Below are 57,671 nucleotides of genomic sequence, written 5' to 3'. Positions count from 1 at the left end.
CCGACGCTCTGTCTGGCGTATTTTGCGCCCACTGCATGTGCCATATCTCCCGAAGCTCCATGCGACATTTCAGCGCCCATCTTGCCCTTGTCTGCACCATGGCCAGCCTCCTCTGGTGCGAACAGCGCCCAACTGCATCCCAACGGAATACCGTAACGCTCCGCTATGCCCTCCAGCCTGGTACCGAGTGGACCTACGAGCTGGAGAACCGGATTGAAATGACCCAGAGCTTCATGGGCATCGGAAACCCCGAAGGAACAACGGTCACAGCAACTGTGCGGATGCCTATTCGCTACACGGTGCTCCACTCCTCACCGGATAGCCTCATACTGCGTGAAGTCGTGGACTCGCTGTCCATCTCCATGAAGGCAAAGGACGTGGGCCTCATCTACGACACGGTCTTCTCCTCGCCGCAGGGGATTGCAACGACGTACACCCTCAGCCCTTCTGGCCAGCTACTGTCAGTAGAGCGGCGAGTAGCCGACAGCAGCTTCTGGAGCTCGGTTGGCAGTGCACCTCTTGGCAGGGACATGTTCCGCGGTAGCCGGCGTCGGCTGCTCACATGGTTCCTCCCTCTCCCGGACCGAGCTATCTCCGTGGGACACACATGGACGGAAGAGGGGCACGATACCACCCGAGATGAACAGCAGACGAGCATCTATCGGGTGAGTCTATCCCACACACTGGAGGCGGTGGTGGACACTCTAGGCCACCGTTGTGCCCGAATCCGCTCCGAGCTGCGGTCGCTGAATATCCACCTCACGGCCCGCACACAGTTTGGCCAGATCTCTACAGAAATGACTGGCAGCGGGGTCACCATCACCTACGCGCCGCTCTCCCGAGGGGTTCCCATCTTCCAGCGAGGACGCCTCCAGTTGGAGGGCTCATTTGCATTTGGTGGACAAGCGGAGGCGCTGGGGACGACCGAGCAGACAATGGAGGTAGTACTCCGTCAGCGATGAGCTGGCGACTGTGGTTGCTAGTCAGCAGCGCTGTGGTGGCGCACAGCAGCCCGCAACTGCCAATTCTGCCCGATACTGTATGCCTCCGCTACCGCTTCCAACCGGGAGATACGCTTATCTACCGCGTGGAAGCGCAGGATAGCATCTTCATCTATGGTCAGCCTCCGCTGGTGCGGGAGCGGTACGAGACGCTCGTGCTCATCTGCGACTCCGTTGGCGCTGACGGCAGCTTCTGGCTCCGGATGGTGCCAACGGAGTTCCTGGCACGGGAACGCATGGATACACTGCAGAGCCTACGGCCCGTGTCGCCGTGCCAACATCGACCCGTTGTCCTGCAGGTGGATACCTTGGGAACCCGCCTCAGTGGGCATGCTCCAGAGAACACTGTCGTCTGCCCTGGGGGAGTGTTGCAGCTACCATTCCTCCAGCCGCTCCATGGCTGTATCCGCGCGCATGAGTCGTGGTTAGTGCAGGATAGCTTGCTCCTCTGGGAGAATGCGACACCGCCCCCGCGCTTTGCCCGGACGGCCCTGCTCCGTGCCTTCCTTCCGCGCGATACCCTTGGCCACCGCTGCCTGGAGGTGCAGTTCACGACGACGGGTAGCGGCTGGTATATCCGAGATTCGGCCTTCGCTGTCCGTGCTGTCACCAACTCCTTCGGACGGCTGCTGCTCTCAACGGAGGGCATCCCCGTGTGGAGCTACACAACCCAAGAGATTCGACTCAGCCTGCAGCTCGGCGGTACGGTCACGGAAGGGCTGCACTACATCAATCTCTGGCACCGTCTCGAGGAGTATCAGTCAGCACGTAGGAAGCTCTCTCCCAGCCCTGCAGTTCCCCCAGAAACTCCGGCACCAACACAGCGCCGACGACGTTCCCAGCGATGAGTCCCACAGAAGTGTCTCCACGATGGTCCTCTGCACCCTCCTTCTCCTTGGGTGGTTGGCAGTAGGAGCTCCTGCTGCTCAGACGCCCGGCAGCAAGCCCCTAAGCCTCGGAGAATGCCTTCGGCTGGCTTTCGCCAAGCATCCCGATCTCCTCACTGCATCGGCGCAGCTCTCCGCTACCGGGGCTGAGCTAACGGCCGCATTCGGGATGTACCTCCCTTCGCTCAACTTCTCGGCCGGGTACTCCCGCCAGCTCAACGTCCAGGGCGGCCGCAGCGTCAACATCGGTGGGCAAGTCATTCGCCTCCCTGCGGTGGACCCAGACGCTTACAGCCTCAGCCTGACGGGCAGCTACATCCTCTTCGACGGCTTCGGTCGGGAGTATACCTTCCAGCGGGCACAGTCGGCCGTTTCGGCAGCTGAAGCAACGCTGGCCTACACCCGCCAGAGAGTCGCTGCGGAGGTCATTCAGCTCTACATGGAGGCACTGAAGGCCGAGCGCCTCGTCGCTGTCCGGCAGCAGCATTACGAGCTGGGACAGCGAGAGCTGGAGCGGGTTCGTGCTACCGTGGAGGTCGGTCGGCAGCCAGTGACCACCCTCTATGCCCAGGAGGCAGAAGTTGCCAAGCGGGAAGTGGAGCTCCTGCAGGCTAAGCAGCAGTACGAACTTGCCCTTGCCCGGCTACGCCACCTCGTCGGGGCAGAACTGACAGACCCAATCGTCCTTGCCGACCCCACGCTGCCGGACTCGCTCACGCCGGAGACTGCCCGGGCACTGCGCCAGCAGTGGGGAACCTTCTCCGAACTACTACAGCGAGCACTTCAGAACCGTCAGGACTACCGAGCTGCCCAGCGGCGCGTGGAAGCCGCCCGTGCTGCGATTGCCGCAGCTCGCAGCCAGTATTTCCCCACGCTGACTGCTGCTGGAGGGTGGAGCTGGGCTAATTCCGCACTGCGCGACTTCGGGCAATTGGGACGTGCTTTCGTTGGGCTCCAACTCACTGCTACCCTCTTCGACAACTTCCGCACGAATGCTCAACTGCAGGCTGCCGAAGTCCAGCACGTCCAAGCCCAAGCAGAACTGGAGAAACTCCGACAGGGAATCGCTCAGGAGCTGCAGGAATCCCTGCTGACGCTGGAAGTGATAGCACAGCAGTTAGAGGCAGCCTATCGCTCGCTGCGCTCCGCAACGATGTACATGGAGAACGTCCGCTCTCGGTACGAGCTCGGGGCAGCAACGAGCGTGGAGCTCTTTGCAGCAGAAGCTCAGCGCACAAGCGCTGCAGCTACGGTCGTTAGCCTAAGCTATGACTTCCTCGCCGCTCAGGCACGGGTCCAGTACGCTGTTGGGCTCTTGGAACCGTAGGTCGTTCAACAAACCAACACGCCATGCTCAAGAAACGTCGTCGCTGGCTCTTCGTACTCCTCGGTGTGCTCCTGGGAGTCATCCTCGTACTCATCTTCGCCTCTCGAGGCGAAGAGGCCATTGCTGTCACTGTTGAGCCTGTCCAGCGGAGGACGATTACGCAGATCGTTAGTGCCGTTGGCGTCCTGCGGCCTGAGACAGAGGTTAAGCTAAGCTCAGAGACCAGCGGGGAGGTCATTGCCCTGTTTGTCAGGGAGGGCGATACGGTGAAGGCGGGACAATTGCTACTACGCATCCAGCCCGATATCGCCCAGACCTTCCTAGAGCAGAGTGCCGCCGCCGCCGAAGCAGCCCGGCGGATGATGGAAGCAGCCAAAGCCGAGTGGGAGCGGACACGCACAGAGCTGGAACGGGTCACCGAACTCTTCCGCCGGATGGCCGCCTCTCAACAGGAACTCGATCAGGCCCGGACAGCCCACGAACAGGCCTTCAACCGCTACAATGCCGCCATTGCCGACTACGAACGAGCTCAAGCCGCCCTCCGGCAGGCACGGTATCAGCTCTCCCGCACTGCTCTCTACGCCCCCATCTCCGGCATCGTGACTTCGCTGTCGGTTGAAGCGGGAGAGAAGGTGGTAGGGACGGCTCAGATGCAGGGCACGGAACTCCTGCGGATCGCCGATTTAAGCCGTATGACTGCTGTTGTAGAGGTCAACGAGAACGATGTTACCCTCCTCCAGCTCGGCGACACCGCAGAAGTAAGCGTTGACGCACTACCGGACCAGGTCTTCCGCGGAATCGTCACGGAAATTTCCCACTCGCCCAAAGTCGGCCGCGCCGGAACTCAGGATGAGGTTGTCAACTTTGAGGTGAAGATCCTACTGCTGGAGACCGACCCACGGCTGCGACCTGGGATGAGCTGCAATGCGGACATCCGAACGGAGACCCGCTACAACGTCCTGGCAGTCCCATTACAAGCCGTCACCGTCCGGCTCGAGAAGGATGACACCACACGGACTGCCACGCGCCGCCGCCCGCCAACCGTAGTCTTCCTCCACGACAGAGGGCGTGCCCGGATGGTAACGGTGGAGACCGGCATCAGCGACCGCGACTACATCGAGATTCGGAGCGGGCTCACCGAAGGAGCTCAAGTCATCACTGGGAGCTTCCAAGCCATCACCCGCCTGCTCTACGACGGTGCACCAGTGACCCTGCAGCAGCAGGAACGGCAGGGAGCCACAAGGGACGGGCAGACACAGTGAGCGTGACACAGAGCGATGGAACCCCCGCTGATTGTGCTGCAGAACATCACGAAGGTCTACCGCCTGGGAGCAGAAGAGGTCCATGCCCTTCGGGGCATCTCGCTGCAGATTGACCGCAACGAGTACGTGGCCATCATGGGGCCCTCGGGCTCCGGAAAGTCAACCCTGATGCACATCCTGGGCCTTTTGGACAGGCCAACCTCTGGGCGCTATTCCTTCCGAGGACAGGATGTCAGCCAACTGAGCGACGACGAGCTAGCACAGCTCCGCAACCGCGAGATCGGTTTCGTGTTCCAGAACTATAACCTCCTCCCTCGGGCAACGGCACTGAAGAACGTAGAGCTCCCGCTCATCTACGCCGGCTTGCCCGCAGAAGAGCGCCGCCAACGCGCCCAAGCAGCATTGGAAGCTGTCGGCTTAGGAGACCGCCTCCACCACCGCCCAAACGAGCTCTCCGGCGGGCAGTGCCAACGGGTCGCGATTGCCCGAGCCTTGGTCGTCAACCCCTCCCTTATCCTCGCAGACGAACCGACGGGAAACCTGGACACGGCCACGAGCGAGGATATCATGCAGCTCTTCAACCAACTATGGCAGCGCGGCAACACCATCGTGCTCGTCACCCATGAGGAGCATATCGCCCGCCATGCCCAGCGCATCATCCGGATCCGCGATGGGCGCATAGAATCTGACACACGCTACGATGCGACCGTCCAACGACAGCCCACCGGAGGCTCGGAATGTCCCGATGGGTAGAGCTGTCAGAAGCGCTCGCCGTCGCGATTGATGCCATCAGAGCTAATGCCTTCCGCTCGCTGCTGACGACCCTTGGAATTGCTGTCGGCAGCCTTTTTGTCTCCCTCATGGGCTGGTTCCTCTATGGCTTAGACACCACACTGGAGCGGACCATTGCCCTACTTGGCCCAGACATGCTCTACGTTGACAAGTGGGACTGGAGTGGGCAGACACGGTGGGAGGAAGTCCGCTCCCGCAAGGACATCACTTACCGACAAGCCCAGGAGCTGATTGTGTCCCTCACTGGAGCTGAGGTAGCTGTGCCCCTTGTGGATGCCTTTGGCATAACCGTCTCCGCGGGAGGGCGTGCCGTGAAGGACCTCATAGTCGTCGGGACCCTTAGTACCTACGGGCAGACACCCCTTGGCACTATACAGCTTGGGCGTTTCCTCTCCGCAGCGGAAGATCGCTATGGCGTTCCGGTCGTCGTCCTTGGTTACCTGGCAGCCCGTGAGCTCTTCCCCAGAGAGAATGCCATCGGGAAGACTGTACGAATTGCTGGCTACCCCTTCACAGTCGTGGGGATCCTGGAACAACAGGGCACGACCTTCGCCGAGTTCATTGACAAGCAGATCTTCATTCCGCTGCCGACGTTCCAGCGTGTACTCGGCTTCGCAAAGCGCTCGTTCACCATCGCTGTCAAAGCTGGCTCAGAAGAGCGGATGGAGCAGGTCCGTGCCGAGCTACGAGCTCTGATGCGGCGCATCCGCGGATTGCCCCCTGGGGCACCGGATGATTTCTCCATCAACGAGATCCAAGTCTTCCGCGATCAGATTGCTGGACTGCGGCGGGCCGTCTGGGGAGTAGGGATCGGGATGTCGATGCTGTCCTTCATCGTTGGCATCATCGGGATTGTCAACATCATGTTCGTTTCGGTCGTCGAGCGTACGCGCGAGATTGGGATCCGCAAAGCCGTTGGAGCCCGCCACAGCTCGATTGCACTCCAGTTCTTGCTGGAAGCCACACTGTTGTGCGTTGCTGGAGCGGCGATCGCCCTTGTGGTAGGGAACGGCATTGCAGCCCTCATCGTCCTCGCTGTCCCACAGGCAAAGTTCCTAACCCCCTACATCCCCCCGCAGCACATTGGCCTGGCACTGCTCATCGCTTTCAGTGCGGGCATTATTGCTGGCTGGGCCCCCACCCTGCGAGCCGCACGCCTGGATCCTGTACAGGCTCTCCGCTACGAGTAGGAGACTCCCCGCTACATACTTGCTTCAGAAGCCTCCGCTACGAGTTTGGTCTCAGGAACTTCATCCCACCAAGCAGAGATGACACCACCCCCAAGGAGTTCATCGCCATCGTAGAGCACGGCAGACTGGCCCGGAGTAATTGCGCGTCGTGGCTCATCGAAGCGGACCCACAGCCGCCCGGTATCGTCTTGCCAGGCCGTGGCAGGAGCTCCCTCGTCCTTGTAGCGAATCTTCACTGTGCACCGGATCCCTTCAGCGGGCAGCCTCTCAACGGCAATGAGATTAGCTGAATCTGCAACCAGCCCCCAATGGTAGAGATGCCGCTGAGGACCGACGACGAGAGCATTCTGCTCTGGCAGAATCTCCAGCACGTACAGAGGCTCCGGCGCTGCAATCCCCAGGCCTCGACGCTGCCCGATGGTGTAGAAGGGATACCCCTCGTGGTGCCCAACGACACGGCCATTGTAGAGGATGGGGCCACCTCGGAGCTTCTCGGTTCGCTGCGGCTCCATTTGGCGCAGGAAGCGACGATAGTCGTTGTCGGGCACGAAGCAGAGCTCGTAGCTCTCGGGCTTCTGGGCAATCTCTAAGCCGAGTCGTTCAGCCTCGCGCCGCACCTCCTCCTTCGTCAACTCGCCCAATGGGAAGAGTGTCCTCGCAAGGAAAGCCTGGGGGAGCATCCAGAGGGCATACGACTGGTCCTTCCGTTCATCACGCCCGCGCAAGAGTCTGTACCGTCCACGCTCAGCATCGTGGAAGAGTCGGGCGTAATGACCTGTGGCTACGTACTCCGCACCCAAGGCATCAGCCTTCCGGAGGAGCTCACCCCACTTGATAGTGCGGTTACAGCGAACGCATGGGTTCGGTGTCCGCCCGCGGAAGTACTCCTGCACAAAGTAGTCGATGACCTCACACCGGAAGGGCTCAGTGAAGTCTACCACCAGGTGCGGAATCCCCAACTGCAAGCAGACTCGCCGCGCATCATTGATGCCCTCCAGCGAGCAGCAACTGGACTCGTTCCCGATGTTGCCCCCGACGTCTTCGTAGTTGTAGGTCTTGATGGTGACCCCAATGACCTCGTACCCCTGCTCCACGAGCAGAGCTGCTGCAACGGAGGAATCCACCCCTCCGGACATACCCACTACAACGCGCCGGCAATTCCGCTGTGCCATCCGCCTCTGGTCCATGCGTGAACTGCAGCAGCATAGACGAACCAGCCGCGCCAGCTATGGGTAGCTCTCACATACTGCCGGCTACCACACGGCATCCTCAGCGCTGCCTTCGGCAGCTCCTCGCCCGCATCTACCTTCCACGGCATCCTACCACCTCAACCCTTGGCTATCGGCAACATCTAAACGCCGCTGTTACCGCATTGCTCCCGCGACGAATGGAACGATGTCGCCCCAGCAGCCGTGCCCTCGCACCAGCTCCTAGGGCTTCCACAGCTACATCCTCCCCTTAGACCGCGGCAGAGCGCCCGCCTCCGCCGGACTCGCTCCATAGGTTACGCCACCCCACTGTGGGACCACGCAGCAGCTCTCCCCACCCAGCAGCTCTCCATAGTGCGCTTACCTTCCCTCGCCCGTTCCAACGTACTGACTGACGCAGTGCTATTGGTCTTCGCAACGAGCGACTTCCTCAGCGTTCGAGAACACCACGACCCCTTCTGGAGTCGCACCGACATCATGCGCCTCTCCCGTTGCCCCTGTCCCCACCGTTTGGAGGCACCAACTACTCAACGACAGCCGATACGCTACATCCGGACCAGCACCCCCAAGGTCTATGGCCCTAACATCCTGCCCTCCGAGCCGGTCCAGCGCCGTAGCCACACCCCAGCAGTGCTCTACTCCCACCAGCAACATCTACTAAGCAGCTTCCCCGTCCCGGCTACCGCCTCTACTGGCCCTGAGACAGCGGACGGCAGAAAGAGAATCGGTTCAGAGTGGCGACGAGCGAATCCTCCACGGCCTTAGCTCCAGCGGTGCGTCCAAAGCTGAGGATAGCGAAGAGGAGCGAGTCCTGGTCAGCCGTTGCCGCGTAGCCAGCCAAGGCGCTGACGTTGCGGAGCGTTCCCGTCTTGGCCCAGCAACGGCCTCGGCTCTCCTCCCAACCGAGGCGGTGTTTCAACGTCCCGTCCATCCCGCTCACTGCCAGGCTGCGTAGAAAGGCACCAGCGAACGGGGCTTGGAGTGCACGGGCAAGGAGCATAACGAGATCAGCAGCGGTGACTCGATTGCGCCGGGATAGCCCTGAACCATCTCGCAGACGGCATTCCGTGCATGGAATCCCCCACTGCTCCAGCAATCTCTGGAGCACCATCCGAGCTTGCTGCGCATGAGAGCCTTCCCCGTGTGCTGCTGCCCCCACCAGCTTGAAGAGGTGCTCAGCAACGAAGTTGTCGCTCTTCTTGTTCACCACAGCTACCACCTCGGCCAATGAACGCCGGTATTCAGCAAGGACTATCCCGCTCCGAGGGCATATCCCCACACCGAATCCCCCCTCTACCCGAATGCCGGCAGCACGCAGCCGCTGGAGGAACGTCGCCGCCGTTGCTATCTCAGGAGCTTCCATCGGAACGCTGACCGACCAAGTGCCTTCTGCGGGCACCCTCCCTGAGAGCACGATTCGCTGCACAGAGCCTTTCAAGAAGCTGCGAACATGGATCACAGCTCGAACCGCCCTTCTACCCTTTCGGCGCACGGGGATGCAACGGAGCCGAGAGACGTCTACGATAAAGGCCGGTGACAGTGGTACTGTCTGCGCCGTCAAGCGCCCGCGGACGGCACTGACGACAACCCGGACCTCGTTCCGATTGAAGCCCAGCGCCGTAATCGGCGGGAGCGGCTGGACGACGTCCGTATCCCCACTGTACTGCAGACGGTAGCGCTCCTCATCGAAGAGCGAGCCGTCCGCCAACACTGACCCAGTCACCCGCCGAACACCCTGCCGAGCCAACTGGGCAGCAATCTCCTCCAGCTCCCGCACCGTTAACAGTGCATCGCCACCCCCAACCACGTAGAGGTCGCCATGGATCGTCCCTTGAGCATCGACAGCAGCACTTGCCACAACACGAGTCACCACCGCTGCTGAATCTCCAAATGTTGCCAGAGCTGCAACAGTCCAGAACAACTTGGTCGTAGATGCCGGCGTGAGGGGCAGACGAGCGTTCTGCTCAAACAGCGGGCGTCCAGTCCGATCAGCAACTACGACCCCAACTTGCGCACGCCTTTCAAGGGGCTGGAGGAGTGCTTTGAGGCGGTTCCGGAGGCTCTCTACCGCAGCCGCACTGTCCAAGGCACTACAGCGAGCCCACGTAGGAACGCCAGCAACTGCAAGGAGGATTGCTCCGTGTACCAGTAGCAACATTCACTTGCTCGCGACGTCCTCCGAGAGTCGCTACAAAATTCTATCACAGTGCCGTACTGGCAATCCGAACCCCAAGCCGTGCCTGATGCCAGGGTTCACCGTATGCCCACCCAAGCTGGAGCTGCAGTGCCCCAGCAGCCGTCCGGAGTTGCCACTGAGTACCTACCCCTACTCGCCACCCCAAGAGTGCCATCCACCCAATATCTACGAATACCCCAGCGTACTCACTCTCGTTGAGAAGCCATCGCCCCTCCATCCCTCCCCAGAGAGCCCGAGGCGTCGCAAACTGCGCTTCCCGGTAGCCCCTCAGGCTCTGGACTCCACCGACACGGTAGAACTCCTCTCGCCGCAGCTCAGCTCCCACTAAGAACTGCCCTTGAATATGGAGGCGCGCAACGAGGGGGAACATCACGGAGACAAAGGCCTCAGAGCCCGCCTCCGCAGCAACTCGGAGCCAGCGGCGTTCTGGCTCCCCATAGCGCTGCCATCGATATGAAAGGCGCAGGAAAGTTCGAACTCCTTGGGCTGGATTCTGTGCCGGATGGAGCTGCCCCATCTGGAATCCACCACCGATGTATCCTGCGCGACTCCGCATCAGCCACCCCACATTCCCCGAGGGCACAATCCAGCGCCAGCCTCCGAAGAGCTCTGCCTGCCACCCTGCTGAGAGATGCCCTAACCACTCAACCCCTAGCTCCCAGCGGACATCCGAATACGTCGTGTCGTACTGTCGCAGCTCGTACTGTCCGCGCAATGCTACCCAGGGTGGTAGCGGCTCTGTGTACCTCACCGATAGCTCCTGCACTTGAGCAGCTGCTCGGTACCACCGCAAGCTGGCAGAACGCCCGCTCCCGAAAAGGTTTCCAAGCTGAGCCTCGGCCATCCCGCTCCACCCTCCAGCACCGCCGGATGGTGGAGCGTAGCCAAGGAAGCCCTCCAGTCGGGTGGCGCTGCGCTCCCGGAGAGTAAAGACAGCCGCCCATCGCCCATCAGGGAGGCTCTCTCGGCGCGGGGACTCAATGACTTCAATCCACGGTAACGATTGAAGCCGATGTCGCGCCCGCTCTAGAAGGGCATCTGAGAGCACCTCCCGAGCCTCAATCCCAACCCACCGCCGGAGGAATTCATCCCGTGTAGACCGCAAGCCGTGGAAGAGGACCGTGTCCGCCCGTGCCGGCTCCCCGCAGTAAAGGACACAGCGAAGCCGCACTCCTGCACCCTCCAGACGGACCTCCTGAACATCGGCCCAGGCATGCAGGTATCCTGCTGTTTGCGCTACCGCCACCAATTCCTTCAACAGCACCTGAATGTCATCCCGCCGAGCCTGGCGTCTCTGAAAGCCAGAGCTTACTTGTTGCACCCTCTGTTGGATTGGCTCGGGCAGGTCGGACAGAGAAGCTACCTCCACGGCCTCCACTGTCACCGGCTTGCCGAGGTAGAGAACATAGTACATACAGGCATGCTCGGCGTCCCACCACGGCTCTACCCGAGCAAACCAGTACCCCTGCTCGTGTGCCCATCGAAGCAGGGAGAGGCTGTCTTCCCGAACACAGGCGCGGAACTCTTCAGCCTCATAGCGGCGCCCAGACTGCAGACAGAGGGGCCACCGAAGGTCCACTACAATTGCCGGTTGCGGCCGTAGCTCAACAGCATTGATCCAGAAGCCATCATATTGCGAGCCAGCTACGAATCCCCCGCCAATGGTGGAGAGGAAGGCAGCCGTGAACACTCCTCGGAGCCGCCACAGAACCTCCCAGACGACAACCGCCGGGCGCTGGACTCCGATCAGTAACCAGACTGCTACCATACCGCTTTCCACTCCTTTTCCCCTTTCCACGTCAGTGCAGCGACAGGCTCTCCGAAGGCCCGCTTCGGTCTCTACCAACACTGGATGGGCATGTGTCCCTATGGGCAGCGCTGAGATGCTCCGCATCGGCATCGTCTGTTATCCCACTTACGGTGGGAGCGGAGTCGTCGCCACAGAACTCGGGAAGGCGTTAGCACGGCGCGGCTACCAGGTACACTTCATCACATACGCCCTCCCATGGCGTTTAGACGCTTTTCACGACAACATCTTCTTCCACGAAGTGGAGCTGCCGAACTACCCGCTGTTCGAGTTCCAGCTCTACTCCCTCGCTTTGGCTGGCAAGCTCGTAGACGTAGCCCGCTACGAGCGGCTCAATCTCCTCCATGTCCACTACGCTATCCCCCATGCTATCAGCGGTTACCTGGCCCAGCGCATGCTCCAAGAGCACCACGGACTCTCCCTGCCCGTTGTGACGACCCTCCACGGCACCGATATTACTCTGGTTGGCTTAGAGCCCTCCTTTCACCCTGTGGTACGCTTCTCGATAGAGCATTCCGACGCCGTCACGGCTGTCTCCTGCTTCTTGGCCGATAAGACTCGTCATCAGTTCCACATCCAGCGCCCGATTGAGGTTATCCCCAACTTTGTGGACACAAACTTCTTTACGCCTCGTCCCGACTCGGAACTACGGCGTCAATTTGCCGGCGAAGGAGAGCACCTCCTCATTCACGTCTCCAACTTTCGTCCCATCAAGCGCTCTCCCGACACGGTCCGTATTTTGGCGGAAGTCCGTTCTGCCGTGCCAGCCAAACTCCTCCTCATCGGAGACGGGCCAGAGCGCGGCGAAGCCGAACGCCTGGCGCGGCAGTTGGGGATTGACGAACACGTCCGGTGCTTAGGCAAGCAACCCATCACGCCAGAACTGCTCTCCATTGCCGACATCTTTCTCCTGCCTAGCCAGTCCGAGAGCTTCGGTCTCGCGGCCTTAGAGGCGATGAGCTGCGGGGTTCCTGTTGTTGCCACAACCGCGGGGGGCATTCCAGAGCTTGTCCGCCACGGCGAGACGGGATTCCTTGCAGAGATTGGGGACATCCAGCGCATGGCGCGCTACTGCATTGAGCTCCTGACGAACCCAAAGAAGCTCCACTCCTTCCGCGAGCGGGCCCGTCTACGTGCTCTGGAGTTTGACCTTGAGCGGATAGTCCCGCGGTATGAGCAGCTCTATCAACGAGTGCTCGAGCAGGCAGGGGTAGAGCTATAGGGCTCCTGGAGCATCCGCCCCCTCTTCCGGGAGCCGGAGCTGGCGAAGGCGAGCCTCCAGCACTTCCCCTTGGATCGGCTCAAACAGCGGCAGCTCTACTAGCCGTTCGACCTCCTCCAATGGGGGTAGCTCGTGCAGCGATGCCAGCCCGAAGAGATGCAAGAACTGCGGCGTCGTTCCGTAGAGTGCTGGACGCCCAGGAGCAGCAGCATGCCCTACCACGGTTAGGAGCCCACGGTCTACTAGGGACTGGAGAACGTCACCAGAGTTGACGCCGCGGATCGTATCAATTTCCGCGCGAGTGATAGGCTGTCGGTAGGCGACGATTGCCAAGACCTCCAGTGCTGCTTGGGAGAGCCGCCGCCGAGCCCGGCCAGAGAATGCCCGCTCAATCCACCAAGAAGCCTCTGGCGTGGCAACTAACCCATAGCTCTCTCCCAGCCTCTGCACGCGGTAGGGACGACCCGTCTCCTCCAACTCAGCGTTGAGCTCAGCGATGGCTCGCTCCAGCTCTTGCTCACCCACGCTACCAGCTGGAAGCCCGCATGCAGCGCAAACACGGAGTGCCAACTCACACACCTCCACCGGCGACTCAGCAGCAAATAGGAGTGCCTCCACGACACGCTTCAATGGCACCTCAAGACTCGAAGACCGCATGAGTGCCTTGAGCTGTTGCAACGACGGGTGCACAGAGGAAGAGAGGGGCAAACGGGACTTCCTGCTCCAGCATGACTTCCTGCTGCCGTGCAAGCTCCAACACCGCCAGAAAGAAGAGCACCCGCTCGGAGATCGGACGGTCCCACACTAGCTCTTCGAAGCTGAAGCGCTTGCGGCGACACAGCAGCTGGCCGATCCATCCCATATACTCTGCCACGGATGCTGCGACGGAGGGTAGTACCACCCTCGTGTCGTGTCCCGACCGACGGAGCAGCTGGCATAGCGCTTCCGCAAGTACCGTTGCCGGAAGGCGATCACTCAGTCTCTCCTCTTGCCGCTGCCATCGAATCGGGAACAGGCGCATGAAGCGTGGTTCTTGCTGTTCCCACCGCTGGCGCAGCAACAGCGCCGCGTACTTATACCGACGGTATTCCAGGAGCCGCTCCCAGAGCGGTTCCTCTGTCTCCCCAAGGGTTGGCTCGATGTGGTCCCCTGATGGCTCTTCTTGAAGTGCTGGCCGACGTAGTAGCCACCGGGCTTTAATGGCCAGCAGCTCTGCCGCTACCACGAAGAACTCCGCCGCCAGATCCAGCTCCACTGCTTCTGTCCAGCGAAGGTAGTCCAGAAACTGTTCAACTAGATCGGCGATCGGGACGCGCTCTATTGGCAGCTCTCGACGCTGCACGAGGAAGAGCAGCACATCTAGCGGACCCTCAAACTCCGGCAACCGAACTCTGTAGATGTGGCTGACCATGTGCACTCTCAGCCGTCGTATAGAGGCGCGGTACCCTTGGGCTGATCCCGACAAGCACCTCGTATGGGATGGACCGCAGCCAGCAGGCCATCTCATCGGCCCAGATTGCTTCCCCTCCTTGCTCCCCTATGAGCACCACCTCCTCGCCGATAGCCACTGGCTCATCCCCTACATCAACCATCACCTCGTCCATGCACACAGCCCCAACGACAGGGAATCGCTTTCCGTGGATGAGGCACTCAGCACGACTCGTCAACCCATAACGGTAGCCATCAGCGTAACCGACAGGCACCGTGACGATCGTAGTAGACCGCTGCGCACGGTAGAGACGGTGGTAGCTTACCCCGTCACCGGGGGCAATCCGGCGCACTGCCACAACCCGACTCTTCCAGCGCAACGCTGGCCGAAGGGGGAGTCGGCCACCTATGTCCCAAGGCTGGTACCCGTAGAGAGCAATCCCAGGTCGAACCATCGTCCATCTGGCTTCCGGGAAGCGCAGAGCCGCTGCAGAGTTCGCAGCATGGATATAGGGAATCTGGTAACCTGCCGCCTCGACCTGCTGGACAACTTCCCGGAACTGACGCCACTGTTCCCAGAAGAAGCTTGGGTCGGGCTCGTCTGCTGTTGCAAAGTGGGTGCAGAGGCCCAAGACCTCAATCCCTTCAAGCGCTGAGAGCCGTTGAAGGAACTCCAGCGCCGCTGATGGCTCAATTCCCTCCCGCCGCATTCCCGTATCAACGGCAACGTGCACCCCAACACGGACCCCCTGTTGCCGAGCCGCTGCAGCAATCCGCTCCACCACCGACATTGAACACGCTAGAGCCTGCAGCCTAAAACGGCAGTAGAGCGCTGCCTCATCCTCCTGCGGTGGGGTCAAGACCAGAATCGGGAGCGGGTTTCCGGCCTGTCGCAACTGGATGCCCTCCTGGACGTATGCCACTCCCAACATCGCTGCCCCCTCCTGCCGGAAGATCTCTGCGCACTCCACCAGTCCATGTCCATAGGCGTTGGCCTTGACAATCGCTAAAACCCTCGCCGGGGCCACACGCTGCCGTACCTGCCGGAAGTTCTCCCGTAGTTGTTCCGTATCCACAACTACCACTGTTGCCCGCATGCGACGGTGCCTCGAGATCGGGGCTGCAAAAAAAGCGGTTTGCGCCCATAGAGGGCACAAACCGCTACATACACCGCCTCGGAGATTATCTCAGTTCTGGCTCAGTAACTCGTCATAGCCATGCAGCGCGCCGGCGTTGTTGAGCTCCTCATAGAGCCACTTGAGTTTCTTTCGCAAGTGTAGCACTGCGTAGCGTTTACGTGCCAGCAGCGTGTTGATGTTGATCCCCGTCTCCTCGGCCATCTCGCGGAACGAAATCCCCTCAAACTCATTACGGACGAAGACCTCCCGCTGCTCCGGAGGCAGCTCAGCAAGTGCATCCTGGATTGCCTTCCAGATGCGCCGGCGCATCTCTTCCCGCTCCGGCCCATAGCTCCAATCGGGCAGCAGGTTCTCGAAACTCTCCATCTCCTCCTGTTGAATCGGTGACTGCACGTCCGAGAAGCTCTCGGCCCGTTTCTTGCGGTACGAGTCAATGATACGATTCCGGACGGCCGTGAAGACCCAAGAAGCAACATTCTCAATCGGTCCCTCAACCGTTGCCGCTGCAGCGAGCACGTTCGCAAAGACATCCTGCAGGATATCCTCCGCTTCCTCCTGCGTCCGGACCCGTTGCCGGATGAAGCCCAGGAAGCGTTTGCGATCGGTGCGATAGAGGCGCTCTATCTCCGCCACTAATGCTTGATACTGCGCCCTCCGCTCTTCTGGCACTTGCTCGGGGGCAAGCTGGCTACGCCCTTTCCGCCGCCTTGTTCCCTTCTGCGGGATCCGCTGTGGCTGCTGCACTGTCATCATCCCTCCTGCTGTCTGAAGCTCTTCTCGCTGCTGTGTTTGACGCTTGGTCATCTGCTGACGTTTAGGCACACACTGTGACACAATTGCAACACTTGCTGTTACTGCGACAGCATAGGGATACGGATACCGAATCGTCTCGCGGCCTGCTGAGCCTCCGAGTATCCGGCATCCGCATGCCGCAGGATACCCATCAATGGATCATACGTCAACACTCGTTCTAACCGCCGACTAGCTTCCGGAGTTCCATCTGCTACAATCACCATGCCAGTATGCAACGACAACCCCATACCAACCCCACCGCCATGGTGGAACGAGACCCACGTAGCTCCGCCGATAGCATTGAGAGCAAAGTTGAAGTAGACCCAATCGGCAATCGCATCCGAGCCATCCAGCATTCCTTCTGTCTCACGGTATGGAGAAGCAACAGAGCCACAGTCTAAGTGGTCCCGTCCAATGACGATTGGGGCCGAGACCCTCCCAGTGCGCACCAGCCAGTTGAAGAGCTCTCCAGCAGCCGCCCGCTGACCATATCCCAGCCAGCAGATGCGAGCAGGCAGTCCCTGGAAGCGAACGTATCGCTGTGCCTGCGGAATCCAGCGTTGGAGAACTTCGTCATCGGGGAACAACTCCAGAACTGCCTGGTCAGTTACAGCTATGTCCTTCGGATCCCCCGACAGTGCCACCCATCGGAAGGGGCCGCGCCCTTCGCAGAAGAGGGGCCGGATGTAGGCCGGCACAAAGCCGGGGAAGGCAAAGGCATCCTCTACCCCGCCATACTCCTTCGCTACTCCACGGATGTTATTGCCGTAGTCAAACACAACGGCGCCACGGCGTTGGAACTCCAGCATTGCTCGGACATGGATGGCGATAGAACGGTACGCCTCCTGGAGATACCGCTCTGGATCCCGTCGCCGTAACTCATCAGCTTCGGCTTTCGTATAGCCGGCAGGATAGTACCCATTGAGAGGATCGTGGGCCGCTGTCTGGTCTGTCACTACATCTGGCACGATCCCTCGGCGTATAAGCTCTGGATAGACCTCTGCAGCATTCCCCACGAGCCCCACGGAGATCGGCTGGCCGCGCTCTCGAGCCTCCAAGACCAACTCCAAGGCCCGGTCCAAATCGTACACCTTGTGCTGACAGTATCCCGTGTGGATACGGCGGTCAATCCGCTCCTCATCCACCTCTACGCACAAGACGGCTGCACCGTTCATCACCCCGGCCAGCGGCTGCGCTCCCCCCATGCCCCCCATGCCCGCCGTCAACAGGAAGCGCCCCCGAAGCGTCCCACCGAAGTGCTGACGTGCACAGGCCGCAAAGGTCTCATAAGTCCCCTGCAGGATTCCCTGCGTGCCAATGTAGATCCACGAGCCCGCCGTCATCTGCCCGTACATGATGAGGCCCAGAGCATCCAGGCGGCGGAACTCCTCCCATGTTGCCCAGCGAGGCACCAAGTTGGAGTTGGCAATGATCACCCGAGGAGCATCCTCGTACGTGCGGACAATCCCTACAGGCTTGCCCGATTGCACGAGCAGCGTCTCGTCAGGAGCCAATTCCCGCAAACATCCTAGGATTGCCTCTAAGCACTCCCAATTTCGGGCCGCCTTCCCACTGCCGCCGTAGACGACTAGCTCCTCCGGTCTCTCGGCTACTTCAGGATCCAGGTTGTTGAGCAGCATCCGGTAGGCCGCTTCGATCTGCCAGTTTCGGCAGTGGAGTCGGCTACCGCGGGGTGCTCGGAGCACCTGCCGTGCCACGACCTCACTCATCTGCATGCTCCGTTGCTGACCGACTCTCTGCAGGAGGCTCTCTCACACCGTAGGTCTGACAGAGCTGATGGAGCAGCTCCCACGGATAGATGCCAGTATCGTGCCCATCCCTCCACTTGGCCCGGAGGCCATAGTTTCCCACGGGCTCCAGCCCAACCAGCTCATACATTCCTGGCGATACCACAGGGACTGGGAGAATACGCCGGTCGAACACCTGCTCACCCCGGCAGAAGGCGCAGGGACAATGCTCGCGCAACACCCCTATCGGAAGGTACACCTCCACCCCGTCGTCCCACCGCCATAGGAGAAGGTCCCGGCGTACCCGACGGACTGCTAACACCCGTGCCATCAGGAGCGTCCGAGACCGAATTTACGGAAAAGTACACACCCAACCTACCCCCTCCCCCTGCTCTTAGCCACAAACGGAGAGGCGGGGGATTTCTCCCCCGCCTCTCTACGATGCTGCTGAGGACTCCTGCTAGTTCACGATATGCAGCTGACGTGTTTCTGCGTATGGCCCAGAGCTTAGACGATAGTAGTATACTCCAGCGGGGAAGAGTTGCGTATCCAACGTCAGCTCGTATTCTCCAGCCTCCTGTGGCTGGTCTACCAGCATAGCCACTCGCTGCCCCATCGCATTGAACAGCTCCAGCCGCACCCAGCCGCTGTAGCCGATGCTGTACTGTATCTGTACTTGTCCACGTGCTGGTTGCGGTACCACCTGTTGTAGGCTATAGCCCACCGGATTCAGACGCACCAGCCGGAGATTCTGCACACACGGCACTGTAAGCCGCACCAATCCAGGTTCTCGATCGACGACAACATATGGGCGATTCAACGGCACCATTTCAACTGGTAGCCAGCTCTGATCCAGCGGTGCCAGGAAGGCCCGTGCGCGGAAGTGGAATAGCGGTTGTACCTCTCGCTCTAACCGCAACGGTGTCGCGTCTGGCTTTGCTGTAAACTTCACCTGGAAGGCCGCCATCGGCTCCGCCCCCCTAGGAGGAACGTGCTTCGGAAGAGGCCGCACGTACTCTACCTGCCAGCCCTCTGTCAGAGTTCCCGTCATTCGAATAGCAGCCACATCCAACACCGGCTCCAGCATTCTATCGTCATACCAGACCCGAACCTCAAACTCCTGCACCCTTCCATCGGTGATGTCCCGATCCTCCGAGCGCAGCGTGGCGTTCGGGTGGCGCGTCAGCTCGACCGTCAACTCTAGCTCTGTCCCTGGAACAGCGCGGTACTCCCCAATTCGCACCAACCCGTAGACACGCCGCCCCTCGCCCAAGACTGTGGAGTACGCCTCTCCTATGTTCGTCACGTACCGGATCCGCATCTGGTAGCGCCGCTCTGCATCTGGGGAGAAGGCAACGTCTACAGGATAGTCGCTCTGCGGCTCAATCCAGAAGCCCGGCGGCGTCAGCACCTCGAAGTTGCCGACATCTCCCTCTGCCTTTTCAATCCGCTCCACGTAGACCCGTGCCGATCCGGTATTCCGCACATATACCGCTGCCTGCCGTTCTACACGGGTCGTCACGAAGTGCCTGCCAAAGTCATAGTCCGTCGCAGCCAATCCCTGTGCGATACCACGCCCAATGAGCTCAGGCTCCGGCGTCTCCGGGGCGTCCGAAATCACCCGCAAGTTCGCTCGGTGTTCACCAATCCGAAGAGCTGTGAAGACGACCGGGACCTGGACACTCTGGCCCGGCTGAATTTCCAGGCCTCGTTCTCGCACTTGCTGTAGGAAGGCTGGCTCTACGCGGAACGCATCAGCATCGGGCCCAACGATCTCGAGGTCCCGGACTGTCAGCACCATACTTCCTCGACTGTAGACAGGAGCTACACCTTGCCGGGACTGCCCAACCATCAAGGTACCAAAGTCCCGTCCTTCGGCATCTACATGCGGCTGCAGCCCTACACCCAGGAGTCCATCTTCTGCCTCTCGCAACTCTCGATTGTCATAGCCACGAACAACGACTCGCGCCCGATACTGCCGTTCCTGAGTTGGCTTGAAGTAAGCCACCAGCTCTACCTTGGCTCCTGGCTGGAGCTGTCGCGGCAAATTTGTTTTGTCCACATGGAAGGCCACGACATCCCCTGGAGACTGTGGGTCAGGCTCTACGAGGACATCCACGTCATCCAGCGTCGTGTTCCCTGTGACGCTCACCACAACCCTGCCACGGTAGCCATAGTTGGGATCATCTAGCCGTGCGTAGGCATCAGCAACCCGACGCCCACCCCAGTCGTAACCCTCGATTGCCACGTTAGCCACAATCCCGGTCCCCCTCCAGTCAGAGTGGAGCTTGATCTTTGTAGCGTTGACCGTGAAGACAGCCCTCGTCCGGTCTTCAGCTCCGGCCACAGTCGGCTTGTAGTAGACTCGGAACTCGTAGGTCTGCCCTGGGGCCAGTCGAAGGGGTAGCGCTTCCAACAGCCCTTCTGTTCTGAAGTGGGTCCTATCGGCCCACTCAACAGCTGTAATCTCCAGCGGGAGCTGGCCCCGGCTCTCTATCCGGACCCTCCGCATTCGCTCTGTCCCCACAGGCACATTACCGAAGTCAGCATCGTCAACCCACATGATTGGCTCGCTCCCCCGAACACGGAGCTCGGCCACGGGCACCGGGTAGCAGCTCAGCTCCGCATAGAGCGAATCCACCCGAGCCTCCGGGACTCGGGCCGTAGTACGGATACGCACCGTCACCCGGTCCCCGGGCTGTCCGGCAGGCTGCAGCACTACCGGAAAGTTCGTAGGCTCCACAAGCTCAAACTCCTCAAGGTTTGCTCGCAGGTACAGCCGTTTGATGACTACTTGCCGCGGCTTCGGATTCCGCACAACGACACTCCGCTCTACTGGCCGCTCGAAGGCCTGAATTCCAAAGTCCACAACCGTGGGCTCCGCAGCAACAGCCTCGGCAACGTAGACGTACTCCTTTACTACCCGCTTCCCCGAGCGCGCGATGACCTCCAACCGAGCATATGCATCCTCTTGCGGGTTGACGACCCTCAGTTCAAACGTTGTCTGCCGGTCATAGCTTGGTCGGAATGACTCTGGCAGCACTAGCTCGTAATTGACCGCGCTATCCAGCGCTACGGAAAAGATGCGGGCACACTCCGTCTCAGCCGTCAATGGCCGTACCTCTACCTGGCCCCTGACATTGCCGCACTCCTCCCGGTCCACAATCAGCACAGTATCCTCACACCGAATGGCATAGTTGATCCCCGTCGGATACCCGTACGCAAAGCCCGTCTTGCTGAGGTCCAGGTTGCCATAGGCGTACGCCGCAAACTGCGCCCCGTTCCGACCTTCTATCGTGTGATCGCCGGGCGGTACAATCGCCACAACGTAACTGTACGGTGTTCCCCGAACAGGCTTGATTCCTCCACTGAACTTGTTCCGCAGCCGGACGCCATCGAAGTAGATGTCATTCATCCGATCGGTCTCAAACGTGATCATGAAGAAGTTGTCCATGCCCGGTGGGGAGTAGAAGGTCGTGTAGGTCGCCCACCGCTCTCGCGGTGTCAAGCACATAAGCATCCCTTCTCCATTCCGCGGGGGATTCTGGATCTCTTCCTCGTCTTTCGCCGGCAGAGGGCTCACTGCCGCTAGGCGCCACGCTTTGCCGTACTGTCCCACTAAGACCGGCTTGTTGGAGCGGTATGCTGCTGCATGCTCCTGGGCAGTGATGTTGAATACCTGTCCCCGACGTAGTGGCGGGCTAATCTGCTGCCATTCCTGCGAGCCATCCTGGCGTAGTTGCTCGATGATAGTCCCATCCTCCGACGCAACGAAGCGGATGAGATCGCCGACATCATCAATGTCCACCCCGTTCCGAGGACGGTTCTTGTACATAATTGGCGCTGAGACATACATCGTCCCCCATAGCTCTACCGGCCACATCATATCCATGAGCGAATTCCGCATGAAGTGGGCCGGTGTCCCCAACATCGTACAGGAGTAACGAGGGTACGAGCCTTTGGTATGCCCTGAGATGACCGCTATTGGCTCGCTCGCCTCAATGTATGTCCCTGTCAAGTCTGTCCGCCAATCCTGGTTGTAGCGGGCATCAATCTTGGCCTTGATCAAGTACGTCTGCCCGCGGTTGAGCCGGATCTCCTTGGATTGCCCTGCTCTCGTCCCATCGCTCGTCTCTGTCGTGGGATAGTAGCGGACAACCGTGTTGTCCCGCGTAGCGATAATGAGGATCTGTGCCGGGCGATATTCACTGCCGACGCAGTCCTGGTACAAGTTCAGCGTGTAGTACCGCTTCCCAAGGGCTTCCACAGGGATGCACATGAAGGCCTCCCCTGAGATCGTAAAGCTGACATAGCCCGTCACCACGATCGGCTTGTTGGCAACGACCCGGATTCCCTTGTCCGCTACAACCCCCGCATCGACGTTCATGTGGTCCATCGGGATGGCAACCACCGTAGTCTTCTTCGGCTGGGTCTGGAACTGCTGGTACAGCACCTGCCCGCCGTTAGTGTAGACCTGCACCGTCGCGACCTCTCGAGAGGCCACCCAAAGCTGTAGGGCGGAGATGCCCCGAGCTGTCTCTGTTGGGTAGATCCACGAGTGCGGGAAAGACAGCCAGTATTCCCGCCCTCCCAAGAGTTCTACCCGTTCGCTAGCAAACCCGTGCGATCCTGCCAAGAGCGCGAGTGCGGCAACCATGGAGCAGAATGCAGCCCCCATTCGTCTCCCTCCTACGAGTAACACTGTCCCAAAATACGCATTTCTACCAAACTGCATAACCTCTGCAGGAATAGGGAGGCACACCAGACCGAAAGGTAGCAGCTCAGCTCGCCTGCAGGTAGGCCATACGGCGCAGCGCTTCTATGCGCTTGTGCAGCGGGGGGTGGGTGGCGAAGAGCTCACTCCAAAAGTCGCTCCGCTCGTTGATCGGGCGCCCCCGGGGATCCTCGATACACATGTGTGCCAGGCTTTGGGGGATGGCAGTGGTTGGCTGGATTGCGGCAGCAATCTTCTGCAGAGCACGGATGAGGGCCTCGGGATTCCGCGTCAGCTCAGCGCTGGTAGCGTCGGCATAGTACTCACGCTGGCGCGATACTGCCATCGCAATTAGGTATGCTGCCAGCGGTGCCAAAATCGCTACCACAAGCCATGCGACGAGCAACAGCACATTCCCCTCACTCCGGCGGTCACGCTGTCCTCCCCAGAAGAGCGCGTATCGGAGCATATCCGCCAGGATGAGGACCGTTCCCAAGAGGACAGCCACGAGCGTCATGAGCCGGATGTCGTAGTTCCTGATGTGGCCGATCTCGTGGGCAACCACAGCTTGGAGCTCGTCTCGGGAGAGGGAGTCCAGCAAACCCTGGGTAACTGCGACACTAGCATGGCGCGGTGAGCGACCGGTGGCGAAGGCATTGAGGTCGGAGTCGGGGATGATGTAGAGCTTTGGCATTGGAATACCAGCAGCAACTGCCATCTCTTCGGTCACGTTGATAAGCTGCCGCTCCTTTAAGGTGAGTCCCGTAACGGGGCGAGCTTTGCTGAGGGTAAGAGCAATCTTGTCCCCAGCGAAGTATCCTACTAGTGCCTGTCCTACGGCTATTAGCAGGGCAAAGACAGTCAAGAACGGAAACTCCCCCGTGCCGAAGTACCAGTCAGCTCCATACCCTATGGCAGCGACAACGGCAATGAAGAGCACAATCAGCAGGACCGTGTTGCGCCGGTTCCGTGCTTGCTGTTCCCAGATGTTCATGGCTCCTCTGTCCGTACACCAGCACGGCAACCTATGTACGATGCAGCTTACAGCTTAAGGTCTACCGACGGGACCTCGCGCTCCCGCTCATCCGTGACGGCAAAGAGTTCGGCAGGCTGAAATCGGAAGAGTGCAGCAATGAGGTTACTCGGGAAGGACTCGCGCGCCGTGTTGTACTTCGTCACGACGTCATTGTAGAACTGGCGGGCAAAGGCAATCTTGTTCTCTGTACTCGTCAGCTCCTCCTGAAGCTGGAGCACGTTCTGGTTCGCTTTCAACTCTGGGTAGCTCTCCATGAGGGCAAAGAGCCGACCGAGCAGCCCACTAAGTTCTGCCTCACGTTGTGCTACCTCAGCGGCCCCACGGGCACTGACAGCCTGATTCCGGGCTTCGATGACCCGCTGCAGGGTCTCCTGCTCGTACTTCATATATCCCTTGACCGCTTTGACTAAGTTCGGGATGAGGTCGTAGCGGCGCTTCAACTGCACATCTATTTGCCGCCACCCATTCGCAACCTGATTGCGCAACCCCACCAGCCGGTTGTAGGCCAGTATTGCCCACAGTACTAAAGCAGCCACGACCAGTAACGGAATCCACAGCATTGCTTTACACCCCCCAATCGTTCCCCAGGTGCGGCTACGGACGAATGAGAGACACCGAACAATACATCCTTGTCGTCTTTCTGCATGGTCTTACAGCCTAGCTCCCCCACCATGGACACGATTGCCGCAACGAAGAAGCGGTTGGCCGACATCGAAGCAGAGCTGGCCCGCCTGCAAGCTGAATACGAGCAGCTTCGCCAGCGCTGGGAGCGGGAAAAGTCTTTGTTGCAGCGGATTCGCTCGCTAAAGGAGCAAATTGACCAAGCCCGCTTGGAAGCCAACGAGCTGGAGCGCCGAGCTGAGTATGCTCGCGTTGCAGAGATTCGCTATGGGCTCATTCCAGAGCTAGAGCGGCAACTCCAGCGGTACACCCGTGAGCTAGAATCCTCGGGGCGCATGCTCAAGGAAGAGGTAGACGCTGAGGACATTGCCGAAATCGTCGCCAAATGGACAGGTATCCCCGTTCAGCGCGTACTGGAAGGGGAACGCGAAAAGCTCCTCCACATCGAAGAGCGCCTCCACCAGCGCATTGTGGACCAAGAGGAGGCAGTCCAAGCCATCGCGAATGCCATCCGGCGCTCACGGACAGGACTCCAAGACCCAAATCGCCCCCTAGGCTCCTTCATCTTCTTAGGCACTACTGGCGTCGGGAAGACCGAGATGGCTCGTGCTCTGGCCGAGTTTCTCTTCGACGACGAGAATGCCCTCATCCGGATTGACATGAGCGAGTACATGGAGAAGCACTCTGTCTCCCGCCTCATCGGGGCTCCCCCAGGTTACGTAGGCTATGAAGAGGGCGGACAGCTCACCGAAGCCGTCCGTACTCGGCCGTACTCGGTCATCCTGTTTGACGAGATAGAGAAAGCCCACCCAGAGGTGTTCAACGTACTGCTGCAGGTGCTGGAAGACGGTCGCCTGACGGATGGAAAAGGGCGCACAGTCAATTTCCGCAACACGCTCATCATCATGACCTCGAACTTGGGCACGGAGATCATCCAGGCATCCATGGCCACGATGACGGACAGCAACCGCATAGCGCTCATGGAACAGCTCCAGAAGCCCATCCAGGAGCTCCTACGGCAGCGGTTCCGTCCGGAGTTCCTCAACCGAATTGACGAGATTATCATCTTTAAGCCCTTGCTGCAGAGCGAGGTCAAGCAGATTGCCCGCCTTCAGCTCGAACGCCTTCGACATCGCCTCCAGCAGCGCGGCTTGGACCTTCAGGTGACGGACAAGGCTCTAGAGTGGTTAGCAACCGTCGGCTACGATCCTCAATTCGGAGCTCGCCCGCTACGGCGGGCCATTGAGCGGTACATAGCAAACCCGCTGGCAATGAAGATCCTTGCCGGCGAGTTTTCCTCGGGTGATACCGTGCTCATTGACTGTAATGCCGAAGGCCAGGTGGTGTTGGCGAAGGCAAGCACACCTGTGGAGTAGCCTCTTGGTGGCTGGCTGGGGTCTTTCCGTAGGTCCGGCCGCTGCACGAGACAATGAATGCCTTCCCCTCTACTGGGAGCGGGACACGACAGCATGGCGGATTGCAGTAACGCTCCCTTCCCTCTGGAGCTTCGCTGCCCAACCGCTATCCATGCCTCATTGGCAGGCGGAGCTCCTCTGTCCTACGGAAACCCTCTCTCTTATTCCGACGAGCACACAAATAGCCTCCCCACAGAGCTGGGAATTCCTTTTCTGCCTGGACCGCTCAGCCCGAACGACCCTCCCCTCTATGCTCTTGCGCCATGCTGTGGCTGTAGCCCTCAGCTGCCTGCGGGAGGAAGATCGGCTGGTGCTCATCCAGTACCACTACCAGGCTGAATTCATCACAGCTATCTCAGGGAACACCGCCCACTCCATTCGGCCCGATACCTTCTCTGTCGTTCCCCCGCGGGGATTAGCCGCCCCACTCCACATTGTCCAAGCCGCCTTGGAGTATTGCCGCCTCACTCCTTCGCCACGACGACGCGCTATTTTACTTCTCACCGAGGCTCCTGACGAGGCATCGTTCCTTGTCCGTGCTCACGATGTCACCCAAACAGCGCGCCAGCTCCGCATCCCATTGGTCATTCTCCATGTCGGCCTCCTCAGTAACCGTGCCTTCTGGCAGGGGCTTGCCACTGAATGCGGCGGAGCATACTACTGGGTTCCCACAGTAGACAACCACCTCCCACAACTCCTTGGGCAGCTCATTCGGGGGTTGCAGCGCCACTACATTATCCGGTTTCCATCCCCACCCCACAAATGCTCGCCACTGCGGCTGCGCTTCCGCTCAGAACCACTCGCAGCAGCCACGGATTACCAATACGTGGAGCTACCGCCGGAAGTACTGGAGCCTCGACGCACGATATGCTACTTTGCGGAGGCCGATACCAGCGTCGGCAGCGAATTCTTACCGCTATTGATGGATCTTGCTCGTTGGCTTCGATCACGTCCTGGGGAGGTCATAGAGCTGCTCGGCCACACCAGTGAAGCAGAGGAAGCAACTTATGGTTCTGCGTTGGGGCTCCGCCGTGCACAGGCTCTCCGGCGCCGCCTCCTGCAGCTCGGAGTTGCTCCGCAACAATTGCGCCTCCGCACCGTAGGAGCCCAGCAGCCCTTGAGCTACTTTGAACGCACCCCACAGCAACAACTCGTCAACCGTCGGGTAGAGCTGCGCTGGCTCCGGCCAGACTATCTACCGTATGAGCTCATCGTTGCGACCGTTCCCTCCGAAGCCAAAGCTCTCCAGTTAGTGGAACTCTGGGAAGACCGAGGGTACCGAGCCTACCTCGAGCTTGTCCGCTACCGGGGTAAGCCGATGTACCAGGTCAAGCTGTGGGGTTTCCCCACGTTGGAGGCTGCCAACCAAGCTCGGCTGGCTATTCAGCAGCGCTACCGGGTCGCAGTGCGCCTTTGGTGAATGCTACGCAACATTGCCGCAGAAATCCTAAGTTTGTTCCCAGCTTGAGCTTTGTTGCTTCACGAACGAGGCTCCTATGCATCCAATCACTGACATCCTTGTACCGACGGACTTCTCCGAGTATGCAAACGAGGCATTGGAACACGCAAAGCTACTGGCACGCTGCTTAGGCGCTACCCTCCACATCGTCTACGTCGTTGAGCCAATCATCTACCCCACCGAGTGGAGCTACTCCCAGGTAGGATTGGCGGAACTAGAGCAAGAGCTTGCCCGAATGGCTCAACAGGAGTTGGACAAACTTATGGGCTCGCTCCGCGCTGAGGGGCTAACCGCATGCGCAGAAGTCCTCTACGGACGAGCCTCCGAGCAAATCGTCCGTTATGCCCAGCAACACAACGTTGGTCTCATCAGCATTGGTACGCACGGGCGCGGAGGGCTGGAACATTTCCTCTTCGGGAGCACGACGGAGCGCGTCCTACGCAAAGCTCCATGCCCTGTGCTCGTCGTCCGGCTCGCCCAGCCGAAAGAGGTACGGTAGGGCTCTCCATGGAGGGGTTGTCAAACTACGGTGGCCGGCACCATGGCGATCGTAACGGCGCAGCGGCTCATTACCATTGAGCGCCACATTGCAGAACAAGAACATCTTCACCCCTATGCCACTGGAGAGCTCTCGCGCCTTCTGCGAGACCTTATGTTAGCTTTTCGATTGATTGCCCGCGAGGTGAGCCGGGCTGGACTCAACGACGTTTTGGGCCTTACCGGGACTACGAACGTCTACGGGGAAGCCGTCCGGAAGCTGGACGCCTACGCTAACGAAGTCATCATCCGTGCTATGGAGCACGGCGGACATCTCTGTGCTCTAGCCTCTGAAGAGAGTGACGGACTCATTCCCCTACCGGAGAGCCGTCCCCGCGGAAAATACATCCTGCTCTTCGACCCTTTAGACGGTTCGAGCAACATTGATGTCAACGTAACAATTGGCACCATCTTTTCCATCTTCCGCCGGCGCAATCCGGAGCTCACCACCGATGCGACTCTGGAAGATGTCCTACGCCCAGGCTCCGAGCAGGTAGCAGCAGGCTATGTTTGCTACGGCAGTAGCGTAACACTGGTTTACAGCACCGGCAACGGAGTGGATGTCTTCACCTACGATCCGACTCTTGGCGAGTTCTTCCTGACAATAGAGAAGCTCCGTATTCCACCTCGTGGCAAGCAGTACAGCGTCAACGAGGGAAACGCTCACCGATGGGCACCAGAGTTGCGCCAGTACGTTGAGTATCTGAAGACCTCATCGGCAGATAAGAGCCGTCCCTATGCCCTACGGTACGTTGGTACAGCCGTAGCTGATGTACACCGTGTCCTTCACTACGGCGGCATCTTCATGTACCCTGCCGATAGCAGCAACCCCTCCGGCAAGCTACGGCTGGTCTATGAGGCTAATCCCTTGGCCTTTCTCGTAGAGCAAGCAGGGGGACGCGCCTCTGACGGCTTCCGCCGCATCTTGGACATCCAGCCAGAGAGCCTCCACCAGCGAGTTCCCGTCTTCATGGGGAGCCCAGAAGACGTTGCCGAAGCCGAAGCCTTCCTCCGAGGCATCCATCCATCGCAGCGGCATGTGAATTTAGGCTTGGACATCCTCTAGGCTATGTTTCCAATCCACGACACCATACCCTCCTCTTCCAGGCCAGTCGTCACGATAGGGCTGATCGTCATCAACGCGCTGGTCTTCCTCTACCAGCTCGCCCTGCCAGAGGCAGCGATGGAGCATTTCTTACAGCAGTTTGCCTTCTACCCAGTGGCCTTCTTCCAGACGCCACTCCTTTCCTGGGAGCGCTGGCAGCCTGTGCTGACTTCGATGTTCCTCCACGGCGGGTTCATGCACATCGTCGGCAACATGTGGTATCTATGGCTCTTTGGGGATAACGTCGAGGATGCTCTTGGCCACGGACGCTTCCTGCTCTTCTATCTCCTTTGCGGAATAGGAGCAGCCGTAGCGCATGCCTTCACGAACCCGAACTCCGCTATTCCCACCGTCGGTGCTAGCGGAGCAATCTCTGGGGTCATGGGTGCCTACATGCTCTTCTTCCCACACTCACGGATCATCACGATCGTGCCGCTCTTCATCACGTGGCTCTCGCTAGCAATACCGGCGTATGTCTTCCTGGGAGTGTGGGCACTCCTCCAAGTCTACAACGGGATACTGCTAAGTGCAGAGAACATGGGTGGCGTTGCCTGGTGGGCCCATGCTGGTGGCTTCCTTGCTGGCATGATGCTCGGCCCACTCTTCCGACGCCGTATCCCACGAAGTCAATACCGGCAGAGCCTTCCCTTCTAACCGATGTTCGAGCAGGAGCTCCACACAGAAGGACAACGACTCCTCCGCCTCTTGAGTTCGCCAGAGCCGTACATTTCTGTACAGGCGCTCCAGCAGCTCCCCGAAGCTGAAGCACCGTACCGACAGTATCTCCTGGCTGAGCTACGCTGGCACCTCTACCAAGAGCAGCTCCTCCGTCTTCGCCACCCGTACTTCGACTACACTGCTCCTGAGCTACAGCATTTGCTCCATCGCCTCGACAGCCTCCTGCTGCAGCATGCTCGGTTTCCTCGACAGGAGTTAGAGGCAATTGTGGAGAGCGCTGTCAAGGTCCGTCTCAACTTCCTCTGCCGACCACGTACGACGCTGAAGTGGTTCATCTTCCGTGGCGAACCTGTCAAGTCCCGAGAAGAAATCCTGTATCGCCTCCAGTACTTTGCCGACTACCCCTACCTCCTAGCCGGCCTCCGGAATCAGCTCCACCCTCTCGAGCTGGACTCAACCAGCCCTGGACTGCTCTCCATCGTAGAGTTCGAACGGATGGTCCAGCAGGCCGACGACGCCGTGTTAGAGTATACCCCCACACAGTTCCTGGCCCTCCTACAGCCGCTGGCAAACTTCTTCCAGCGGACACACCCGATAGCCCCTCCGAACCACCTACCAACAGCTGCTCTGGTCATTTTCCTAGACGACAAAGGCATCCGCTACTTAGCCCAAGAGCTGGAAGGGCTACTACGTCGACAGCGCCTCCTGTGGATTTCCTACGAGCAATTCCTGGAGTTGGTCTTCCGACTCCTCGAGGAGCTAGAGGCTCCCTCTCCAGACCGCTACACACTACCGTTGGAATTCCCCACACAGCCCCACGAACAGCCACTAAGCTCGGACATTCCAGTGCTAGAAACGGCAGAGGTACCGAGCTCAGAAGGTCTCCCGACCCGCTCATCGGAAGACTTTCCAACACCCTCAAGCACTAACATTGAGCGGAGTACCAACGCAGAAGCGAATGTTACGGCAGCCCTTCGTGCCATTCCTCCCGACGACACTACCCACCCCGACCCCATCCTCTGCCCAGAACCAATCGAACCACAGCGCGCGGAGGTCTCCCCAGAACCCCCTCTACCCATTCCTGCAGAGCCAAGCCAAGCACTTGTATCCCCACAAGAGACAGCAGAATCTCCAGCAATCCCAGATGGCATAGGCCACTCTGTGGTGCCTGCCGAATGGTTCCTCGAGCCGACCCCCACTGGGGACGTCATATGGAGTGACGGCTCCGTCGCCGACGATATCCTTCAAGCAACCTGGAGCCGATCCTTTGCTGACTTTCCAGAGCTTGAGGAGGTCCCTCCAACACCTTTGCCTCCACCTCAGGAGGCTCCCTCTGAGCAGCCGTCCAACAGCGACCATGAACCTCCGCTACAGACCGCTCCAGCGCCTCTGGTGCAGTATATCCGCTCCCCCGAATGGCGCCGACGGTATCAGCCACTGCTCCCCCAGGAGTCAGCATGGGAGTCGTTCACCCAAGCTCTACTCCGATGCCCACACTGGAAAGCCGCAGCAGCAGCTATCGACCAGTTCTTCGCTATACACCGCATCTCCCCTACCTCCCGCTTAGCCGAACAGTTCCGCCAGGAGATCCTACGCTTTTACCAGACCCAAACCAGCGGCAATGCAGTTCGTTGATACGGCAACCATCCACGTGAAGGCCGGTGATGGTGGCCGCGGGGCCGTTAGCTTCCGGCGGGAGAAGTATGTGCCGAAAGGCGGACCTGATGGCGGCGACGGCGGCAAAGGTGGGGACATCGTCCTCGTTGCCGACCCTCATCTGAGCACGCTGCTAGACTACCGCTACCACCACTCGTATGCTGCCGAGAATGGACACCACGGCGAAGGAAGCAATCGCACGGGACGGAGCGGGACAGATCTCGTGCTCCGTGTCCCCTGCGGGACACTCGTCTACGATGCCATCACTGGAGAGTTGCTAGGAGACCTGTCTGAGCCAGGACAGCGGCTCGTCGTTGCCCGTGGCGGACGTGGCGGACGTGGGAACGCAGCGTTCGCTTCTCCTACAAACCGCTCCCCCCGAATTGCCGAGCCAGGACAGCCTGGGGAAGAGCGGACACTGAGGCTAGAATTGAAGCTGCTGGCTGACGTCGGCCTGGTAGGCTTCCCCAATGTAGGTAAGTCCACGTTGCTGGCAACTATCTCGGCGGCCCGGCCTAAGGTTGCCGATTACCCCTTTACGACGCTCTCCCCTGTACTCGGCATGGTACGGCTTGGGCCTGGGCAGAGCTTCGTCGTTGCCGACATCCCAGGGCTCATAAAAGGCGCTCATCAAGGCCGGGGCCTGGGACTCCAGTTTCTGCGCCACATCGAGCGCACTCGAGTGCTGGTTTTCCTTATCGAATCTACCTCGGAGACTCCGCAGCAGGACTATGCCACACTCCTCAGCGAACTACAGCACTACAGCCCTGAACTCCTGCACAAGGCTCGGATTGTCTGTCTTAGCAAAGCCGACCTCCTCTCCGCCGAGCAGCGCCATCGCCTTCAGCACTTATGCTTTGACGGGGAGCCACCGCTCTTCCTCAGCGCCGTCACAGGCGAAGGTATCCAACAGCTCCTCTACCGTTTGTGGGACACCCTCCAGCGGGCATATCCGCCTGTAGCAGCAACCGCTACCTGATGGGGCATAGACTCTGCTGGTGGTGGCTTAGCACCTTCTGTACCCTTGCCCAGCCTTCGATTGGCCTGCTGACAGTCGAATACCGGCCCCCCCATGTCCCTTGGTGGGCACCACTCTGCCGGCTCACCCAAAGCCATACACCAACCCCGGAGTACTTGGGATCCCTCCTGCAGCTCACAGAGGGCGACGCTATAGACTCCGCCAGCCTACGGGACGACCTCTTACGCCTCCGCTCCACTGCAGAGCTAGCTGAAGTCAGCTCCCTGCTGGATACCTTGAGCCCTTCTAGCGTGGAACTGCGATGGATCGTGACACCACGCTGCCGAGCCCTCATCGCCCCAGAGGTGATGCTGGGCAGCTCTGTACAACACAAGGGCATCGCGATTCGCCTACCTTTCCCCTTCGGGGGCCAAGGAGACATCCATCTGCTACTCCGTTATCGGCCGGAGTTCGGCATCGGATGGGCTGGACTACTAGGACTGACGCTGCATGATGGTGTCCGCCAGTTCAGCGGTTTTGCCTCCTTCCACCGCTACCGTGGCAGCTACTGGCTCCAGGCAGAGTCTATCCCCACCCGCTTCCCGTTCCGGCGGTGGAACGGCGGGTTCCGCGGAGAGCACACCAGCGGTACATTCTGGGACCTCCGCCAGCCAAGCCCCCTCCCTTATCGGCGACACGAGACTCGGCTCTCCGGCTGGCTTAGCTGGGGAGCATGGCAGCGGGACTATGTCTTCATCACCCTTGCTGGGCACTGGCAGCGTGCTTCCGTTGATTCCGCTTTCCGCAGAGCCTTCGACAATACGGCCTTCATCCTCATTGGCATCAGCTCTTTAGCCCACCGGTACGAGTGGCTGCCCTCGCCGTACACTATAGGGGATAGCTGTGTTGCCCAGACTGGTGCATGGGGTGCTGTCACCCTGGGCATTGGCCTACCTACGGGGCCTGCCGGAGAACGACTCAGCTACATTGCAGGAGAGCTGGAGCACTCAGCTGCTCTCTCACCCTATGCCCTCATAGCTGGTCGCATAGCAGCGGGGAACGGGTTCGCAAATCGCCTACCCCGGGCCACCACTCTTGAACTCAGCCTTATGGGCTGGGGATACCTGTTTCCCCCCTTCCTACTCCAGTGGGAGGGACGCCACCAGAATGTCTGGAATTGGCTCGGCTACCGAGCCGAACGCTTAGATGCTCTCACTAGCTTCCCAGCACCCTTCCCTAGCATCGGAACCGACAACAGAACCACTCTTCGGACCGAGCTCCGCTGGCGTGGCAGACCAATCCTACCAGAACTCGGCTGGCACGCTGCCCTTACTCACTACCTCGGCGCTCTGTGGAACCAGGGGACCAAGATAACCCGGCTCCAATGGCGGAATGCGATCAGCACCACTCTCGGGCTCCACATAGGAGGTAGATGGACCTTGCGGTGGGTTCTTGCTGCAGAGCTCGCCTACTCCCCAACCCTTCGACGGTTCTTCGCATTCCTAAGGACAGAGCTCCCCACGACCTCGTGGCAATTCCATCGCTATCGCCCTCCATATCCACTGGGGGCTCCCCTGACAAAAGAACCCTAAGCTACTCCAACTTGACGTACTCCGCCACCTCCTCAGCCGAGCGCAGATGGATGAGCACCTTTGCCTCGACCAACTCCATCACCGCTTCCTTGACCTCTGCCGGCGAGACGCGGCGATAGTAGGCGAAATGCCAAATGTCGATCGGAGCAACACTCACTTCCAGCAAGAATTCCTGAGCCAACGTCAGCGGTCGGCCTGCCAGAAGCAACTGCTGCGCTGCCTGGAGGACTGACAGACCTTCCACCGGGGTAATATGAGCAGCAGTGAAGTAGTAGTTGTCCAACGTCCTCAAGTCGCAGATTGGAAAGCCGCGCCGCGGGTGCTGGATCAAGAAGGGTAAGAAGGAGAGGCCCACAACGTAAGGCTCCTCCTCTGGACTACCCCAGAGATCGTGCCAGACTCTGGGATCAGCCTCCCGGAGCCACTCAAAGAAACGAATCTCCCATGGCGGGAGGCGCATGAGAGTTGTGCTCTGCAACGCGTTTGCAACCTGCCGTGCTTGCTCAACCGTTAGGCTCCGGAGGATGTCCTCAGGAAACTCAACCCATCTGCGTCGACGGGCCTCCTCCCGACACCACTGAATCAGTTCCTCCACACTCATCCCATACCATCACGACGAGAGGACCTCGCAACCCTACAGACGCGTAGCACCTCTCCAGAGCACGTAGCACTCACTGAAGCGCTGCCTTGCTGCGACGAGGCTATCATTGAGAGAACTCGACCATTCAGCGAGGGACCACGGACTTCTACAGCACGGCGCTCCAACGCCTATCACATTACGCCGGCTACCCCTTCTGATCCTGCACCGCAGTCCGCCTTCTCCGATACTCTCCCCACGCACCCAGGACGAGAGCCAAGAGCACCATGCCATTAAGCCCCAAGCTCACCCACCGCCCACGCTCAAACGCTGCGGAGTGGTAACGGAGCTCTACAGTGTGTGTCCCTGGCGGTACAATGATGCCACGGAAGGCATAGTTTGTCTTGACGATTGGCGCAGGCCGGCCATCAACCGTCGCGTGCCACGCCGGGGGGTAAACGATTTCGCTCAAGAAGAGGAAGTTGTGCCCCGTAGCCGTTACCCGTAGCTTGATGTACTCGTTCTTGTGGACCAGCACCTCTGCTGTAGCCCCCTCGCCAGCCGGTTCTATAGGCTGCGGCAGCGGCTGTTCTACGAAGACCAAGCGACGCGGATCGAAATCTCCACGCCGAAGTCGTTCCAAGATCTGTAGCGGTGGCAGCACGACGACGGTATCTACGAAGAACGCCCGCGGGAGGAAGGCTGTGTTTTCGTATACGTACGTCCCTGTCTGCTGCGAGCGGAATGCTAAGCGGAGGGTCTCAACCTGCAACGGCTGCGGGGACAGCACGAAGCGCACGTTGAGAAGGTTCCACAAGAAGGGGTTGAGCACCACGTTCCCGTTGCCTTCACCAGCAACATCCAGCAGGTCCTGGTAGACCCGCAACTTCGCCGCATGGTAGCCGTGGATGTTCTCCAAAAACCAATAGGCACTGGCGTTCGGCACCGAGCTAGTGAGATCGGCTATCCGGAAGAGTCCCCGCTGCTGCTGGAGGAATTCAATGACGTCTGTACGGCGGAAGACCGTCTCCTCAGGCTTGCGATACTCTACTTCCATCGGCCGGAGGGCCACCCGCCAGAGATCCCACAACAACAGCCCAACGAGCAACACCCCAGCAGTATCCGTCGAGAGACGCCCACGCACGTACCACCAGAGGACACCCAGGGTTGCCAGCCCAAGCAGCGCGGTCATGAACCAGTCGCCGATCATCTCCTGCCAGATGAACGTGTGGATGGCCGGTGGATACTGCTTGCCTGTAGTGCTCTGCGCCACAGCCTCCACGTAGCTCTGCTCGAAGAAGGCCCATACTACGACACCGATGAGCAGCCATGCAGCTAGCCCTGCAAATGCCCACCGGAAGAAGGTTCGCATCGCCGGCTCCGGCCGCTGGCGCCACTGGAGCACCGTGGAGAGCCCAACTGCTCCCAGAATTGGTACTGCCACCTGCACGAGCACCAAGGCCATGCTGGGAGCGCGGAACTTGTTGAAGAGTGGCACGTGGTAGAAGAACAGGTCGAACAGCACCGGGAAGTTCTTCCCAAAGGACAGGAACAACCCCACGAGCGCGCTCGCCATCAGGGCAATCCCGAAAGGATCCCGCCGCAAGCGCCATGCCCCAAGGAACGCCAGCACCAGTACGGCAATCCCCATGTAGTTCGCGGCATCTGTGAAGGGCATCTGCCCCCAGTACGTGTGGAGCATCACTGGACGGTTGTTGCTGAGCGGCCCCTCGTACTCCAGCTTTCCGAACCCGAAGAAGTTCGGGACGAGGAAGGTGATCATCTCCTGAGGGCTGAATGACCAGTTTGTCGCGTACTCGTAGTCCAGTCCGCCCTCAGCAGCCTTTGCCCGCTGGGCGGAATCCAGATGGATCGGCAGGCTCCCACGGGTAGAGTACGGCGTGTACTCCAGAGTGCTCAAGTACCGATCCGCTGACAGCCCGAAGGCAACCACGCCAGCAATCGCGAGAGCCACAGCAGCGCGTATGCTTCCCAGCACGCTCTCCCGACGTACAGCTCGTACCGCGACCCCCGCTAGCACATAGAAGGCGTAGAGGAGGCCGAGGTAGAAGATCATCTGCAGGTGCGATGACAGCAACATGACGTGGAGCACCACCACCAACAGCGCCAACCGCAAGAGCGTGAACCGACGCTGGAGCTGCTCCAGTAGCAGCAAGCCGTATGGCAGCGTCATCAGCGCCCAAGGCTTGGTGTTGTGCCCAATCATGATCCAGGCGATGACGAACGTAGAGAACACCGCTGCCAGAGCGCCCCAGAGGCTCACCAACCGCTCATGCCCGCGAACTCGCAGCAACCAGTACATCCCAATGCCGTAGCCAATGTAGAAGCAGGAAACCCGCGCCGCATCGCTCTTGAGGAGCTCACCCACCAACTGCGTCAGTCCAACAGTGAGCTGCATCAGTACATCCCACCAACGGGTCCCCGTAATCAGTAGCGAGGCAAACGATGGCATGCCGCTGAAGATGTACGGAATCCACTGTGGGAAGCTCCCCTCTCGGCGGGCAGCCTCCAGATACGGTCGGAAGCTCCACGAGGCAATGTTATCCGACGCAGGGAAGATGCCGCCTCCGAAGATGACGGGGGCGAGGAAGACCCAGATTGCCAGCCAAATCAGCAGGCAGAGCGCCACATCGTGGTACCGCTCCGGCAATAGCCGACTCAGCCATGCCCGTTCTGCAGGTTGCTTCCGCTGTAAACGTTGTGTCGTTGCCACTGCTCCCTCTCGTGCTGTCCCACGTGGCCGAACGAAATTAGCAGCTTCCAGAGCGAACCCTTCTCTTCATTACGCCGGATACGGTGGGTCCAGCCGCAATCGCTCCACGTAGCGTGGCATCATTGCACGCCATGTCTGCCAGTCATGAGGCCACTCCGGCCCCCACACCTCCACGGTGTGCCGGATCCCCTTGGCCGATAGAATCGCTGAGAGCTGAAGTGTTGCCTCCGGCCGCTCGTATGTCCCCCGACCGCAAGCAAGGTAGATGTGCCGCCGCTGTCGCAGCAACGGGAGCCAGTGGTTGTCGTTGAGGTTCGGCAGGAAGTGGATCGGCGAATTGAAGTAGCAGTCGTCGTCGAAGTAGCCGTTGCTGTAGACCTGCAGATCGTAGACGCCGCTCAGCGCGATTGTTCCAGCAAAGATGTCAGGCCGCTGGAAGAAGAGGTTCGCTGCATGGAAGGCCCCCAGCGATGCCCCCGCTGTTATAATTGGCTGCGGCCCTCGGCAGTCCGCTACGATGAACGGCACGACCTCCTGCACCACGTAGCGATTGTACGCCATATGGCGGAGGATGCGCTCCCGCGGAGGGAGCGTAGGGTGAAGCCAGCTGTCGGCATTGATGCTGTTGATGGTGTAGAGCTTGCACACCCCCTGTTCAATCCACGGCCGCAGCACCTCGATGACTCTGAAGCGCTCGTACTCCAGGAAATCCGCCATTGCCGTCGGGAAAAGGAGTATGGGCACTCCGAAATGGCCGTAGACAGCAACTGGCATCCGCCGCCTAAGCTGCGGACTCCACCATTCTTCAACCCGCTTCCGCATGGCTGAACCAGTGAAAGACGACGAGCGCAAACTACCAAAGCTCTGCAATTCCTCCCTCGGGGCGCACATGATTCTCCCCGCCTGAGCGTCTCCGCTCGGGAACGACGGACGGGGAGCGATGGAACCCTGGCTTCGCTCGCTGCAAACAGCGGAATCCCGTGCCCCCGATGAGCTCCATGTACTAGACCTCCTCGCGAGCTTGGAGCAAGCCTACTACTGGCTGCGGAGCCATGTAGAAGCCACCCCAGCGGAAGCCCTCTGGTGGGGACCCGCCCCGAACATCCCCTCTATCGGAACCCGCCTCCAGCATGTCATCCGCTCGAGCAAGCGGCTGGCGGCATATGCTCTCTCGCCGGCACCCGATTACGAAGCCCTCTCCGCAGAGGCCCAGCGCGATTGGATTCCGGAGCCAACAAGCAAAGAGGAACTGCTGGCTGAGCTGTCGGCAACCTTCTCTGAGCTCCGCAGCCGTGTAGCAGCGCTGACAGCCCCGGCACTCTCGCAGGAATGCTTCGTCGGCCGACGCCGCATCCCAGTGCGTCGCTCTGCCATCCTCCACCACATTGCCGAACACGCTGCTTACCACGCTGGCCAGCTCATCCTCCTGCTGCGCCTCTGGCAAGCCCAGCACCGTGGGAACTCGAATGGCTAATCGCCTGGCCCATGAGAAGAGCCTCTACCTCCGGCAGCATGCCGAGAACCCCGTAGACTGGTATTCCTGGTGTGAAGAAGCCTTCCAACGAGCCCTGCAGGAGGATAAGCCAATCTTCCTCTCCATCGGCTACTCCGCGTGCCACTGGTGCCACGTGATGGAACGGGAGTCCTTCGCCGACCCCGAGGTTGCCCAGGTGCTCAATGAGCATTTCGTGTGCATCAAAGTCGACCGCGAGGAGCGCCCCGATATCGACGCTTTCTACATGCAAGCCTGCCAAGCCATAACCGGCCATGGAGGCTGGCCACTGACGATCGTCATGACCCCTTCCAAGCTACCTTTCTTCGCCGGTACGTACTTCCCGAAGACGGACCGCTACGGGCGCCCTGGACTGCTGACAGTACTACGCCAGATTGCTGAGCTGTGGCGGACCCGACGGCAGGACCTATTGTCGTACGCCCAGCGTGTGCTGGAGTTCCTCCGCACCCACCGTCAGCCCCTCGGCAGCCATCCTACCAGCGAGCTGCTGCAGCGCGCTTACGAGCAGTTAGAGCGGCAATATGATCCCCGATACGGCGGCTTCGGCGGAGCCCCCAAGTTCCCGATGGTACCGCAGCTCCTCTTCCTGCTGCGCTGGTGGTACCGCACGGGAGAGCCAAAGGCCCTCCAGATGGTGGAGTACTCCCTGCAGCAGATGCGCTTCGGTGGACTCTACGACCACGTCGGCTTCGGGTTCCACCGATATGCCACCGACGAGCGGTGGCGCATCCCGCACTTCGAGAAGATGCTCTACGACCAAGCGCTACTCTCGCTGGCATATGCTGAAGCACACCAAATCCGCCCTTCCCCGCTCTGGGCGCAGACAGTGCGCGAAGTCATAGCCTACTGCGAGCGAGAGCTTCTAGCCCCAGAAGGCGCCTTCTACACCTCCGAAGACGCTGACAGCGCCGGCGAGGAGGGTGCCTTCTACCTCTGGAGCGATGCAGAGCTGCGGCACCTCCTCGCGGATCAAGAGTACGAGTTCTTGCGCTTCGCCTTTGGAGTGGAGCCGTACGGGAACCTGCCCGAACTAGGACGGAATCACCTCTTCCAGACTGCACCGTGGGAAGCCCTCGGCGAGCACTTTGGCCTTGCTACCGAAGCACTCCAGCATCTTTGGGAGACCATTCGGCAGAAGCTCTTCGCCTACCGCCAACGCCGTGTGCCACCCCAGCGGGATGAGAAGATCCTCACCGACTGGAACGGGCTCATGCTGGCAGCCCTCTGCACCGCTGCTCGAAGCCTCGGCGATGAACGCTACCAAGCCACGGCCTCCCGGACAGCAGGCTGGTTCCTACGGTGCTGGAAGGAGCATGGGGTGCTCTTCCACTGCTACGCCGACGGTTCTTGGAGCGTGCCTGGGCTGCTGGACGACTACGCGTTTCTGCTGTGGGGACTTGTAGAACTCTACGGCACACAGCTCGACGTTGCCGTGCTGGAAGCGGCCCTCCAGATTGGCCAGCAACTCCGCGAACGCTTCTGGGATTCCACTACCGGCGCCTTCTACCTCACCAGCCCCTCCACGAACGAACTGCCACTACGGTACCGTGAGGACGCCGATGGAGCCACTCCTTCTGGGGCAGCGGTGGCTTGTTGGAACTTCCTCCGCTTGGCGCATATCACCGGCGACACCCAGTGGCGGACTTGGGCAGAAGAGGCGCTCGCAGCAGCACCGGCAACCGTGCAAGAGGCTCCGATGGCCTTCCCCGGCCTTCTCATCGCTCTGGACATGGCCTACGGACCAACGTCGGAGATCTGCTTCTTAGCAGAAACCCCCAGCGACGGCCTCTCGAAACTCATCCGGGAAGCCCATCGCCACTTCCTTCCGCGGAGTGTCTTCCTCGGTGCCGCCGGGAAAGACGCCGTTGAGAGTTTCCGCCGCTTAGCCCCGGCATATGCCCAATACCCGCTCCTACCGGAGCCTGCCGCACATGTCTGTGTTGATGGCGCTTGCCAACGGCCCATTACGACAGCAGAGGCGCTCCGCGAGCTTTTACCTATCCGGCAAGCAGAGTAAGCTCCTGGCAAGGGCCGGACTGCCTATCCGTTCTGCTGAGAGCCCGTTCAGCACAGAGCATCAGTTGGCTCGCCAACTCATCGCACATGAGATACCCTCGCCAGTTCAGCCACAGCCGATGCGGGGTTCGTAGCCGCACGACCCCTAACTCCTCCCATTGCGCCAGGATTGGAGCGGCCTCCATTGCAAGGTCTATCCCAAACTCCTGCCGAATGCGGTCAAAGCGCAGACCGTCGGAGCGCAGCCCCAAGAAGACAAGCTCTTCCAATCGCTCCACCGCGCTGAGATGCTCAGAGCCGGCAATTGGGAGTTGGCCTTGGCGGATGAGCTCCTGGTATTGACGCAAGCTTCGGACGTTCCAATAGCGGCGTCCCCTCAAGTACCCATGCGCTGAGGGACCCAGCGCAACGTACTCTTCAGCATGCCAGTAGAGCAGGTTGTGCCGGCATTCGTATCCGGGCCGAGCGAAGTTGGAGACCTCATAGTGCAGGTACCCAGCATCTTGCAGGAGATGAACTGCCAACTCGTACTGTGCCACATCCAGCTCCTCCGAGACGGGCGCAACCTCCCCGCGCTTCCAGCGGGCGTAGAGTGGTGTTCCAGGCTCCCAGATGAGGCTGTAGGCAGAGATGTGCTGCGGAGCCAGTGCGATCGTTCGTTGGAGCGTGGTCAGCCATGACTCCACTGTCTGCCCGGGCACCGCGAACATGAGGTCAATGTTGATGTTCTCGAAACCAGCCCGCCGCGCCCACTCTACAGCCAGCTGTGCCTCTCGCACCGTATGGATGCGCTCCAGGAAACGCAACTCCTCGGGATGGAACGACTGGACCCCGAAGCTGAGTCGTGTCACTCCCAACTGCCGATATGCCCGGAGCCGTTCCTCTGTCACGGTCCCAGGATTGCATTCCATCGTCCACTCCACCTCTGGCTCCCAGCGGAAGATGCGGTGCAGGCGTTCCACGATCCGCTCCAACTGCTGCGGTGACAGCAGTGACGGCGTGCCGCCACCGAAGTAGACGGTAGCCACAGGTTCGGCCACAGCTTCGGGAATCTGTTCCGGCAAGAGCTCTATCTCGCGGCAGAGCACATCAACGAACGGCCCTATCAGCTCCGGGCGCTCGACCGAGTAGAAGTCACAGTAGCAGCATTTGTGCTCGCAGAAGGGGATATGGAGGTAGAGCCCACGCATCAGTGCAGGAGCGTCCCAATCCGATTCCATCGAATGCGCCCATCCTCGGCCCGGGAGTAGTAGACCATCACCGCCTTACCGACGATGGCCCTCCGGGGAACCGGGCCCCAGTGGCGGGAGTCCATGCTAGCTCGGTAGTTGTCGCCCATGAGGAAGACATGGTCATGCCGCACAACGTAGTGCTCTGCCGGACGGCCATCGACGTAGATGCTATCTCCCACCACGACCACACCGGCTCCATCGCGCTGTAGGATTGGCAACCACTCCAGGGCTGAGGCGGCTGAGAGTGGGATGACCATCCCACGGCGTGGGACGACGATCCTCCGAGGCCGTTCACGCATTCCAGGTAACCAGTACGCCACCCGATTGATGACCAGAGTATCGCCAGCAAACCGTAACGTATCCCCCGGAAGCCCGACGACACGCTTGACGTAGTAACTGACCGCCTCCGCGCTATCAGGGAACTCAGCGACGACAACGTCCCACCGCTGTGGGGAGCGATACCACCACCGCAGTTCCGCAGGGAGCTGGAATGCCAGTAGCGGCAATCGCTCCGGCAACCCCACTGCATAGGCGATTCGGCTCACCACAACGTAGTCCCCGGGCAGCAGCGTCGGCACCATGGAAGCTGAGGGAACGTAGCAAAAATCTACCACCACGGCTTTGAGGAGTAGGCCCACAACTAACGCAAACCCTGCCGCCTCCAGGACATCTCGGCCTCGAAGCCAGGGCCTCTGGGTGCGGATAGAGGGAGCCTGCCGTCGTTGAAACAGAGCAACGTGCGCCGACACACCGCGCACGTAGCTACCTAGGCGGAACACCAACTGTAGGCGCATCAGCGAACGAGAGTTCCTATGCGCCCCCAGCGAATGGTCACCAGCTTCTCCAAGAGCGGCGCCACCGGATCCCATGACCAGTAGACCATCATCGGCTTGCCGACCACGTTCTCCATCGGGATAAAGCCCCAGTAGCGACTATCCTCACTGTTGTCACGGTTGTCCCCCAGCCCGAAGCAGTAATCGCGCTCCACGACGTAGAACGTGGTAGGCACGCCGTCAATCAGGATCTTTCCATCCCGGACCGCCACACTATGGCCCTCCCGGCGGATGAAGATGTCCCACTCCAGCAAGTTCTGCAGACTGAGCCAAATGGTGTCACCACGCCTAGGAACACGGATTGGGCCGTAGTCATCGCGCGTGTAGCCCCGACCGCGGGGAAAGGTCCGGTACTGATCGCCCGGCGGAGGCGGGAGATTCGTCACCAGAGCTGTCGGCGGCAGAGGCTGTTCCACACCGTTGACAAAGAGACGCTTCTGCCGAATCTCCACCGTGTCACCGGCAACAGCAACGCAGCGCTTGAGGTAGTACTGGAACTCCCGGGGTTCTACCTCGTCGCGGTACCCTGGGAAGATGAACACAATGATATCGCCTCGCTGCGGCTGCCGCAGCCCTGGTAGGCGCAGGTACGGCAGCGCGATGTTGAGGAAGGGGATCATCTGCGGCGTAGAAGGACCGAAGACAAGCCGGTTGACGAAGAGGAAGTCCCCGGCCTCCACGGTGTTCTCCATAGAACCTGTAGGGACGACAAAGGAGGCGACAGCCAGCCCGTTGATGATCATCACGATCACCAACGCCCCTAGCAGGCTTCGGAACCAGGAGAATATCGCCTCCTGAGCCGACTTCGGCTTCCGGCGTTGCTCCTTACGCCGCCGACGTGCTTCGCGGTACCGCTGCCATGCCAAGAGTAGGATCTGGCGGACTTCCATCTTCACTTCTCAATGCTGAGCACGGCCAGGAAGGCCTCCTGCGGAATCTCCACACGCCCGATCTGCTTCATACGCTTCTTCCCCTCCTTCTGCCGCTCTAGGAGCTTCCGCTTACGCGTGACGTCCCCGCCGTAGCATTTGGCCAAAACGTTCTTCCTCAGCGGCTTGATCGTCTCCCGAGCAATCACCCGTGAACCGATGGCCGCCTGGATTGCCACCTCGAAGAGCTGCCGTGGGATAAGCTCCCGCAGCTTCGCACAGAGCTTCCGCCCCCACTCGTAGGCCCGCTCTCGGTGGACGATCATCGAGAGGGCGTCCACCGGCTCGCCATTGATGAGGATATCGAGCTTGACGAGGTCACCCGGACGGTAGCCAATGTGCTCGTAGTCAAACGAGGCGTACCCCTGCGAGACCGACTTCAGCTTGTCGTAGAAGTCGAAGATGACCTCCGCAAGTGGCAGCTCAAACTGCAAGTCAACTCGGGTGGGAGAGAGGTACGACATCCCCGTCTGCACGCCCCGACGGTCCATGCACAGGCGCATGATAGCACCGATGTAATCGGTCGGGGTGATGATCTGGGCGCGGATGTACGGTTCGGCGATCTCCTCAATGTGGGTCGGAGGCGGCATCTGGGCAGGGTTGTCTACGTAGACGATCTCCCCATCCGTGCGGAGGACCTGGTAACGGACGTTCGGGACCGTAACGACGATGTTCTGCCCGAACTCCCGCTCAAGGCGCTCCTGCACGATCTCCATGTGGAGGAGTCCCAGGAAGCCGCAGCGGAAGCCGAAGCCAAGCGCCGCAGAGCTCTCGGGTTCGTAGACAATCGCCGCATCGTTGAGGGCTAACTTGGCCAGCGCATCCCTCAGCTCTTCGAAGTCTTCAGCATTGGCCGGGTAGATGCCGCAGAACACCATCGGTTTGACTTCGCGGAAGCCCGGCACTGGCTGTGCGCATGGCCGTTCTGCGTGAGTGACAGTGTCGCCAACCTTTGTGTCTTGGACGCGCCGGATGTTGGCAACGAAGTAGCCTACCATACCAGCGCTGAGCTCACCCGTCCGCTGGCGCTTGAGCTGCTTGATGCCGACCTCATCTACTTCATACACCTGCTGGGTCGCCCAGAACAGCACCTGGTCACCTTCCCTCAGAGTACCGTCGAAGAGCCGCACATAGACAACCACCCCGCGGTAGGGGTCAAACATGGAGTCAAAGATGAGCGCCCGTAGCGGGGCCTCTGGATCTCCTTGTGGCGGAGGGATTCGTTCAATGATCGCCTGCAGCAACCGGTCAATCCCCGTACCGTGCTTTGCCGACACCAGCAGGACCTCTTCAGGGCGGCATCCAATCAGGTCCACGAGCTGCTGCTGGACTACTGGGATCATGTCGGCGGCGTTGGGGAGGTCTATCTTGTTGATGACCGGAATGACCTCCAACCCAGCTTCCACGGCCAAGTAGAGGTTGCTGATCGTCTGGGCTTCTATCCCCTGGCTGGCATCCACGACCAGGATTGCTCCCTCGCAAGCTGCCAGAGAGCGCGAGACCTCGTAGGAGAAGTCCACGTGCCCTGGCGTGTCGATCAGATTCAAAAGGTACTGCTGGCCGTCGGGCGCTGTGTAGCGCATCTGTGCCGCATGGAGCTTGATCGTGATGCCACGTTCCTGCTCCAACGGGTTGTCGTCCAGGATTTGGTCCATCACCATCTCCCGGGAGCTCACGCTGCCGGTCAGTTCCAGCAGCCGGTCGGCCAAGGTTGATTTCCCGTGGTCAATGTGGGCGATGATGCAGAAGTTTCGAATGTGCGAGAGCTCCATGCTAGCAGCGCACGGCGCTTTTTCGTTGCGAAAAGCAAAATTAGGAGCTCTCCTGCATGCGGTTGCTGCACGGTGATAAACAATGCCGTCCGCAATGGAAGAGACGTCCTACAGGACCTCCCGTCAGCGAAATCGCCGTCTGGGAGTACCTCGGTCTTGGCAGCAAACAGAGTATTTTCGTAAGTGCCACTGCCCGGATGGCGGAACTGGTAGACGCACGGGACTTAAAATCCCGTGGGGCGCAAGCCCCGTGCGGGTTCGACTCCCGCTCCGGGCACTTCACCGCCGTTCAAAGAGCCGCTCTACCTCTTCCCAAGGGAGCTCCACGATTACGGGACGCCCGTGGGGGCACACGTAAGGCAGACGACATTCCTGGAGCTGCTGGAGGAGCGCTTGCATCTCTGCTTCTGTGAGGAGGTCACCTGCCTTCACCGCTGCTTTGCAGGCCATCGTTGCCAGTAGCCACCCGACCACTGAGCCTGTAATCAAAGGTCTCTGCTGTTGGTACGCTGCTAAGAGCTCCCGCAGAGTCTGCTCCTCCTGGCCCGAAGGGAGATCAGCAGGCGCTGCAGTGAGTTCGTAATCTCCCGAGGGCAACCGCTGGAGCTCAAAGCCCGTAGCGTGGAGAGCCTCCCACAGCTCTTCCACGAGCGCCCTCTCAGCAGGGGAGAGAGCTATCGGCAGGGGCAAAAGAAGCCGCTGAGGTAGCCGCTGGCCCAATTCCCAGGCCTGGCGGAAGCGCTCGTAGAGAACACGCTCGTGCGCGACATGCTGGTCAACGAGCCGCAAGCCTTCCGCCGTCTCCCAGAGGATATAGGTCCTGCGGATCTGCCAGCACCGCACTGCGAGTGTCGGCGCAAGGAGGCCAGACGCAAGCTCTGCGCCTGCAGGGACCCTGTTGAGGACATGCCGAGTAGCGTCTCCGCTCGCCGAAATTCGCTCCCCACGGCCTCCTCCAACACTCTCTTGTCGCAACCCTGGCCTTGCGGGAGCTATGATCTCACCCGTTAGCCGATTGACTAGCAGTTGCTCTCCCTCTCGGGTCCGCTCCACTGTCATTGGAGCATGAGCGAACTCCACTGCCACGATGGGTGCTAAGTGGTACTGCCGGAGCGTCCCCTGGACTGCCTCCAGCATCGCAGTGAAAGCACGCTGCTCATCTTCGAAGCGGACCTCGTACTTCTGCGGGTGCACGTTCACATCCACCTCCTCTGGGTCCACTTCTATGTGGAGCACGAAGACAGGGTAGCTACCCGTGTCCAGGAGCTGCTCGTACGCTGTGTAGACTGCATGACTGAGCCCCTTGTGCCGAATCCAGCGGCGGTTGAGGAACAGGAACTGATGGGTCCGCGAGGGGCGGCTCACCTCTGGATGCCCGATGAGTCCCCAGATCCTAAGACCCTCCGTACAGTACTCAACAGGCAGCATTCGCTGGGCGAGTTCATCCCCAAAGAGGACGGCAAAACGCTCCTGGAGCATCCCTGGCGGGACATCGAACAGCAGAGTACGCTCATCGTTGAAGACAAAGCGGACATCGGGCTGCCCCAAGACGAAGCGGGTCATCATGTCAGCAATCAAGCGGAACTCGGTAATGTCGGAGCGGAGGAACTTACGCCGAGCTGGGACGTTGTAGAAGAGATTCCGAACGAACACCTGCGTCCCTTTCTCGCAGGCATACGGCTCTACTCGCGGCTCCCCTTCCGGCTCGGAGAGGAGGCGCCAGCCGACAGCGTCTTCCGCTCGCCGCGTTCGGATCTCTAACTGTGAAACGGCAGCAATCGAGGCCAAAGCTTCGCCACGGAAACCCAGCGTACGAATCCGATGGAGGTCTTCAAGACTCCTCAGCTTACTCGTAGCGTGACGCTGAATGCAGAGGAGGAGGTCAGGGCGACTCATCCCACAACCGTTGTCCACGACGTGGATGAGCCGTTTGCCCCCGCCATGGACTGTGACGGCAATCGTTGTCGCCCCTGCATCAAGAGCATTCTCTACCAGCTCCTTGACGACCGACTCTGGCCGCTGCACCACCTCGCCGGCAGCAATTTGGCTTACCACGAAGTCGGGCAAAATCCAGATACGCCGCTCTTCCATCGCCCGGGACCTATCACCTTGCCGGCAGTATGACGCACCGCTTCTGCTGTCATTGCCATAAGCCCTTCAGGTGCTTCTCCTTACTTTTGTGGCCCTCGAGTTTGGTGCTAGCTAGCCAGGGTAAGCTGCCATGCCCCACTATCTGCTGCCTCCACTTGGACTCAACACATGCCGTTTCACCTCTCCGCACGATTCCCAGCAGCTTATAGAAGCAGCCTGGCGCAGTGGCGTCCGGCTCTTTGCCTCTGCTCCTAGTGACGACGATGGATTTGGTCAGACCATTCTGGGAGACTGGAGTACACAAACGGGCCAGCAGCCACTCGTGCTTGTCGCTCTCGGGCTTGTGGAAGGAATCCTCTATCATCGGGCCCTGGAGCGTGAACACGAAGGACGCCCTTACCCTGAATTTCTCCGACTCCGCGAGGGGCTTGGCTACTGCATCCATCCTGAGTTCCTCCAAGAGCAGCTCGCCGAATGCTATCAGCGGCTCCGACAGGGGGCAGTAGCGGGAGTCATGCTCCAGACCCCCGAGACCTTCCTCCAATGGGCCCGTATGCAGGGACTCCCCGAGGACGAAGCTGTCCATGAGCTCCTACGTCGCTTAGAACAAGCGTTCGCTTTCTTGGAGGAAGAGGCCCGCCGAGAAAGGCTCGGTGCATATGGCATCCAATCCGAAGCACTCTTGTCTTCTCCGGAAACACCAATCCCACTGTCCCTACCAGAGCTTATTGCCGTTGCTAGTTCAGCTGGAGGGGAACACCACCGCTTCCGCCTGTTGGCAATTCCCTTCAACCTCTTCGAGGCTGCTGCGGCAACCGAGACGGTCATCGAGGGTCGGACGCTACTGGAGTATGCAATGGGCCAAGCCCTTCACGTCATTGCTTACCGTCCGCTCAGCGCCCGTTTGGGTCAGCGTCCAGTGCTCATTGCAGAGCCTCCTGTAGAGAAAACTACGCTCGTCTCCGTCGAACACATCCGGGGTCTGCTTCGGGAGTTCCTGCGTACAGAGACCCAGCTCTTGCGCCTCCTCACAGAGCAGCCCCTCAACGGGGTCCAGCGAGAGATGCTACGAGAATCCCTAACGCTAAGCCTCTTTTTGCAAGACCACTGGCACGAGTTTGCCAGCTACGAGGACTGGAGCCGAGTTCGACAGGGCTACATCACTGAGCGGCTGCGTTCGCTGAGCGATATAGTAACCCCGCTCTTGCAGACGGAGCGTGCCCGCCAAGAGTGGGAGCACTACGTGCAACGTCTACACCAAGCGCTGGCGGATATTGGACGCCTCTATGCCGCCCGCGCTTGGGAACGGGCCCGCCACCTGCGGACAGTACTGGAGGATGCTCTCCACGTACCCATCCCCCCCGTCCCCTTAGCACAACTAGCCATAGCGCTCGTCCAGCGAACGGAGGGGATTGGGACTGTTCTGGTCTCGAGTACCTCCCCAGACCACATTGCCGAGAACGCATCTGCCGAGCGACTTCAGCTTCCCGTGTTGCAACGCCAACATTGGCTCCGCCTACGCGCCGCCGAAGCGGTCTTAGAGCACGGCTTCTGAAGTCGTCAGGGGCTTTTCCGCAAGAAGGTCTGCCCCCAACTCGTTCAGCACATCTTGGCTCTACACTCCCAAGTGGATTCCCGGACAGCAAATCTCCCGCAGAGTTGCCAGTACCGAGAGGACCGATAGCAAGCTTGTACGAGGATTCTGAGGATGCGGGATGTTGCGCACCGTGATGCTGAGCTCTCCAAATGCGCCGCGGATGTAGATTTCATGAACGTTTAGGGTCAGTCGTGGGTCTGCGATGATTCGGACCAGCGTCCTCTCGGGCCCAATTCCAGCAAGGCTCAACGTCGCGGCGATGTTGACGTTCGTGGGGAAATAACGTATGGCTTCACGAGCAGGACCTTCGTACACCACTACAGGCTCACGGATCTCTGAAGGATGGAGCTGGAGCCACTCTGTGAGCGCCTCAGGTGCCAATGCATGCGGAGGTTTGCGGGTGGTCAGGAGAACTCCCTCGATCTCGCCTCAGAATGCCGCAGCCTTCAACCCATCAATCCCGGCAATTCCTCCAGAAGGGATATAGAGCCGACGCCCACATTCTTCTGCCACAGCTGGCAGCTCAGAACCAGGTGGTTCTAAGAAGGCTCCTACGCTGAGAATGAGGAAGTCACACCCCGCCTGAAGGACTTGCTTGCCGTATTCGTGGACTGCCGCTTGGGAAGCTGCCTCTACGACTAGGTGCAGCTCACTGCCATCGAGCAGCTCCCCTACACTCGCCGCTACCTTAACGGACATCGGCACAAGCGATGCAACCGCCCGCGCCCGCCCCTCGTCGCGGTCGCAGACAGCCTTCAGCACTCCACCCGGTACCTCACCGTGAGCAAATGCCTCAGCCACGCTAGAGCCTATAGCCCCACAGCCAATTAGCCCAATCCCGATCTCATTCCCCATTGGGCACCTTCGTCAGGTTTGCCCCCGTTCCCCCTTGCGTTTTCGTCCTACCCAAGGGCTGCTTCCAGCACGACCGCTATTCAAGCACTACTACTAGGCCAGCCACCCCTATGCTTGCTGCCGCCACTTGATACTACACCCAATTGCCGGATACTGAGGATATGGCACCGGACGCCCTGCTAGGAGCGCATCCAACGCGGCTCGCAAGTCCTCCCCTGTTACGGGAAGACCGTTGTTCGGGGTAGAAGCATCAAACCGTCCATGGTAGAGCAGATGTAGCTCAGCGTTAGTCACAAAGAACTCTGGGGTACACTGGGCTCCGTAGGCACGGGCAACCTCTTGGGTCTCGTCGAACAGGTATGGGAAAGGATACCCCAACTGTTGCGCTATCTCCCGCATCTTCTCTGGGGAATCCTCCGGATACGTCTCTGGATCGTTGGAGTTGATAGCGATGAAGGAGACCCCCTTCGGAACGTACTCACGTGCCACCTCTACAAGCTTCGGCAAAATGTGCTTGACGTACGGGCAGTGGTTGCAGATGAACATAATGACCGTAGCACGCTCTGACTTCAGCTCTTGTAGTGAGCGCTTTTGTCCCGAAACGACGTCCAGCAGTTCGAAATCGGGAACCTTCATCCCCAGCGGTATCTCGCGCGACTGAACTGCCATTGTCGCTCCTCCTGCTCTCTGCTACCGGTACATCCCACCTCACAAAACTACACCACTGTCAACTCATAGACAATGCCGAATCCAGCAGGCACACTTACCCTTTACCCTCCCTTACGGCGCCCGCTCGATACCCAATAGCCACCTACTGTAGCCCAAAGCCAACTCGAATCAACATAGCAAGATGAACTCGAAGCCTGTAGCTGTGTAGTCCTATCGCACGCACACACTGACATGCAGACTAGCCTGCCACTCGCGCTCTCTGCGGCCGATAAAGCCGTAGCTTTGAACTTCTAAACGGTGCACTGAACGTGTAAACGGTGCGCTGAACGCGCTGACAACGACAGAGCCACCATGGTGCGTAACTTTCTGGAACACCTTGGGCTCTATACCGACCTCTATGAGCTGACGATGGCCCAAGGATACTTCGTCAGTGGTCGTGCTGAATCGCCAGCAGTCTTCGAGTACTTCTTCCGTACCAACCCCTTCCAAGGGGGCTACGTAGTCTTCGCCGGTCTGAGCGAGCTAGTAGAGCTCCTCCTCTCACTCCACTTCGGTGAGGATGACCTCCTCTACTTACGCCAACAGGGCTTTCGGGAAGATTTCCTGGAGTACTTACGCACCTTTCGCTTCCGCGGCACTATCTGGAGTGTCCGGGAAGGGGAGATCGTCTTCCCGCGAGAGCCTATCCTCCGGGTCGAAGGGAGACTGCTGGAGGCCCAACTTGTGGAGACTCTCGTTCTGAACCTCCTCAACTTCGCCTCGTTGATCGCAACGAAGGCCATGCGCATTCGGTGGGTCGCAGGTCATCGCTTCGTTGCCGACTTCGGCCTCCGACGTGCCCAAGGCTGGGGCGGAATGCTGGCCAGCAAGGCTTCCTATATTGGCGGGGCAGATGCCACATCTAATGTCGCCGCTGGAATGCTCTACGGCATCCCTGTCACCGGGACTCAGGCACACTCTTGGATTCAAAGCTTCGGGGATGAACTGGAAGCCTTCCGCACTTTCGCTCAGCTCTACCCTGACCGCTGCGTACTCTTGGTAGACACCTACAACACGCTCTCCAGCGGCATCCCGAACGCTATCCAGGTAGCTCGGGAGCTGGAAGAGCGTGGCTATCGCCTACTGGGCATTCGGATTGACAGTGGCGATCTCGCAGCTCTGAGCCGCCAGGCCCGCCGCATGCTGGATGAGGCAGGACTCCAGTACGTGAAGATCTTCACCTCCAACCAGCTCGACGAGTATCTCATTCGAAGCCTCCTGGAGCAGGGAGCACCGATAGATGGTTTCGGCGTCGGCACCCGGTTGGTGACAGCTTACGACTGCCCCGCACTGGATGGCGTCTACAAACTCGTGGAGTACGCCGGTAGACCGACGTTGAAGGTGTCGGACGACTTCACAAAGATTCTCCTACCGGGGCGCAAGCAGCTCTTCCGTTACTACGCCAGCGACGGCTCCTTCGTTGCTGATGGAATAGCCCTTTGGCATGAACCAGTTCCCCGTGAACTCTACCATCCCTTCTTCCCCATCCAGCGAATTGCGGTAGAAGGCTTGTATGCTGAACCTCTTCTAACCCCAGTGCTCCAAAACGGGGAGCTTTGCTCCCCTCTGCCTCCCCTTTCGGCAGTCCGCGAATACGCAGCGGAGCGCTTCCGCCAGCTTCCGGACGTCCACAAGCGCTTTGAGAACCCCCACATTTACCCCGTCGGGATTAGCCGCTCGCTGATGGAACTTCGTGACAGACTGGTCCAGGAGGCACTTCGTCTTCAGTAATCGCTCCTGGTTCCCCCAACGACCCCGAGTGCAGCCATGAAGGCTCTCCTGGTTGTCGACGTACAGAACGACTTCTGCCCCGGAGGCGCTCTCGCAGTACCTGAAGGGGATGCGGTCGTCCCGGTTATCAACCGGCTTATGGATGCCTTCCCGCTGGTGGTGGCTTCTAAAGACTGGCATCCCGCAGAGACGACGCACTTCCAGAAGTGGCCTCCACACTGCGTCCAGGGTACCTGGGGAGCTGAATTCCATCCGCGCCTGAGAACAGACAAGATCGACCAAGTCCTGCTCAAAGGAACAGGCACCCAGGACGATGGCTACTCGGCTTTTGAAGCCACAAATGTCAACCTAGCTGAATACTTACGCCAGCAAGGAGTGACGGAGCTCTACATTACCGGGCTAGCCACGGACTACTGTGTCCGGGCCTCAACGCTGGATGCCCTCCGAGAAGGCTTCCGCACTTATGTTGTGACTGATGCTATCCGAGCTGTTAACGTGAATCCGGGCGACGGAGAGCGAGCACTGCAGGAGATGCAGCAGGCTGGAGCCATCCTCATCAGTTCTGAGGACATCCTCCAGCCACAGGCAGCGTAGCTTCACTGCTTTGGGACAGCAATCTCGTATGCCTGCCCGCTCGGCGGCTCCGGCAGCTGGGGCTTGAGGATCCAAGGATTGAGGAGGCGAACATCCTTGTACCGTGCTCCTTGGAGCCGAGCCCACTCTACAAGGTCGGGAATCGCTCCCTCCCACCGAACATGCCGAACAGCAGGGGCCGAGTATCGCTCTGACCGCGGGATCTCGAGACCGTACCGCCGGGCGTGCTCCATGACATGCTTGATTGCGATGATGCGGTAGATGTAGCGGGTGGTCTCTTCGTTGAGGAAAGCGTCGTAGAAGCTGCTGACTCCCTGGGCTTGCAACTGCATCTGCAAATTCTCGTGCCCCATGTTGTAACCCGCAACGGCCAGCGTCCAATTCCGAAAGAGCTGATATCCCTGTTGCAAATAGCGTATGGCCGCAGCGGTGCTCCTTTCCGGATGGCGCCGCTCGTCCACAAATTCGTCTACTCGCAATCCCATTGCTCGCGCCGTCTCTGGAATGAACTGCCACAATCCCACGGCTTGCTTCGGCGACTGGACCGTTGGCAAAAGAGCGCTCTCAGCAATCGCAACGTACTTCAAGTCCAATGGCATCCCTGCCCGTCGAAGCGCTTCTTCAAAGAGAGCAAAGTAACGTCCGGCACGCTTCTGGTAGAGTACGATCTGCCCTGGCTGCTGCAGCAAGACGTAGAGCTCTCGCTCTATCCCCTCCCGCACTTCAGGGAGCTCCAACGGCACCGGTTCTCCACAGAACTCTAAATGCTGTGGCAACCGTACGGCTGCTATCCACTGCGTCCGCGCTCGCTTCTCCCTCGCCACGGCCACATCAGCGACTGCAAGGCAACACAATACGCAGCAGACAAGAGCAGACCATTGCATGGGCTATCCCCCGCAGAGCTCTCTTCCACTTGGCAATTCTATTACACGCTCGCACCATGAGCGCTCGTAGTCGGCATTAGTAGCAACGAGCACAATCCCGCCCTGTTGGCGGTGCTGCGCAACCAACTCCGCTACGGCCTCTCTACCGGCAGGATCCAGCACTGCTGCCACCTCATCCAGCACAAAGACGAGCGGTTTATGGGCAACTGCTAAGGCTACACGGACGCGTTGCTGCATCCCCGTGGAGAGCGTCCCAATCCTCTGTTGTGCGACTCCTTGCAACCCGAGCCGCTCCATCAGAGCTGCCGTCTCTTTTTGATCCCACTGCATCCCCCGGAGGCGCAGACTCAGCCCCACGAGTTCCCAGGGTGTGAATTCAGTATACAACTGCAGAAACGGCGCGACCACACCAACGGCCCAACTGAGGACTTCCCGCGGTGCGTACTGCTGACCGCGGAGCATAGCCCAAACCCTCCCCTCTGTCGGTTCGGCAAGACCACAGAGCACCTTCAGTAAGGTCGTCTTCCCAGAACCATTCGGACCAACGACAGCAAGCGCTTCGCCCGCACTGAGACGAAGCGTAACATACCGAAAGACCCATCGGCCAGGCACATATGCCTTGCCAATCTCTGCGGCTTCCACAGCTATCACGGCTCGGCCCAAACGACCAGTTTCCCCCACTCCTCGTACCCAGCGACGCGCAAGCGATAAACGTATACCCCCGACTGGAGCGAACCAGGGACAATGCAGCAGGTCATCCGCTCCCCATCGGCCTGGACACGAGCAGCAAACCCTGCTACCCGAGTCCACGCGGGTGTATAGAGTTCCACCTCCGCTGACTCCTCCAATCTCACCGACGCCGGTACTGGCAAGCAGAGCTTCTCGTGTCGGCCCACGAGATACGGTTGCGGGTATGGCCTGCTGATGACTTGTAGCGGGAACCCAGCATTCCAGAACGTGTGGTAGCAGAGGGTGTGGTTGCTCTCCCACCGTATCCTGTATGGTGTCCCCGGCAAGGGGTCACCCTGGGGGAGCATGCCGAAAGCCAGTGTGTAGGTTACGGCTGAACTGTCCCGCGAGACTACAGCGCCCGTGTTGGGATAAGAAAAGGCAACGTCCAGGGTGTCCGGTGTCCGGCTCCCATCCTCATGTCCCACCAAAACCCGAGCGAAGCGGAACTCAAACGGAAGCAGGCGCCCCGTGTGGACGAAGGCTGGCGCGACAAACCGTTCGGCTACGGCAAATCGCACCGTCGGAAAATCCGCAGCGCGTGGGAAATACCCCGGCCGCGCTCGTTCCCCAGTGTAATACATCCACGGCAAGAACTGGCACCATGCATCTGCCAAAGTAATCCCCCCGACCTGCTGCAAAGCCGTATCTAAAGCAGCATACGGATGGGCCCCTCGCCCAATCCCCTCCCACATTCGGCGGAGCACTCCGTCTCCCCAACGCACGTAGAGGTACTGCCCGAAGACAGCAAACCGGTACCCTAAGCTTGGATTATCGGCCTCTCCGAAGACGCATCGCTCAGGCGAATGGAACAGCTCAGGCAAGAACTGCTCGTAATCTCGTGTGTCCGGAAAAACGCGCCACTCCATGAAGGTACTGGCCAGCTCGTAGAGGAGCACTCCGTGCTGAGCGATGCCGTAGTTGCCGAACTGAATGGCATGGTACAACTCGTGTGCAATCGCTATCCGGAGAGCCCGCACACCTGTCTCTCTGTAGGTAGGGCGCCGGTTGGAGGAATCCAAAGGGCTGTAATCGTTGTCCAAGAGGAGAAACGAGGAGAAGCAGGGGTAGACGCCATGCGGGAGCAATTGCTCGGGCACGGTCTCCCCATAGAGTCCGCGCCCTCCCAAATCAACGAAGTAAACGTCGTACGCCGAAGATCCCCCTCTGCCACTGTCCAATGGTGGCGGTGGATACTGGAGACTGTCAACGAGAACAGTGTAGACATACCGGAGCAGAGCAGCAGCCGTGTCAAGGTAATCGGGAAGGCCATTCCTATCGTAGTCACCAGAGGGCACAGCATCCCTCCCCGAAAGGGCGTAGTGGAGCCGAAAGCGGCCGTCGGGAGTCTCGTACCAAAAGGGAAGCATCGGGCGTTCGCTGGAGAGCTCCTGCTGCTGGTAGTGCAGGTGCCGATCTGCAAAGGCACAGCGCCCAGCTACCCCTACGTACGATAGCCAGCATAGCTGGAGTAGCCCCACACTAGCCTTGGCAAAAAAAGAGCCCACCCCGTGGACCCGCCACAGAGTGGGCTCCCCAGAATGTCGAACGATCACCGTGCAACGATCATGAGCTGCCGGACAACCCCTCGAGCAGTCTCAAGCTGGTAGATGTAAGCACCAGGTGCAAGCCCCAGGGCTGCAACGTCCAAGCGTTGGCTGTACTCTCCAGCTGCAACGACACCCTCTGACAGGAGAACGATCGGTCGGCCGAAGACATCCAAGATGCTCAGCCGCATCCAGCCACCCTCTTGGAGGCGGTATCGAATGGAAGCACTTGCATTGACCGGATGCGGCGCCACTGCCCACAGGATGTTCCCTCCATGCGACGCCTGCTCGACAATACCTGTGAGCCGCAGCACTACCCTGTCGCTAGTATCTGAGCCACATTCGTTGCTCACAACGCAGAAGTAAGTACCCTCGTCCGAACGGGCCATGTTAGGAATCACGTACGTAGAGCTCGTGGCCCCTGACAGCGGGACTCCATCTCGGTACCACTGATAGCTCAGCGGAGGTTCGCCTGTTGCTTGTACACTCAATGTCACCTGCGACCCTGGGGCAAAGGTCCCGCCTTGTGGGTGCTGCGTGATCTGAGGCGGCTCCTTGACGCGGACCGTGACAGGATCGGTTCGCACCGTTCCGCAGGTGTTCCGCACCTCCACGAAGTACGAAGCTGTCTGGGCTGCTACGTCTTGATACGTAGGCTGCGTCGCCCCAGCGATTGGGACATTATCCCGATACCACTGGTACTGCAACGGAGCAGTCCCCGTTGCCTCCACCTGCAGTGTGAAACTCGCACCCCGGCATACTGCTGTGGCAGTCGGAGCAGTCGTGATCCTTGGTCCAACGTTGACCTGCAATCTCACCCGGTTAGAGATGACATTCCCACATGGGCCAATGATAACACACCACCATTCCCCCGTATCTGCAATTGTAGCAGTAGCCGTGTACGTCGCCTGCACAGCCCCAGGGACGATTGTGCCATTGTGGTACCACTGATATCCTGTGATCGTCCCCGTCGCCTGAACCAAGAAGCTGAACTGTTGTCCTTCGCACACCGTCTGGGCTGCTGGCTGCTGGGAAATCTGAATCGCCTCGGCGACCTCTACCTGGGTTTGTGCCTCCTCTGCCGCTCCAGAGGGCACTGTCGTGACAACCACCGTATAGACCCCAGCATCGGACGGCACCACTCCAACGATTCGCAGGGTATTGGTCTGGGCCCCACTAATCCGGCCACCGTCCGCCAACTGGACACCATCTTTGTACCACTGATAGCTCAGCCCGGACTCTCCAAGCGGAGGTTCTGCCTGCACTGACAAGATGAGAGTATCGCCCACACACTCCCGTAGGTTACTCGGTGGACGCTGCTTGATGATAGTACCTGCCGCAAAGGCAGCGGCAGTGACTACCAGCCACGCCATAGCAAGTCCCGTTGCTCCAATAGAGCTCCTCCGTACCATGGAACCCTCCTTGTTGCTCGGACATTTACTCGTCGTAACCACAAAAATACAGAGCCGGCAGGGGAAGAGCTTTCCCCTGCCGGCTACTCCTTACCGTACCACTACCACTACCCGCTGCCCGACAACCCTCCCCTGTCGCTCCACCT

Annotated in this window: 47 protein-coding genes, 1 tRNA gene and 1 pseudogene; 21 read left to right on the top strand and 28 right to left on the bottom strand. The window is 59.8% G+C overall.

From position 1 onward, the window contains the following. Positions 1-98: 98 nt before the first annotated feature. Genes NZ960_08170 through NZ960_08145 form a run of 6 tightly spaced genes read left to right on the top strand, consistent with a single transcriptional unit; the run spans position 99 to position 6,459 of the window. Complete coding sequence (locus NZ960_08170; GenBank protein ID MCS7177565.1) at positions 99-962, top strand: hypothetical protein; 864 nt, start codon at positions 99-101, stop codon at positions 960-962. Continuing rightward, entirely contained in the window at positions 959-1,849 is an 891-nt protein-coding gene (locus NZ960_08165) for a hypothetical protein (GenBank protein MCS7177564.1), read from the top strand. The genes NZ960_08170 and NZ960_08165 overlap by 4 nt, the downstream gene beginning before the upstream one ends. A 22-nt stretch (positions 1,850-1,871) precedes the next feature. Beyond that, on the top strand, positions 1,872-3,215 hold the full coding sequence (locus tag NZ960_08160; GenBank protein ID MCS7177563.1) for a TolC family protein: 1,344 nt from the start codon (positions 1,872-1,874) through the stop codon (positions 3,213-3,215). A 23-nt stretch (positions 3,216-3,238) separates the two neighbouring features. Beyond that, the gene (locus tag NZ960_08155; GenBank protein ID MCS7177562.1) at positions 3,239-4,477 is read left to right on the top strand and encodes an efflux RND transporter periplasmic adaptor subunit; all 1,239 of its coding nucleotides are present in this window, start codon (positions 3,239-3,241) and stop codon (positions 4,475-4,477) included. A 27-nt stretch (positions 4,478-4,504) separates the two neighbouring features. After that, the gene (locus tag NZ960_08150; protein ID MCS7177561.1) at positions 4,505-5,230 is read left to right on the top strand and encodes an ABC transporter ATP-binding protein; all 726 of its coding nucleotides are present in this window, start codon (positions 4,505-4,507) and stop codon (positions 5,228-5,230) included. Then, positions 5,215-6,459: an ABC transporter permease gene (locus NZ960_08145; GenBank protein MCS7177560.1), complete on the top strand. Its 1,245-nt coding sequence runs from the start codon at positions 5,215-5,217 to the stop codon at positions 6,457-6,459. The genes NZ960_08150 and NZ960_08145 overlap by 16 nt, the downstream gene beginning before the upstream one ends. Before the next feature lie 11 nt (positions 6,460-6,470). On the opposite strand, the gene mnmA is transcribed toward NZ960_08145, so the two are convergent. The 4 genes from mnmA to NZ960_08125 all read right to left on the bottom strand — a co-directional run bounded on the left by mnmA (position 6,471) and on the right by NZ960_08125 (position 11,632). Further along, entirely contained in the window at positions 6,471-7,646 is a 1,176-nt protein-coding gene (mnmA, locus tag NZ960_08140; GenBank protein ID MCS7177559.1) for a tRNA 2-thiouridine(34) synthase MnmA, read from the bottom strand. 423 nt (positions 7,647-8,069) lie between these two features. Further along, positions 8,070-8,321 carry a hypothetical protein gene (locus tag NZ960_08135; GenBank protein ID MCS7177558.1) on the bottom strand — a complete coding sequence of 84 codons (252 nt, stop codon included), beginning with the start codon at positions 8,319-8,321 and terminating at the stop codon, positions 8,070-8,072. Positions 8,322-8,355: 34 nt separating this feature from the next. Next, entirely contained in the window at positions 8,356-9,825 is a 1,470-nt protein-coding gene (dacB, locus tag NZ960_08130) for a D-alanyl-D-alanine carboxypeptidase/D-alanyl-D-alanine-endopeptidase (protein ID MCS7177557.1), read from the bottom strand. Positions 9,826-9,868: 43 nt separating this feature from the next. Further along, entirely contained in the window at positions 9,869-11,632 is a 1,764-nt protein-coding gene (locus NZ960_08125; protein ID MCS7177556.1) for a hypothetical protein, read from the bottom strand. A 115-nt stretch (positions 11,633-11,747) separates the two neighbouring features. On the opposite strand from NZ960_08125, the gene bshA reads away from it, so the two are divergent. After that, positions 11,748-12,893 carry an N-acetyl-alpha-D-glucosaminyl L-malate synthase BshA gene (bshA, locus tag NZ960_08120; GenBank protein ID MCS7177555.1) on the top strand — a complete coding sequence of 382 codons (1,146 nt, stop codon included), beginning with the start codon at positions 11,748-11,750 and terminating at the stop codon, positions 12,891-12,893. Here bshA and scpB read toward each other — a convergent pair. The 9 genes from scpB to NZ960_08075 all read right to left on the bottom strand — a co-directional run bounded on the left by scpB (position 12,888) and on the right by NZ960_08075 (position 24,310). Next, positions 12,888-13,550: an SMC-Scp complex subunit ScpB gene (gene scpB, locus NZ960_08115; protein MCS7177554.1), complete on the bottom strand. Its 663-nt coding sequence runs from the start codon at positions 13,548-13,550 to the stop codon at positions 12,888-12,890. The genes bshA and scpB overlap by 6 nt on opposite strands. Continuing rightward, positions 13,531-14,304 carry a segregation/condensation protein A gene (locus tag NZ960_08110; GenBank protein MCS7177553.1) on the bottom strand — a complete coding sequence of 258 codons (774 nt, stop codon included), beginning with the start codon at positions 14,302-14,304 and terminating at the stop codon, positions 13,531-13,533. The genes scpB and NZ960_08110 overlap by 20 nt, the downstream gene beginning before the upstream one ends. Next, positions 14,264-15,418, bottom strand: coding sequence for an alanine racemase (alr, locus tag NZ960_08105; protein MCS7177552.1), 1,155 nt, complete (start codon positions 15,416-15,418; stop codon positions 14,264-14,266). Before alr ends, NZ960_08110 begins: the two co-directional genes overlap by 41 nt. A 90-nt stretch (positions 15,419-15,508) precedes the next feature. After that, positions 15,509-16,264, bottom strand: a complete 756-nt coding sequence (locus NZ960_08100) for an RNA polymerase sigma factor (protein ID MCS7177551.1) — start codon at positions 16,262-16,264, stop codon at positions 15,509-15,511. 47 nt (positions 16,265-16,311) lie between these two features. Further along, a complete protein-coding gene (hutU, locus tag NZ960_08095; protein ID MCS7177550.1) occupies positions 16,312-17,988 on the bottom strand; it encodes a urocanate hydratase in 1,677 nt (558 codons plus the stop codon). Continuing rightward, on the bottom strand, positions 17,975-18,331 hold the full coding sequence (locus NZ960_08090) for a DUF971 domain-containing protein (protein ID MCS7177549.1): 357 nt from the start codon (positions 18,329-18,331) through the stop codon (positions 17,975-17,977). Before NZ960_08090 ends, hutU begins: the two co-directional genes overlap by 14 nt. A 129-nt stretch (positions 18,332-18,460) precedes the next feature. Further along, the gene (locus NZ960_08085; GenBank protein MCS7177548.1) at positions 18,461-22,657 is read right to left on the bottom strand and encodes a choice-of-anchor D domain-containing protein; all 4,197 of its coding nucleotides are present in this window, start codon (positions 22,655-22,657) and stop codon (positions 18,461-18,463) included. Positions 22,658-22,781: 124 nt separating this feature from the next. Beyond that, positions 22,782-23,708, bottom strand: a complete 927-nt coding sequence (locus NZ960_08080) for a M48 family metallopeptidase (protein MCS7177547.1) — start codon at positions 23,706-23,708, stop codon at positions 22,782-22,784. Positions 23,709-23,755: 47 nt separating this feature from the next. Beyond that, positions 23,756-24,310, bottom strand: a complete 555-nt coding sequence (locus NZ960_08075; GenBank protein ID MCS7177546.1) for a LemA family protein — start codon at positions 24,308-24,310, stop codon at positions 23,756-23,758. Between the two features lie 129 nt (positions 24,311-24,439). Between NZ960_08075 and NZ960_08070 the strand changes: the two are divergent. The 8 genes and pseudogenes from NZ960_08070 (at position 24,440) to NZ960_08035 (ending at position 33,771) form a co-directional block, all read left to right on the top strand. Continuing rightward, positions 24,440-25,747, top strand: a pseudogene (locus NZ960_08070) (AAA family ATPase). A gap of 7 nt (positions 25,748-25,754) precedes the next feature. After that, complete coding sequence (locus NZ960_08065) at positions 25,755-27,206, top strand: OmpA family protein (protein ID MCS7177545.1); 1,452 nt, start codon at positions 25,755-25,757, stop codon at positions 27,204-27,206. Between the two features lie 76 nt (positions 27,207-27,282). Further along, complete coding sequence (locus tag NZ960_08060) at positions 27,283-27,744, top strand: universal stress protein (GenBank protein MCS7177544.1); 462 nt, start codon at positions 27,283-27,285, stop codon at positions 27,742-27,744. Positions 27,745-27,786: 42 nt separating this feature from the next. Then, complete coding sequence (gene fbp, locus NZ960_08055; protein MCS7177543.1) at positions 27,787-28,848, top strand: class 1 fructose-bisphosphatase; 1,062 nt, start codon at positions 27,787-27,789, stop codon at positions 28,846-28,848. A 3-nt stretch (positions 28,849-28,851) separates the two neighbouring features. Next, entirely contained in the window at positions 28,852-29,541 is a 690-nt protein-coding gene (locus NZ960_08050) for a rhomboid family intramembrane serine protease (GenBank protein ID MCS7177542.1), read from the top strand. A gap of 3 nt (positions 29,542-29,544) precedes the next feature. After that, positions 29,545-31,200, top strand: a complete 1,656-nt coding sequence (locus NZ960_08045) for a hypothetical protein (protein MCS7177541.1) — start codon at positions 29,545-29,547, stop codon at positions 31,198-31,200. Then, positions 31,187-32,200, top strand: coding sequence for a GTPase ObgE (obgE, locus tag NZ960_08040; protein ID MCS7177540.1), 1,014 nt, complete (start codon positions 31,187-31,189; stop codon positions 32,198-32,200). The genes NZ960_08045 and obgE overlap by 14 nt, the downstream gene beginning before the upstream one ends. After that, entirely contained in the window at positions 32,200-33,771 is a 1,572-nt protein-coding gene (locus tag NZ960_08035; GenBank protein ID MCS7177539.1) for a hypothetical protein, read from the top strand. Before obgE ends, NZ960_08035 begins: the two co-directional genes overlap by 1 nt. A gap of 1 nt (position 33,772) precedes the next feature. Here NZ960_08035 and NZ960_08030 read toward each other — a convergent pair whose 3' ends face one another. The 3 genes from NZ960_08030 to NZ960_08020 all read right to left on the bottom strand — a co-directional run bounded on the left by NZ960_08030 (position 33,773) and on the right by NZ960_08020 (position 37,904). Further along, entirely contained in the window at positions 33,773-34,372 is a 600-nt protein-coding gene (locus NZ960_08030) for a hypothetical protein (protein ID MCS7177538.1), read from the bottom strand. 184 nt (positions 34,373-34,556) lie between these two features. Beyond that, positions 34,557-37,082 carry a YfhO family protein gene (locus NZ960_08025; protein MCS7177537.1) on the bottom strand — a complete coding sequence of 842 codons (2,526 nt, stop codon included), beginning with the start codon at positions 37,080-37,082 and terminating at the stop codon, positions 34,557-34,559. A 69-nt stretch (positions 37,083-37,151) separates the two neighbouring features. Further along, a complete protein-coding gene (locus NZ960_08020) occupies positions 37,152-37,904 on the bottom strand; it encodes an alpha/beta hydrolase-fold protein (GenBank protein MCS7177536.1) in 753 nt (250 codons plus the stop codon). A gap of 118 nt (positions 37,905-38,022) precedes the next feature. On the opposite strand from NZ960_08020, the gene NZ960_08015 reads away from it, so the two are divergent. Both NZ960_08015 and NZ960_08010 read left to right on the top strand, forming a co-directional pair. After that, positions 38,023-38,556, top strand: a complete 534-nt coding sequence (locus NZ960_08015) for a DinB family protein (protein ID MCS7177535.1) — start codon at positions 38,023-38,025, stop codon at positions 38,554-38,556. After that, the gene (locus tag NZ960_08010; protein MCS7177534.1) at positions 38,549-40,612 is read left to right on the top strand and encodes a thioredoxin domain-containing protein; all 2,064 of its coding nucleotides are present in this window, start codon (positions 38,549-38,551) and stop codon (positions 40,610-40,612) included. The genes NZ960_08015 and NZ960_08010 overlap by 8 nt, the downstream gene beginning before the upstream one ends. Here NZ960_08010 and hemW read toward each other — a convergent pair. The 4 genes from hemW to lepA are packed head-to-tail and all read right to left on the bottom strand — an operon-like array spanning position 40,593 to position 45,377. Then, positions 40,593-41,831, bottom strand: a complete 1,239-nt coding sequence (hemW, locus tag NZ960_08005; protein MCS7177533.1) for a radical SAM family heme chaperone HemW — start codon at positions 41,829-41,831, stop codon at positions 40,593-40,595. The two genes, NZ960_08010 and hemW, sit on opposite strands and share 20 nt — an antisense overlap. Continuing rightward, positions 41,801-42,637: a signal peptidase I gene (gene lepB / locus NZ960_08000; protein ID MCS7177532.1), complete on the bottom strand. Its 837-nt coding sequence runs from the start codon at positions 42,635-42,637 to the stop codon at positions 41,801-41,803. Before lepB (NZ960_08000) ends, hemW begins: the two co-directional genes overlap by 31 nt. Beyond that, positions 42,637-43,566: a signal peptidase I gene (gene lepB, locus NZ960_07995; protein ID MCS7177531.1), complete on the bottom strand. Its 930-nt coding sequence runs from the start codon at positions 43,564-43,566 to the stop codon at positions 42,637-42,639. Before lepB (NZ960_07995) ends, lepB (NZ960_08000) begins: the two co-directional genes overlap by 1 nt. Before the next feature lie 2 nt (positions 43,567-43,568). Beyond that, positions 43,569-45,377 carry a translation elongation factor 4 gene (gene lepA / locus NZ960_07990; protein MCS7177530.1) on the bottom strand — a complete coding sequence of 603 codons (1,809 nt, stop codon included), beginning with the start codon at positions 45,375-45,377 and terminating at the stop codon, positions 43,569-43,571. Between the two features lie 191 nt (positions 45,378-45,568). On the opposite strand from lepA, the gene NZ960_07985 reads away from it, so the two are divergent. After that, a tRNA-Leu gene (locus NZ960_07985) sits at positions 45,569-45,654 on the top strand. Positions 45,655-45,656: 2 nt separating this feature from the next. Here the strand turns inward: NZ960_07985 and mutL are convergent. Beyond that, positions 45,657-47,468, bottom strand: coding sequence for a DNA mismatch repair endonuclease MutL (mutL, locus tag NZ960_07980; protein ID MCS7177529.1), 1,812 nt, complete (start codon positions 47,466-47,468; stop codon positions 45,657-45,659). Between the two features lie 130 nt (positions 47,469-47,598). Here mutL and NZ960_07975 point away from each other — a divergent pair, with 130 nt between their 5' ends. Continuing rightward, entirely contained in the window at positions 47,599-49,023 is a 1,425-nt protein-coding gene (locus tag NZ960_07975) for a hypothetical protein (GenBank protein ID MCS7177528.1), read from the top strand. 60 nt (positions 49,024-49,083) lie between these two features. Here NZ960_07975 and NZ960_07970 read toward each other — a convergent pair whose 3' ends face one another. The 3 genes from NZ960_07970 to NZ960_07960 form a co-directional block, all read right to left on the bottom strand. Further along, positions 49,084-49,446 (bottom strand): DUF108 domain-containing protein, encoded by a 363-nt coding sequence (locus NZ960_07970; protein MCS7177527.1) that lies wholly within the window; start codon positions 49,444-49,446, stop codon positions 49,084-49,086. A gap of 48 nt (positions 49,447-49,494) precedes the next feature. Beyond that, complete coding sequence (locus tag NZ960_07965) at positions 49,495-49,920, bottom strand: Gfo/Idh/MocA family oxidoreductase (GenBank protein MCS7177526.1); 426 nt, start codon at positions 49,918-49,920, stop codon at positions 49,495-49,497. Between the two features lie 108 nt (positions 49,921-50,028). Beyond that, on the bottom strand, positions 50,029-50,589 hold the full coding sequence (locus NZ960_07960; GenBank protein MCS7177525.1) for a thioredoxin family protein: 561 nt from the start codon (positions 50,587-50,589) through the stop codon (positions 50,029-50,031). 351 nt (positions 50,590-50,940) lie between these two features. Between NZ960_07960 and NZ960_07955 the strand changes: the two genes are divergently transcribed. Next, a complete protein-coding gene (locus NZ960_07955; protein MCS7177524.1) occupies positions 50,941-52,359 on the top strand; it encodes a nicotinate phosphoribosyltransferase in 1,419 nt (472 codons plus the stop codon). Between the two features lie 36 nt (positions 52,360-52,395). Then, positions 52,396-52,953, top strand: coding sequence for a nicotinamidase (locus tag NZ960_07950; protein ID MCS7177523.1), 558 nt, complete (start codon positions 52,396-52,398; stop codon positions 52,951-52,953). Between the two features lie 2 nt (positions 52,954-52,955). Here the strand turns inward: NZ960_07950 and NZ960_07945 are convergent, their stop codons facing one another. The 4 genes from NZ960_07945 to NZ960_07930 form a co-directional block, all read right to left on the bottom strand. Next, on the bottom strand, positions 52,956-53,777 hold the full coding sequence (locus tag NZ960_07945; protein MCS7177522.1) for a lytic transglycosylase domain-containing protein: 822 nt from the start codon (positions 53,775-53,777) through the stop codon (positions 52,956-52,958). Between the two features lie 63 nt (positions 53,778-53,840). Beyond that, on the bottom strand, positions 53,841-54,488 hold the full coding sequence (locus tag NZ960_07940; GenBank protein ID MCS7177521.1) for an ABC transporter ATP-binding protein: 648 nt from the start codon (positions 54,486-54,488) through the stop codon (positions 53,841-53,843). Then, positions 54,485-56,074, bottom strand: coding sequence for a hypothetical protein (locus NZ960_07935; GenBank protein MCS7177520.1), 1,590 nt, complete (start codon positions 56,072-56,074; stop codon positions 54,485-54,487). The genes NZ960_07940 and NZ960_07935 overlap by 4 nt, the downstream gene beginning before the upstream one ends. A 44-nt stretch (positions 56,075-56,118) precedes the next feature. Continuing rightward, positions 56,119-57,486, bottom strand: a complete 1,368-nt coding sequence (locus NZ960_07930; GenBank protein MCS7177519.1) for an immunoglobulin domain-containing protein — start codon at positions 57,484-57,486, stop codon at positions 56,119-56,121. Positions 57,487-57,671 lie beyond the last annotated feature (185 nt).

This window comes from Candidatus Kapaibacterium sp. (assembly GCA_025059875.1).
In the GTDB taxonomy this organism is placed as follows: domain Bacteria; phylum Bacteroidota; class Ignavibacteria; order Kapaibacteriales; family HRBIN21; genus HRBIN21.
Note: the sequence above shows the minus strand (reverse complement) of the source record. Positions and strands in the feature narration are given on the sequence as shown.

Coding starts and splice junctions, on each gene's coding strand:
- NZ960_08170 (MCS7177565.1), top strand. CDS start 99: ATGGCCAGCCTCCTCTGGTGCGAACAGCGCCCAACTGCATCCCAACGG.
- NZ960_08165 (MCS7177564.1), top strand. CDS start 959: ATGAGCTGGCGACTGTGGTTGCTAGTCAGCAGCGCTGTGGTGGCGCAC.
- NZ960_08160 (MCS7177563.1), top strand. CDS start 1,872: ATGGTCCTCTGCACCCTCCTTCTCCTTGGGTGGTTGGCAGTAGGAGCT.
- NZ960_08155 (MCS7177562.1), top strand. CDS start 3,239: ATGCTCAAGAAACGTCGTCGCTGGCTCTTCGTACTCCTCGGTGTGCTC.
- NZ960_08145 (MCS7177560.1), top strand. CDS start 5,215: ATGTCCCGATGGGTAGAGCTGTCAGAAGCGCTCGCCGTCGCGATTGAT.
- mnmA (MCS7177559.1), bottom strand. CDS start 7,646: ATGGACCAGAGGCGGATGGCACAGCGGAATTGCCGGCGCGTTGTAGTG.
- NZ960_08135 (MCS7177558.1), bottom strand. CDS start 8,321: ATGTTGCTGGTGGGAGTAGAGCACTGCTGGGGTGTGGCTACGGCGCTG.
- dacB (MCS7177557.1), bottom strand. CDS start 9,825: ATGTTGCTACTGGTACACGGAGCAATCCTCCTTGCAGTTGCTGGCGTT.
- NZ960_08125 (MCS7177556.1), bottom strand. CDS start 11,632: ATGGTAGCAGTCTGGTTACTGATCGGAGTCCAGCGCCCGGCGGTTGTC.
- bshA (MCS7177555.1), top strand. CDS start 11,748: ATGCTCCGCATCGGCATCGTCTGTTATCCCACTTACGGTGGGAGCGGA.
- scpB (MCS7177554.1), bottom strand. CDS start 13,550: ATGCGGTCTTCGAGTCTTGAGGTGCCATTGAAGCGTGTCGTGGAGGCA.
- NZ960_08110 (MCS7177553.1), bottom strand. CDS start 14,304: ATGGTCAGCCACATCTACAGAGTTCGGTTGCCGGAGTTTGAGGGTCCG.
- alr (MCS7177552.1), bottom strand. CDS start 15,418: ATGCGGGCAACAGTGGTAGTTGTGGATACGGAACAACTACGGGAGAAC.
- NZ960_08100 (MCS7177551.1), bottom strand. CDS start 16,264: ATGACCAAGCGTCAAACACAGCAGCGAGAAGAGCTTCAGACAGCAGGA.
- hutU (MCS7177550.1), bottom strand. CDS start 17,988: ATGCAGATGAGTGAGGTCGTGGCACGGCAGGTGCTCCGAGCACCCCGC.
- NZ960_08090 (MCS7177549.1), bottom strand. CDS start 18,331: ATGGCACGGGTGTTAGCAGTCCGTCGGGTACGCCGGGACCTTCTCCTA.
- NZ960_08085 (MCS7177548.1), bottom strand. CDS start 22,657: ATGGTTGCCGCACTCGCGCTCTTGGCAGGATCGCACGGGTTTGCTAGC.
- NZ960_08080 (MCS7177547.1), bottom strand. CDS start 23,708: ATGAACATCTGGGAACAGCAAGCACGGAACCGGCGCAACACGGTCCTG.
- NZ960_08075 (MCS7177546.1), bottom strand. CDS start 24,310: ATGCTGTGGATTCCGTTACTGGTCGTGGCTGCTTTAGTACTGTGGGCA.
- NZ960_08060 (MCS7177544.1), top strand. CDS start 27,283: ATGCATCCAATCACTGACATCCTTGTACCGACGGACTTCTCCGAGTAT.
- fbp (MCS7177543.1), top strand. CDS start 27,787: ATGGCGATCGTAACGGCGCAGCGGCTCATTACCATTGAGCGCCACATT.
- NZ960_08050 (MCS7177542.1), top strand. CDS start 28,852: ATGTTTCCAATCCACGACACCATACCCTCCTCTTCCAGGCCAGTCGTC.
- NZ960_08045 (MCS7177541.1), top strand. CDS start 29,545: ATGTTCGAGCAGGAGCTCCACACAGAAGGACAACGACTCCTCCGCCTC.
- obgE (MCS7177540.1), top strand. CDS start 31,187: ATGCAGTTCGTTGATACGGCAACCATCCACGTGAAGGCCGGTGATGGT.
- NZ960_08035 (MCS7177539.1), top strand. CDS start 32,200: ATGGGGCATAGACTCTGCTGGTGGTGGCTTAGCACCTTCTGTACCCTT.
- NZ960_08030 (MCS7177538.1), bottom strand. CDS start 34,372: ATGAGTGTGGAGGAACTGATTCAGTGGTGTCGGGAGGAGGCCCGTCGA.
- NZ960_08020 (MCS7177536.1), bottom strand. CDS start 37,904: ATGCGGAAGCGGGTTGAAGAATGGTGGAGTCCGCAGCTTAGGCGGCGG.
- NZ960_08015 (MCS7177535.1), top strand. CDS start 38,023: ATGGAACCCTGGCTTCGCTCGCTGCAAACAGCGGAATCCCGTGCCCCC.
- NZ960_08010 (MCS7177534.1), top strand. CDS start 38,549: ATGGCTAATCGCCTGGCCCATGAGAAGAGCCTCTACCTCCGGCAGCAT.
- hemW (MCS7177533.1), bottom strand. CDS start 41,831: ATGGAATCGGATTGGGACGCTCCTGCACTGATGCGTGGGCTCTACCTC.
- lepB (MCS7177532.1), bottom strand. CDS start 42,637: ATGCGCCTACAGTTGGTGTTCCGCCTAGGTAGCTACGTGCGCGGTGTG.
- lepB (MCS7177531.1), bottom strand. CDS start 43,566: ATGGAAGTCCGCCAGATCCTACTCTTGGCATGGCAGCGGTACCGCGAA.
- lepA (MCS7177530.1), bottom strand. CDS start 45,377: ATGGAGCTCTCGCACATTCGAAACTTCTGCATCATCGCCCACATTGAC.
- mutL (MCS7177529.1), bottom strand. CDS start 47,468: ATGGAAGAGCGGCGTATCTGGATTTTGCCCGACTTCGTGGTAAGCCAA.
- NZ960_07975 (MCS7177528.1), top strand. CDS start 47,599: ATGCCCCACTATCTGCTGCCTCCACTTGGACTCAACACATGCCGTTTC.
- NZ960_07965 (MCS7177526.1), bottom strand. CDS start 49,920: ATGGGGAATGAGATCGGGATTGGGCTAATTGGCTGTGGGGCTATAGGC.
- NZ960_07960 (MCS7177525.1), bottom strand. CDS start 50,589: ATGGCAGTTCAGTCGCGCGAGATACCGCTGGGGATGAAGGTTCCCGAT.
- NZ960_07955 (MCS7177524.1), top strand. CDS start 50,941: ATGGTGCGTAACTTTCTGGAACACCTTGGGCTCTATACCGACCTCTAT.
- NZ960_07950 (MCS7177523.1), top strand. CDS start 52,396: ATGAAGGCTCTCCTGGTTGTCGACGTACAGAACGACTTCTGCCCCGGA.
- NZ960_07930 (MCS7177519.1), bottom strand. CDS start 57,486: ATGGCGTGGCTGGTAGTCACTGCCGCTGCCTTTGCGGCAGGTACTATC.